This is a genomic window from Mycolicibacterium hodleri (genome assembly GCF_025822245.1).
Lineage (GTDB): Bacteria > Actinomycetota > Actinomycetes > Mycobacteriales > Mycobacteriaceae > Mycobacterium > Mycobacterium hodleri.
Genome location: NZ_JACKTL010000059.1, coordinates 1 through 55,505, shown reverse-complemented (window position 1 = coordinate 55,505; position 55,505 = coordinate 1). Strand labels below are relative to the sequence as shown.

The following is a 55,505-nucleotide window of genomic DNA, read 5'->3' as shown; positions in this document are numbered from 1 at the left end:
GCAACTGCGCATTCGAGCATCTGCTCGCCGCCGAACTCGACGGTGGCCCTGAGACGTTGGCCTGGCTGACCGAGCACCGCAACGAGAACCCCTACCCCCTGCGTCACCACACCACGAACGTCTTTCGCACCGGCACCGACGGCGACGTCACCCGGGTCCGCTTCTACCTCTACGTCAACCAAATCACCAACTCGGTGCCGTTCGACGTGTCCAGCGGCGTCGTCGACGCCGGAATCCGCCGCGGTTCGGACGGATTGACGTTGACGTCGTTGTACGTCGTACTCGATGCGGAGGATTCGGTGCCCTTCGCCCAGTACAGCGCCGGTGCCACTGCAGCGGCGACCCCGTAGCCCCATGGGTGCACGCGACGTCTTCAGCGGCGGAGTAGCCGTCATCACCGGAGCCGGTGCCGGCATCGGCGCGGGCTTGGCCCGCCACGCCTCGCGGCTCGGCATGACCGTGGTCATCGCAGACGTCGATGCGGACGCGGCGGCCCGCCTGCGCGACGAACTCGTCGCTGCCGGAGGGTCGGCGCACGCGCACGGCTGCGATGTGCGGGATCCCGAGGCGGTGACGGACCTGGCCGAGCGCACCCACCGCGACGTCGGCAACGTGCGGCTGCTGGTCAACAACGCCGGCGTCGAGCAGTTCGGATATCTGTGGGATACCCCGCTGGCCAACTGGAACCGCGTCGTGGACGTCAACATCAACGGCGTGTTTCACGGTGTACGGGCGTTCCTGCCCATGATGCTGAAAAGCCCTGAGCAGTCGTGGGTCTGGAATCTCTCCTCGATCGGCGGCGTAGCCGTCGTCCCACTGCAGGCGCCCTACATCATGAGCAAGCATGCAGTCCTCGCGCTGACCGAGTGTCTTCGCCTCGAGGTGGAACTGGCCGGCCACGATCACCACGTCCACGTTCAAGCGGTGCTTCCTGGCGCAGTGGTGTCCAACATCTTCGAATCCGCCGGCGGCGTCAGCGACGGTGACGTCGCGGCCGCAGAATCACAACGGACCGCCATGCTGGACATCAAGGCCGAGGCGATGGACCCGATCGCCGCCGCCGAGGTGGTCTTCGAACAAGCCGCCGCGAACCGCTTCTACCTGTTGACCCAACCCGAGTACGTCGGTTCCGCCATGACCGAGCGGGCCACCACGCTTGCGACGCAACGTCCCCCGATCCTGCGCACCAAGAAGCGCTTCGAACCGGCCGAGCACTGACGGTGACCGCGTCCTCGCTAGATCCCGACGCAGCGGCCCGAGTCGCAGCGTTCGGCGTCGTGCCGCCGATGCGTCAACGAGGTCTGGCAGAGGTCAGACACGGCCTCGAATCGGCGCCTCTGCCCGACGACATGCCACCCATGGTCGCCGTCGACGACCGTTCCATCCCAGGCGTCTCCGGTGACATCGGGCTGCGCATCTATCGTCCCAGCCGTGCCGAGAACGGTCCGGTCGTCGTCTACTTCCACGGCGGCGGGATGGTGCTGGGCTCCAACCATTCCTTCGAACCCCTGGCCAGGATGCTCGCCGTCGCCAGCGACTCGACGGTGGTGTCGGTCGACTACCGCCTGGCTCCGGAGAATCCGCCCCCGGCTCAATTCGATGACGCCTACGCCGCGACGGCGTGGGTCGCCGACAACGCCGAGCAGCTCCACCTCGACCGGTCCCGGGTGGCGGTCGCAGGGGATAGCGCAGGCGGATCACTGGCTGCCGCAGTGGCCTTGGCCGCCCGCGACCGCCGCGGACCCGCCATCTTCGCGCAGGTGCTGATGTACCCGGGGCTCGACCGCGACATGGCCACATCGTCGATCACCAGCCAGCCCGACGCCCCGTTCCTCTCGCTGGACGACATCAACTACATGCACGACCTCGCCGACGGTGGGGCTGGAGCACCACACGACGCCTACCGCGTTCCCGCCTACGCGGCTGACCTGTCCAATCTGCCGCAGACGATATTGCTGACCGCAGGCTGCGACCCGATCCGGGATTGGGGCGAGCGGTTTGCCGCGCGCCTCCGGGACGCCGGCGTGCAGACCACGCTGACCCGTTATCCCGGTGTGTATCACGGCTTCCTGATGCGCGCGGATGCCACCGCACGCGGCCGGCTGGCCATCGCGGAGACCGGTGCCCTGTTACGGGCGAAGTTTGCCCACCAGCTCGAGTTTTGACGACGTCGTTGCGCAGATAGACCTCCCAGCCACCGGACAGCCCGACGCTGGCGTCACGAGTTCTGGCTCACAATCGCTTTCAACTGAACGACTGCGCTCAACAGAACGACTAAAGGAGACGACATGCTCACCGACGAACGCCGGATGGAACTGTCCAACGTGCTGCGTCCGGCGGCGGCGCCGCGGGAGATCGACGCCGTGTACACCGACGATCAGCGCCAGCGACTCCTCGACGTGGTGCGCAAGGATGGCCCGTGGAATCTGATCATCGCCCAGCACTTTGCCTCGGCAGATGAGTTGATGGCCACCATGAGTGGGGCGTTTCCCGAGGGCTTCACGCCGTCGCTCGACCTGTTCCTGACACCCACCTTCCGGGGCTATCTCGCCAACTACGGCACGGTGCTCTACCCCGAGCTGCACGACGTGTTCTACAACGAGCAATTCCTGGAGATGGCGAAGTCCTACTGGGGTGCCGAATACGCCAAGCCCGAAATGATGTTGTTCAACATCAACGGACCGTGTGCCAATCGCGATCCCGGCCACCTGGATTCGCCGAGTTTCCGTGGGGTGCGCCACGAGAACGCCCCCACCTGGTTGTGCAGTGTCATGGGCAAGTCGGGTCTGTTCACCGACTACCTGATCAAGATGGCTCAGGTCATCACGTGGTTCTCCCATGACGAGGGTAGTGGCTTCACCTACTGGCCCGAGGGGCCCCTCAAGGAGCCTCGGCGCCTGGTGCCCCCGGTCTACAACCGCGGGGTCGTAGTGCAGAACGAGATGATGGTTCACCGCGGTGAGGCCAACGGTCCAGTGGAGCAACAGGTTCCAGCAGGTTTGGCCTTCGACACCGTCTTCGCCGGCGACCCGGCCGATCGCGACGGTTGGGTGCTGCGAAACGGCGACGAGGTGATCGCTCGGCACCACACCGACGATCTGCGCTTCCTGGTGCACTGGTCGGCCGAGGTGTTCTCCGACTACGACGAACTGAAGAAGAACATGGACGCGTCAGACGACCTGACCATCGACAAGGCGATCGACATGCTCGTCGACAACCTGGCCAAGACCGGCACGAAGCTCGACATCCCCAGCGCACCATTGCACGACCCGGAGTTCATCGGCGCCCTGAACTCGGCGTATGACCTCGGCGGACCTACGACGTACCCGCAGGAAGCACCACTCAGCGCATTCCAGCTGGCTTGACCCGAGAGGACTGACACATGCAGCGTTTCACCGACCGCAAGATCATCGTCACCGGCGCAGGCTCGGGGATCGGCGCGGCGACCGTGGCGCGGCTCCTCGACGAGGACGGCACGGTGGTGGCGTGCGACGTGTCCGAAAGCGGGCTGGCCTCGACGGCGGCCGCCGCCGACGAGGCCGGCACGGGCAAGCGGCTCACCACCGCAGTCCTCGACGTGTCCTCCGAGGCCGCGGTGGCCGAGGCCGTCGACGCGGCGGTGGCCGACCTCGGCGGCCTCGACGTCCTCATCAACGCCGCGGCCATCCAGCGGTGCGCGCACACCCACGAACACACGCTGTCGGACTGGAACGACACCCTGGCCATCAACCTGACGGGGACGTTCCTGATGACCCGGCGGGCACTGCCCGCCCTTCTCGACTCGGGGCACGGCGTGGTGGTCAACTTCACCTCCACCGCTGCATCCTTCGCCCACCCCTACATGTCGGCGTACGCCGCGAGCAAGGGCGGGGTGCTGGCGTTCACCCACGCGCTGGCACTGGAGTACTCCAAGCAGGGCCTTCGTGCCGTCAACGTCCAACCAGGCGGAGTGGCAACGTCTTTGGCAATGAGCACCCTCGACAAGATGCCCGAGGGATACGACATCGGCTTGTGGGGCAAGCAGACTCCTCTCCTGACCGCGGCCGATGGCGGCGTGCTCGGCGAACCCGCTGCGGTGGCAGCGGTGGTCGCCATGGTGGCCTCCGACGACGGTCGGTTCATCACCGGCACGGAGATCCGGGTCGACGGCGGCGCGCACGCCTGATGGTCGGCGAGGTGCCCGTCGGGCTCGCCCAGCTGTTGGACGAACGCGACATCCACCGGGCGCTGTCCCGCTTCGCCCGCATCGCGGATGCCAAGCGTTTCGACGACCTGGGCGAGGTGTTCGCCGACGACGTCACCTTCGACTACGGGACGGGCGAGGACGCGCACGGCATCGAGACGTTACGGGAGCTGCTGCGCCGTCACCTCGAAAAGTGTGGTGGCACCCAGCATCTGATCGGCAGCGTCCTGGTGGACGTCGACGGTGATCGTGCGACCAGCCGCGCCTACGTCCAGGCCCGCCATCAGCGCACCGGCGATTTCGTCGGTCCGGTGTTCGACTCCAGCGGTGAGTACACCGACCGCTGGGAACGACGCGCCGAGGGTTGGCGCATCGTGCGGCGCGATGCGACATGGGCAACGAACACCGGGGACCCCGGCATTCTGGCCATGACGGCTCCGAGCTAGTCCGAGGTCCCAGGTGGTGACGCCTTCGGATGGATGAACACGCCGTGAGCGTGCACCGTGGGACCGTTCCCGTCGCCGATCTCCCCCACCGCGAAGGTCTTCACGCCCTCGACGCGGTCCACCCACGCCTCTGCGCGCAGCGGGCCCAACCGCGTGCCCCTCACGTACCGCAAAGTCAGGGTGCCGGTCACCGCGGGCCGACCCGGTTGGTGGGCGGTAGCTCCGAGGAGGTGATCCAACACGAGCGCGCAGATACCGCCGTGCACGTGCCCTGCCGGACCCTCGTACTGCGCACCGAGGACGAACTCCGACCACACTCGACCCTCGGCTTCGTGATGGACGACCAGTGGCGGCGCGACGGGATTCCGGGTGCCGATCACGACGTTGCCGAGCGCGCCCACCCGACCGTCGGGTGCCGTTCGTACTCCGAACGAGCCGGGCACGAGGGCCGTCCCGAGCCGATCGCTCGCCTCCTCCACGAGATGCGTCGCGTCGAGCACCGCCGCGGCGTCGACCTCCGTCCGGATGGTGAGGTCGATGAGCCGGCGCACGGCGACGGTCAACGGCTCGTACGCCGCAGCCAAGGGATCCGGATCATCCATGAACGGTGATGCCACCGTAGCCGCCGCGGTAGAACAGCAGCGGGTGCCGGTCGGCGTGCGCGTGCAGGCCGGTGACCCGGGCGACGACGATGCTGTGATCGCCTGCCAGGTGCTCGAATTCGACGTCCGCCTCGATCGACGCCAACGCTCCGTCGAGAACGGGGCAGCCGTTGTCCCCCGCCGCCCACGACACGTCGGCGAACTTGTCCGCACCCGACGTGGCGAACCTGGCACAGATCGACCGCTGGTCGACGGCGAGGACGTTGATGCACACCGCACCCCCAGTTCGGATCTTGGGCCAGCTCGACGAGGTGTGCGCTGGGCAGAACGACACGTATGGGGGGTCCAGCGACACCGATGTCACCGATTGGCACGCGAAGCCATGCGGACGGGTGCCGTCGCGCCCGGTGATGACGGCCACGCCCGTGCAGAAGTGGCCGAGCACGGCGCGCATCGTCGCTGGGTCCGGTGGGCTGATCACCCGGGCATCGGACTGCTCGTGCTGGGAAGTACTCATCGAAACTCCGTCACTGTCGGCTCTGGTCGCCACCATCTCCGACGCCCGCCACCGACGCAACGTCCTCTCCCGACCACCGGTCGACGCGAGGTCGCCAGGCTGTGAGGTTGCTAGTCTTCGGCAATGGAGGGTGACGAGACCGCGGCGAAATCGACTCTTGCCGCGACCAGCTGGGCGATCCTGGCGATCCTGTCCTACGAGGACGAGCTCTCCGGCTACGACGTCAAGAAGGTGACCGAGTGGAGCATTCGGTACTTCTATTGGAGCCCGTCGTTCAGTCAGATCTACACCGAGCTGAAGAAACTCGAGAAGCTCGGGCTGGTCACCTCACGCCTTGACCACGACAACGGCGCCCGCAGTCGCCGCTTGTACAAGATCACCCCCGCGGGCCTGGAAGCGGTCACGCGCTGGGCCAACGACAGCCCCGCCGACCCGCCGATGCTCAAGCACAGCGTCCTGCTCCGGGTGGCGTTCGGCCATTTGGCGGGCGCGACGAAGCTCAAGGAACTGCTGCAGGAGCACGTCGAATTCGCCGAGCGCATGCAGCGCGAGGCCACTCGTGATGCTCATGGCGCCGAAACCCTCGATGCCTGGGCCTACCCCCGCCTCGCCCTGCAGTGGGCGGCCCGGTACTACGCGAGCGAGCGCGAACTCGCCCTGCAGATGATCGGGGACCTCGACGACGCCGAAGCGGCGTACACGCGTTCGGGCGCAGCCTTGGGCGTACCCGGTCCCGGGCCCAAGTACTGGCGCGAGGTCGAACAGCAGGTGGTCTCCGAGGAGGGCGACTCGTCCTAGGAGTGGGCCGCGGTCTCGGCGACGATGTAGCCGTAGACCAGACCCTGCGCGATCGTGGCGCCTGCACCCGGGTAGCTCGCGCCGAAGGCGTTGGCCGCGGTGTTGCCCAGGGCGTAGAGGCCGTCGATCACGCCACCGTCCTCGCGCAGCACCCGTGCCCGATCGTCGACCCGAAGGCCGCCGCAGGTGCCCAGGTCGCTGAGGATCATCTTCACCGCGTAGAACGGACCCTTGATCAACGGACGCAGGTTCGGGTTCGGAGTGATGGTGGGATCGCCGTAGTAGCGGTCATAGGCGCTGCGCCCCCGGTGAAAGTCGGGATCGTCGCCGACGCTGGCACCACCGTTGAAACGGGACACGTTGTGCAGGAATCGGTCTCGCGGCACCCCGATGGCCTCGGCCAAGTCCCCCAAGTCGTCGGACCTGTGGGCGATGCCCGCGTCGTACCAGCTCTGGGGTATCGGCATCCGCGGGAAGAGTTCTGCGGCAAAGACGTAACTGTTCCGGTATTGCTGGTCGAAGACGATCCACATGGTTTCGACGGGGTTGCCGCCGTGTTCTCGATCCAGGACCCGCTGTCCGAACGACATGTAGTCGGCGGACTCGTTGGTGAAGCGGTCTCCGCATTGGTCGACGATGAAGGATCCAGGCAGCGAGCGTTCCGCCAGCATCACCGCCGGCGCACCACCCGGAAGCGGTGCCACCGCGGGGAACCACCAGGACTGCTCCATGAGGTCGATGGCCGCACCGACGTCCTGACCGAGACGGATGGCGTCGCCAGTGTTGGTGTCGGCACCCAGGCTGGCGTGCGACTCAAGTGCTTCGGACTGGAACTTCCACCGCATCTCCATGCTGTGGTCGAACCCGCCCGCCGCCAGCACGACACCTCGGGAAGCAGTGATCGTGTAGTCCTGTCCGCCCTGCTCGACCACCGCGCCGACGACTCGACCGTCCTCGACGATCAACCGAGTCAACGTCGTGTCCGTCCAGATGGGTATGCCAGCCTTGAGCATTCCGGAGAACAAGGCGGCCGCCAATGCTTGGCCGCCCGCCACGTAGCGTCTGCCGAGCAGCAGTCCGCCGACTCCCTGCGCCAGCCGCTTGGCGATGAGGGGCAGGCCCTTACGGGGCACCCGTGCCATCAGGTTCAGCCAGCGGTAGTCCGCGCCGGTCGTCGGCATGGGCACCGAGACCTTCATGACCCCAGGACGTAACCGGGAGCGATACTCGCCGAGGATCGAGGTGTCCAACGGCCGGCATTCACACGTCCGTCCGGCAGCTGACCCACCCGGCTCCTCGGAGTGGTAGTCCGAATAGTCCTTGGCCCAGAACAGCCGCATGGGTGTCATTCGTCGCAACATCTGCACCGTCGGCGCCACGTTCTCGAGGAACGCAGTCGCCCGCGCCGCAGAGGTGGTGCCTGCCACGACCGACTCGAGATAGGTCTGGGCACGAGAGGTGTCGTCGCCCGCTCCCGCCTCCGCCAGCACCGGACTTGCGGGCAACCACAGCGCGCCCCCCGATCGCGCCGTGGATCCGCCGACGACAGAGGACTTCTCGACGATCAAGACGGACATGCCACGTTCACGGGCAGCCAACGCGGCCGCCATTCCGGTGCCCGTGCCGACGACCAACAGGTCGACGGTGGTGTCGCATACGGGCAAGCCGGTGGGAATCGTCGATGAGTGCGCAGTCGTCACGACCGAAAACCTAAGTCGGCGTCCGTCCGTCGCGACACCACTGTCCTGATGAGCGGAACACCGCGTTCGCAGCTACGGCCGTCGGCGGTTCAATTGACCTGAGCCGATCCGCAACCAATCCGAAAGACGGTGCAGATGAGTACGGCAAGCCTGCCTGACGACGTTCGACAGATCGAAGCCGACGCAGCGCCAACCCGATTCGCCCGGGGCTGGCATTGCCTGGGACTGACACGCGAGTTCGGCGACGGCACACCGCACGCGGTCACCGCGTTCGGCCAGAAGCTGGTGGTCTTCCGCGGCGGGGACGGTGCGATCAACGTCCTGGACGGCTACTGCCGACACATGGGCGGTGACCTCACCCAGGGCCAGGTGAAGGGCGACGAGATCGCCTGCCCGTTCCACGACTGGCGCTGGGGTGGCGACGGCAGATGCAAGAACGTGCCCTACAGCCGACGCGTCCCACGACTGGCCCGAACGGCGACGTGGCCCACCCTCGAGCAGGACGGCATGCTCTTCGTGTGGAACGACCCCGAGCGGAAGCCTCCACCAGCCGACGTGACCATCCCGCACATCGAAGGCGCCACCAGCGACGACTGGACCGACTGGCACTGGTACACCACCGTGGTGAACACCAACTGCCGCGAGATCATCGACAACGTCGTCGACATGGCTCACTTCTTCTATATTCACGGGTCGCTGCCCACCCAGTTCAAGAACATCTTCGAAGGCCACGTCGCCACCCAGTACATGAAGAGTGGCGCCCGCCCCGACATCGGCGATCCCGAGGGAGTCAAGCTGCTGGGGACGACGTCGCTGGCGTCCTATCACGGTCCGTCGTTCATGATCGACGACCTCGTCTATCACTACGACGGCGCCGACCAGCGCACGGTGCTGATCAACTGCCACTACCCCATCGACGCCAATTCCTTTGTCCTGCAGTACGGCATCGTGGTCGAGAAGTCGGAGTACCTGCCGGAGGACCAGGCCGTCCAGACTGCGGTCGCCCTGGGTGACTTCGTCAAGATGGGCTTCGAGCAGGACGTCGCGATCTGGCGGAGCAAGGCCCGCATCGACAATCCGTTGCTCGTCGAGGAGGACGGTCCGGTGTATCAGCTGCGCCGCTGGTATGAGCAGTTCTACATCGACGTGGCCGCCGTGACCGCCGACATGGTGGACCGGTTCGAGTTCGAACTCGACACGACCCGTCCCGGAGAGGCCTGGATGAAGGAGATCGAGGACGGGATGGCGGCCAGAGCGGCCGTGTCGGAAACCGCGGGATGACCCCGCGCCCCGACAACCGCCTCGCCGACGTGCCGATGACGCCCATTCGGTGCCGGCGGTGCGCGTCGCGTGTCCTGGTCCGCAAGAGCAGTTGGGCTCAGACCAGCGTTCAGTGGGACGCGGACGCCTCGCAGGGGTGCGCCGAACGCCGCCAGGCCGATCAATTCGCGAGTCGAGGGCGCCTCGAGCCATTCCTGACATGTGCAGCACTGGGCGAGACCATCTCCGACGCGGCGCGCCTCGGCGAACTCACGGTGGTCGACGACGCGAGGCGTTGACTGCAGCGCGGGTGCTCACCCGAAGCGAAGGCCCTACGGCAACGGGTTGTCGTCGTTGTCGGTGCCCGAGTGGGCGTGCCCGATGTCGTGTCCGCCGGGGACCGACACGCATCCGGCCGTGCAATCCTGCATGACGACGGGCTTGGCGTGCCCCTGCACGAGCCGGTACTTCCACGTCGTCTCGATGACGGTGGCGTCGGCGGGGATGGCACCGCGCTCGCTGACGTCGCAGTACAGCGCACGCTCGGTGCTGTCGCAGGTCTCCAGAAGCAGTTCGTGGTCTGCCAACCCCAGCGGATTGCGGATCAGCTTGACGCCGAATCGCTCGATCTTGCCGTGCGCACGGAGCCTCTCGACGATTCCGGCCAGGACGCTCTCGTCGTCGGCGTTCACCGGCGCCGCGGCACCGAGGTCTTCGGGCTGGGTGAATTCCATGTTCACGATGCCGACACCGGCGGCCGTGTCGTCGAACCGAAAGGCCGACCCACACAACGAATCTTCAGGGAACTCCGAGCGGGCGTTCAGCGTCGTCTCGGTCCGACGCGGCTCGGCGACCGCACGTTCTACGAACACCTCACCGGGCGCAGGCTCGAAGTGCCTGTGCAGCAACCACATCGCAAAGCGCTCGCCGGCGTCGCTGTCGACCAGGAACTGGCCGAGCTCCTCGAGACAGGCGGCGTCTGCGGCGCTCAGCTGCCCCACGTCGGTCGCGTCCATGTCCCGCAGCGCCACGTAGTCTGCCACGTCGTGATCCCGGATCGTCAGCATGTGAGTCTCTCTCTTCAGTCTGAAGCCAAGGCCGTCGGACAGCCGCTGCCAGGCCGAACATTAACAGCCAGGCGGCTTTTCGGCGAGATGTCACCACACACCAATTCCCGGATGACCTCCGTCTGAACGTGCGGTGAACGCCACGGGTCGAGCCGGCCGACGCTAGCTGTACTGAATGCGGTGAAGGTCGGCGTACACGCCTCCCAGCGCCAGGAGTTCGTCGTGGCTGCCGTCCTCGGCGATCACGCCGTCCTTGACGACCAGGATGCGATCCGCGCTGCGAATCGTGCTCAAGCGGTGCGCGATCACGATCACCGTCCGATCCTTCATGAGCCGTTTGAGGCCGTCGATCACGGCCTCCTCGGACTCGGCGTCGAGCGCCGCAGTGGGCTCGTCGAGAATGAGGATCGGACTGTCTCGGATGAAGGCGCGGGCGATGCCGATGCGTTGCCGCTGTCCGCCCGAAAGGGTGTGTCCGCGTTCGCCGATGGGGCTGTCGTAGCCGGCGGGCATGCGGACGATGAACTCGTCGGCGTTGGCCAGTCGTGCCGCCTCGACGATCTCGTCCTCGGTTGCCCCCGGGCGGCCGAAGGCGATGTTCTCCCGCACCGTGCCGCGGAACAGCACGGTGTCCTGCAGCACGAAGCCGATCTGCCGACGCAGAGGGTGCAGTTGGTAGTGGCAGACGTCGACGCCGTCGATCCGGATGGTCCCGGCGTCGGTGTCGCGGAACCGCGGGATGAGGCTGACGACCGTCGACTTTCCGCTGCCGGTGGGGCCCACGATGCCGACCATCTGACCAGGCGCGATCCGAAAGCTGATGTCGCGGAGCACCGGGAGGTCCGCGTCGTAGCCGAAGGCCACGTGTTCGAACTCGATCTCGCCGGTCAACGGCGGCGGCTCGACCGCGTCGGCCCGCTCGGGCACCACGTAGTCAGCTTCGAGGATCGCCCGTATGCGCTCGAAGCCGACCGACACCTGTGCGATCGAATTGGTCAGGACCGCCACGTCGCGCACCGGCTGGAAGAACCTGGCGAGATAGGCCAGGAAGACCGTGAGCGTACCCACGGTCGTCGCGCCAGCCAGCACCAGAACCGAACCGCGCCACAGCACGACACCGGTGCACACCGCCACGGCCAAGCCGACCACCGGGGAGAGCAGGGAGGACACCCGCCGAGCCTTGAGCCAGGCGGTCACCGTGTCGGTGCTGGCGCGGATGAGGTGCTGCTCCTCCAAGTCTTGGCGGTCGAAGGCCTGGACGACCTCGATGCCCTCCAGTCCCTGCTGAAGGGTGGACGTCAAGTCGGCCTGGCGTTGGCGGACTTCCCGCGTCGCATTCTTGATCAAGCGGTTGACACGGAAGACGAACACCGCGAGGAACGGCATCACCGTCAGTGCGATCAGCGCAAAGTCCCATCGAAGCGCGAACATCACGACGACCATCCCCGCGATCGTGAACGTGTCGGTCACCAAGTTCAGCGTGGAGACCGACGCGAAGCTCTGGATCGTCTGGACGTCGGTCATGATCGTGCTCAGGACGGCGCCAACCCGGTTGTGGTCGAAGAAGCCGAGCGAGAACAGCTGCAGGCGGTGGAAGATCCGCACCCGTAGGTCGTTGGCCACCGATTGGCCCAAGCTCTCGGTGCAGTAATTGGCGACGTAGAACGCGCATCCGGTGACCGCGGCGATCATCACGGTCGCGATGCCGGCCGCCGCCGCCAGGTGAATCGAGGTGTCGGTGCCGATCATCGGGACCATCCAGGCGATCCACGCTGGCGGCGGGTGACCGCCGATGACGTCGTCGATGACCACCTTCAACGGCCACGGCGCGGCCAGACCCATGAGGGTCTGAACGAACATCGCCGCCAGGATGACCCCTAGTCGCCAGCGATAGGGGCTGAGAAGATCACGAATCAAGCGCGTCACGAGCGCCGCTTTCTCTCGGCGGTTGTTGCGTTGCGAACGGTAACAGCGTCGCGCGTCCGCCGAGTTTCGACGTTGTTCAACCCGAGGGTTGATACTCACCGCACGAGCTGACGTGGCTGCGCCTGAGCCACCACACTGGAGGCTGGTCCGTTGGAAGACTTCACACCCACCATCGACTGGGGTCACGAAATCGTGCACTCTGCGTCGTGGATCCTGTTCGCCTGGATGGCGTGCGCGGCCATCACGTGCCTGTCGGCCGCATTGTTGTGCCGTTACACGACATGGGGGCAACGGTTTTGGCGGATCACGGGGAGCTACTTCACCGGTGCGGCGAGCGTGCCGGTGTGGGGTCTTCTGGCGACGATGCTGTTGTCGGTGATGGTCGAGGTCCGCATCCAGGTGTTGCTGAGCTACTACTCCAACGACCTGTACTCCGCGCTGCAGGTCGCCGTCCAAGGAGTCGCGTCACGGGATGTCGCTCACCGCGACTCCGGGATCCACGGCTTCTGGATGGCACTCGTGACGTTCTGCGTCCTGGCGACGATTCACGTCGCGCGGATCGTCGTCGACACCTATCTGGCTCAGTACTTCATCATTCGCTGGCGGATCTGGCTGACCGACCGTTTGACCACGAACTGGCTCACCGGTCGCGCGTACTACCGCGACCGGTTCAGCGAGACGCCCGTCGACAACCCGGATCAGAGAATCCAACAGGACATCGACGTCTTCACCACCGGCGTCGGCTCGGGCCCCAACGTCCCGACCTACTACTCGACGAGCATCATCGTCTTCGGCGCGGTGGAGTCGTTGGTGTCGGTCGCGTCGTTCACCGCGATTCTGTGGCGGCTCTCCGGGCCGCTGACGGTGTTCGACGTCGAGGTGCCCAAGGCGTTGTTCTGGATCGTCGTCGGGTACGTACTCGTGGCCTCGTGGGTGGCGTTCTGGATCGGTCGTCCCTTGATTGGGCTGAGCTTCCGCAACGAGAAGACCAACGCAGCGTTCAGGTATGCGCTGGTGCGACTGCGCGAGAGCGCCGAGGCGGTGGCGTTCTACCGCGGCGAGCGCGCCGAACGCGACCAGCTGGACCTCCGGTTCCGGGCGATCATCGCCAACTACCGGCGGTACGTGCGTCGGACCATCGGGCTGGTGGGGTGGAACTTCTCGGCGACCCAGGCCGTGTCCCCGTTGCCGTACGTGGCGCAGGCTCCGCGATTGTTCGCCGGCACGATCACGTTGGGCGACGTCACGCAGTCGGCCACGGCGTTCGGCAAGATCCAGAGCGGCTTGTCCTTCTTCCGTAACGCATACAGTCAATTCGCCAGTTACGACGCGGTGATAGAGCGGCTACACGGTCTGGTCGAGGCAAGCGAACGCTCGCAACGACTTTCGTCCCTGGCCTCGCAGCCGAGCACCGACGGATCGGTCGAACTGGTGAACGTCGAGGTGCGCACGCCCGCCGGTGACCGGCTGGTCGACCCTCTGAACGTCACGTTGCGCCGCGGCGAATCCATGGTCATCACCGGCGCCTCAGGAAGCGGCAAGACTTCCCTCATCCGCAGTCTCGCCCAGCTCTGGCCGGCCGCCAGCGGCGCCTGGCGGCGCCCCGCCGGAGACGACGAGACGGTGTTCGTCTCCCAGCTCCCCTACGTCCCCCTCGGCACGCTGCGCGCGGTGGTGTCCTATCCGTTGAGAGCAACCGATCTGGGCGACGACGCCCTCCGCGACGTCCTGACGAAGGTGTCGCTGCCGCACCTCTGCGGTCGTCTCGACGAGGAGCGGGACTGGGCGACGGTGCTCTCCCCCGGCGAGCAACAACGCCTGGCGTTCGCCCGCATCCTGCTGACCGCACCGAAGGTGGTGTTCCTCGACGAGGCGACCTCCGGCGTCGACGAGGGGCTGGAGTTTGCCCTGTACTCCTTGCTGCGCAACGAGTTACCAGATCTGATCGTGATCAGCGTCGGGCATCGCCGTTCCGTCGAACAGCACCATCAGCGCACTCTGGAATTGGTCGGCGACGGTGGTTGGCGTCTCGCCGTCACAGCCAGCGCTTGAGCCCTTCACCGAGTCTTTCCAGGGTGACGATCTCGCGCTCCAACGCCCGGATGACTCGGCGTACGTCGGCTGCCCTGTCCATCAGCCCGGACGCTTGGCACTGCTGCAGTTCGATGTACTTCCTGGCGAGACTGGATTCGGCTCGTGCCCGGATGCCGCTGAGTTCCTGCCGGTAGTACTCCGCTTGGGCGACGTCTGCCTCACGGTTGTCCGCGACGTCTCCGTCGACCACTCCGACCATCCCCCGACGATAGCGGTCCTCAGAGCCCCGTGCCCGGCAAGTGGGACACGTCGCCAACGGGTCCCGCGGCGTCGGCGTTACCCGACGTGGAGACCGGGTCTCCGTCGGCCGTGGGCGCGGCCGCGGGACCGCACATCTCGATGGCCTTCTGGGTGTAGACGCGATAGCCCACGTCCGGGGTGTAGCCGTGGATCTCGGGTGTGTCGAGGTCACGGATGAAGGTGAGGATCTCGCGACTGAAGAGCTGACCGGGAACCAACACGGGAAATCCGGGCGGGTAGGGCGTGACGAAGGTTGCCGATACGACGTCGAGGTCGTTGTCGAGCCGGTCGAAGACTTCGTCACCGGTGAGGTACTCGCAGTTGGTGTCGTCGTAGGACAGGTAGAAGGCTCGCCGGACGTCACCCTCCGGCGTAGGCCGGGCTCCACTGTGGTCACGGAACACCTCGTGGAAGCCGCTGAAGTTCGGCATCGCCGCCGAGCTGGTCGTGAGGCTGCGCACCTTGCGTTCGAACCGGCTGCGCTCGCCGAGGCCCATCTCGCCGATCGCTTCGTCGAGTTCACCAGCGATCTTGACCAGCACCTCGACCAGGAACGCGACCGAGCTGCGGGTCGTGCCGATGTTGGTCATGAACAGCACCGTGTTGCGCGAGGTCTTGTTGATCTGCACGCCGTGGCGGTCCATCAACTGCTCACGCTTGAAGGTGTCACCGTCATAGCCGGTGCGGCCGATCGACAGCGTGATGCGCGACGGGTCGAGCACGAATTCGTCACTGCCCCAGGCGGTCATCATGTTCTTCAGACCAGAGCGCAGCGGCTGCGCGATGTGCGAGTCCCGGAAGTCGTCGGGAATCAAATCCGAGGTTCGCAAGCACACCATGTACCTGCTCAGCAGCGGATGGTCGTCGATGGCGTCGCGGAGCTGCATGGCGTTCTCGATCTGGCGCTGGACCAGCTCGACGCCCTCGAGCGCCACCTGGCGCCGGCCGAGGTCCAGCGAGGCCAGGATCTGATAGTTCGGCGAGGTGGAGGTGTGAGCCATGTAGGCCTCGTGGAATGCCTCGGCGACCTTCTGCTCGAAGTCCTGGTCGAAGACGTGGATCATCGAGCCCTGCCGCAGGGACGTCAGTGTCTTGTGCGTCGACTGCGTGGCGTAGACGCGGACACGGGCATTGGCGGGGTCGGGACGCAGCCTGGCGTTCAGCAGTTCGTCGTCAGAGGTTCCGGCGGTGGCGGTGTGCACGAATTCGGCGTCGTACCCTCGGCGGTACTCTTCGCTCGCCAGCTTGTCGCGCAGTGTGCGGGCCGCGGCCATCGCGGTTCGACCCCGGTACACCGGATGGAAGCGGGCAAACGCAAACCACGCCTCGTCCCAGAGGAAGACCAGATCCGGCTTGATGGCCAGACACTCCTCCATCACGCGTTCGACGTCGTAGACGATGCCGTCGAACGTGCAGTTGGTCAGCGAGATCATCTTGACCCGGTCGATTTTGCCGGCAGCCCTGAGCGCCAACAACTTCGACTTGATCTCGCGCAGCGGAACGGCACCGTACATGGTGTAGTCGGCCAGCGGATACGCCTCGAGGTAGACGACGTTGGCGCCAGCCATCATCATCCCGTAGTGATGGGACTGATGGCAGTTGCGGTCCAACAGGACGATGTCGCCGGGAGCCACCAACGACTGCGTGACGATCTTGTTCGCCGTCGACGTGCCGTTGGTGACGAAGAAGGTGTGGCGACTGCCGTACGCCTCGGCGGCCAGCTGTTGGGCCTCGCGCAACGGGCCCGTCGGCTCGAGAAGCGAGTCCAAACCTCCACAGGTGGCCGATGTTTCGGCCATGAACACGTCGAGGCCGTAGAAGCCGACCATGTCCTTGATCCAGTGCGAGTTGACGATCGACTTGCCTTGACTGATGGGCAGGGCGTGGAACACGCCGGTGGGCCGATGGCTGTACTGCTTCAGCGCACTGAAGAACGGGGTCCGGTACCGGTCGGCCACGCCCTGCAGGATCGACAGGTGCAGTTCCAGGACACCCTCACGGGCGTGGAAGACGCGACGAAAGAAGGGACCGAGGCGACCGGCGATCTGTTCGACGTCGATTTCGGTCATGAGGTACATGTCGAGTTCGGGACGTAGCTCCCGCAGTGACGCCGCCAAGATCTGGGCACGTTCGTCGGGCGACTTGTGGTCGTCGAGTTCCTCGGAGACCCGGGTGTCGACGAAGTCGGCCAGCGTGCGCAGGTCGCGGGTGGACTGATGGGAGAAGCGACGGCGGATGACGACGGCCTGCAGGTTGACGTTCAGCCGTGCGGCGATCAACGCCTCGTCGCCGCTGGCGACGATCACCAGTTCGTAGAGGAACTGGTCGTCCGGCCGGCGCCAACCGCGAACTTCCTTGCGCAGCGCACGTTCCTGCGCCTCGGTCATCTTCTCGACGACCAGTACCTCGAAGTAGAGCTGCTCGGTGTTGCCGAGGGGTTGCTGCTCCAAGGTTCGGGGGTCGGCCGGAAACATGTCGGTGTCGTCGAGGCCCGCGGTGTCCAGCTCTCCACTGCGGTACGACTCGGTGGTGAGGGCACGGTTGATGCGAGCCACCGCATGGGCGAACTTGTCGTAGTGGCCAGCGGTGAAATGCCGTGCCACCCTTGCGAACTGCGGTGTGCCCGGATAGGCCCAGTAGGGCTCCAACGGGGTCAGCGCGGCGAGCAGCTCCCCGCACCTGGCGACGTACTCGTCCTTGAGCTCACCGGTGGTGGTGGTGCGCGTCAGCCGGTCGGCGGCTTCCTCCAGCCGGCACCACGCGTCGCCTCGAAGCTGCCAAACGCTGTTGTACGCGTGCTGCGAATCCTGCGACATTGCCGACCTCCACATCGGTGCGGCACGGCCTGCCGTGCCGCGCGCTGCATCCAATATCGAGTGCTGCCAATGCCTCCCGGTGGCCACGAACCAAACGGCACACGCCGATTCGATGACCACCGCTGTTCGCGACGGACGACACGACATCCGCAGGACAACCCGCGTTCATCTGCGCGAGCTACACAGGACCGGTGCAGACGACGACCGCAGGGACGACGCGATGACCGAACCGAGCCGGCGCGGCGACCCGTCCTCGCGACGCATGATCGACCTGGCCATCGGAATCCTGATGGGACTGCGCGGATGTTCCGAGCGTGACGCGTTCGACGATCTGGTGAAGGCCGTACACGAGACCGGCATCGGTCCGGGGGCGCTGGCTACGGCACTGGCGCATCTGGTCGGCGGCAAGGGCGAGGCAGTTGCCCATCAGACCGAGGCAGCCCTGGTCTGGGGTCATCTATTGGCAGCGCGGGTGGCCTCGGCCGCCGTCGCACGGTGAGACGGGCGAATCGAATGCACGACGAGACGACTGCCGGTAATGCCCGATCGACCTTCGAACAGGCGTTGATCCGAGCCATCACCGAGGGGTACTTTCCGGGCCGGTCTGCCGACCTCGGCGTGAATACCTCCGCGGCGATCGAAGCGATTGCCCGTGAACATCCAGAGGCCGCGGCGACACTGATCGCCGTCGCGTACGACGCGTTTCAGTCCGAATACGGGGCGGTTGGCTGACCCGTTGCGCCAAGTGGCCGCACCGGAATGGTGTCCCCGACAGCTACTTGTTAGCCAGCTCGGCGCGCACCCTGCGTTCCACCAGTAGCGGCACGAAGTCGCGAATCTTGCTGTCTTCGAACCTCGCCTGCACACTTAGCATCGCGGACTGAATCCGATCGGCGGGTAGTTCGGTATAGGTGCTGCTCAGGCGCTCCACCAACTGATCGAGCGCCGCCTGTTCACTCAAGCTGGCCATGACGCGAATCATGCGCTCACAGACGGGCACCGTCAACCCGTCGTTCACCTCCACGACACCAAAACCCAGGTCGGCGAGCGAACATTAGAAATCGATGAGACGATGCCCACATGCCCGACGACGCCGAGGCCGAGGCCGCACAGGCGAGAGCACTCCTCGAAGAACTTCGCCTTCACGTCGAAAAGGTGTCCCGGAAGATCGAGATCGTCGAGCGACGAAATCGGCGCCGCTCGGCGCGAGGAATTGCCCACGTGCACCGCCAGCAGTCCGAGTTGCGCCGAGACCTGTACGAAGCCCACCGACTCATCGACGGTTTGCATCGGCGTTATCCCGAGACGCTGAGGTGTCAGCGCCCCTTCGCGCTCGACCAGGCCGACGCCTGACGGGACCGGTCAGCCACCCAGCGTGTCGGCGCGCGTGGTCGCCACGGCGATGCCGTCCCGCACGAGCACCACGATCGGTGAGCGCGCGCTTGCGGCGCGGTCCTTCACCGCGGCCGCGCTTTCACCGATGCCGGCAAGGGCTGGCACCAGACCGAGGTGGTCCCGGACCGCGGCATGCGACGGCAGCGAACGGGTGGCGTCCAGATCGATGGAACCCAGTATCTCCGCGGCCACCACGGTTGCACCGTCGCGCCGAACGTGAACGGGAAGTGCGGGCAGGCCGTCAGCCCGTCTCCGAGCATCCCCGACGGTGGAATCGATTGGCACGCCGACGTACTCGTGGGACGGGACCAGCTCGGCGACGGCCGGCGCATCGCCGTCGAAGCCCCACCGCGCCAGCCACGAACGGTTGTAGTACTTGGCCAAGTAGTTGCGCCCGGAATCGGGAATGACGACTGCGATCACCGACCCATGCGGTACCCGTTGAGCCAGCGTCCGCGCCGCCGCCACGGCCACCCCGCCCGAGCCGCCCATGAAGATGCCATCCGTGGCGGCCACCAGTCGAGCGGTGTCGAGCGCCTCGCGGTCGTCGACCGTGACGAACTCGTCGACCACCTCCGGGTGATACGACAACGGCCAGACGTCACCGTCGGACTCGGGATGCACATAGTGGCCCACCGATTCGACGTAGTAGGCGCGCCCGTCGCCACCGGAGTACCGCGAGGACGACGGATCGGCCCCGACGACGCGTACCCGTCCCTCCGAGATCGCCTTGAGGTACTCACCGGTCCCGGTGATGGTTCCCCCGGTGCCGACGCCAGCAACCAGGTGGGTGATCGCGCCTCCGGTCTGGTGCCACAGTTCCGGTCCCGTGGTGTCGAAGTGCGCGCGCGGGTTCGCCGGGTTGTCGTACTGGTCGGCGAGCCAGCCGCCGGGGGTGTCGGTCGCAATGCGGCGGGCCAGGGTACGGACGTGCTCGGGGTGTCCGACGGGTCTACTCGAGGCGGTGACGACGACGTCGGCGCCCAGCGCGCGCAGGAAGTCGATTTTGTCGGCGCTGGTCTTGTCGGGAAGCACGGCGATCACGCGGTAGCCCCGCGCGGCCGCGATCAGCGCCAAACCGATCCCCGTGTTCCCCGACGTGCCCTCGACGATCGTCCCGCCCGGTTGCAAGGATCCGTCGGCTTCGGCCGCCAGCACCATGGCGCGGGCGGCTCGATCCTTGACGCTGCCACCGGGATTGAGATATTCGAGCTTCAGAAGAACGTCGACGCCACGGGCAGCGCCGTTGAGTCTGACCAATGGCGTGTTGCCGATCGCATCGGTGATCGAGCCATGGGCGACACCCGCCAGGGTCGGTTGTCCTACGTCCAGCTCGACCACGCCACCAACCCCTCCTCGAGACATGCTGTCGCAGTCAGAATACGAGGGCCTGCGTCGTGCTCGCCGCGGCGAATCTTTCTTGTACGTCGGCCCAGTTCACGACGTTCCAAAAGGCCTTGACGTAGTCGGCCTTCACGTTCTTGTACTGCAGATAGTAGGCGTGCTCCCACAGGTCGACCTGCAGCAGAGGGACGATTCCGAGCGGTACGTTGGCCTGCTGGTCGTAGAGCTGGAAGGTGAGCAGCCGCCGGCCCAGCGGGTCGTAACCCAGGACGGCCCAGCCCGAGCCCTGAAGTCCGTTGGCGGCGGCGGTGAACTGCGCCCGGAACTTGTCGAACGACCCGAAGTGGTCGTCGATCGCCGCGGCCAATTCGCCGGTGGGCTTGTCACCACCGTTGGGAGACAGGTTCTTCCACCAGATGGAATGGTTGACGTGACCGCCGAGATGGAAGGCCAGGTTCTTCTCGTTGAGGAAGATCGCGGCATGGTCGTCGTCGGCGCGCGCCTGCTCGAGCTTGGCGACGGCGTCGTTGACGCCCTTGACGTAGGTGGCGTGATGCTTGCCGTGGTGAATCTCGTTGATCTCACCGGAGATGTGGGGTTCCAGTGCCCCGTAGTCGTAGTCGAGGTCTGGCAAGGTGTAGTCGGCCATGAGATCCCTTTCGTGTCGTCGTCGGTCTCGGAGTGAACCGGAGATGACTGGGCGGCGGCCGTCGCGCGGCGACCTGCCTCATCCCGTACCGACGCTACGACCGACCCGCGTCGCGCTCGACCGTTTCCCTCGCCACGAACCTAACGAAGGTCGACACGACGGACGACGAGCCGATGAATCCGGAAGCGGGGTGAGCCACGCCGGCACGTCTCTGATCACCCACAGTAGAACGTCCGACGAACGTGTAAACCGCATTCGGACTGCGCATTTCGTGATCAATCGGCTGGTTGAACGGCGGACTGGCGCAACCTCGGGTCATCGTCGTGTCACGCTGGGCGAGGGCGGGGCGAGCATGAATCGTCGTCCCCGGTCTCACGCGAGGGCCTCTCTGGGGGTGGCCTCCGCGATCAGTGCCCGGCTGGGAAACCGTTCGCGCAGAACGGGAGCCACCTCAGCCTGGAACAGCTCGAGGCTGCGGCGTTGGTGGCCCGGTGGCAGACCGTCGGCGTCGGCGCTGAGATGCATCACCTCGTGGCCCAGTTGCTCGTGATAGCGGCCCACCTTGTCGACCACCTGCTGTGGGCTGCCGATCAGCGCGGAGCTTCGCTCGACGAGATCGTCGATGGATTCGAAGACCACGGGAAGTCCGCCCCGGCGTTGCGCCGTCAGCCGCGCCTCGAAGATCGGACGATACGCCCGGATCGCTTCCTGTGACGTCGGGGCGACGTGGAAGCCGGCCGTCCCCGCGCCCACCAGCGCCTCCGCCGGCGGGCGGCCGTAGAACTCCCAGCGCTGCCGGTAGTGCCGCACCAAGTCGGCGTAGGGCTCGACGGGGTAGGTGACGTTTGCCGAGAAGAGCGGGTCGCCGTGCCGAGCGGCCAGTTCGACGGAGTCGGCGCTGGTGGCACTGCCGTGCCAGATTCGGATGCGGGGCTGCAGCGGCCGGGGCAGCGCCTTGGCGTTCACCAGGGGCGGCCGGAACCGGCCGGACCAGGTCACCTGATCGCGTTCCCACAACAAGCGGAACAATTCATAGCCCTCGCGGTTGCGATCCCACTGATCGTCGGTGGTGACGTGGAACAACTCCGCCTGCGCCGCACCGTTGCCCTTGCCGATGATCAGTTCCAGGCGACCACCAGACAGGTTGTCCAACGTCGAGTAGTCCTCGAAGGCGCGGACCGGGTCGAGCAGACTCAGCGTCGTCACGGCAGTGAAGAGCGAGATCGTCGACGTTCGCGCCGCGATGTTGCTCAGCACCACCGGCGGCGACGACGAGATGAACGGATCCTCGTGCCGTTCGCCTACGGCGTAGTCGTCGAATCCCAGTTCCTCGGCGAGCACGGCCTCGTCGACGACGTCACGCAGGCGATCGGCGGGACTCTTCTTCTCCCCCGTCAGCGGATTCGAGGTGTGTGCGATGAGTGTCAGCAACAGGAACTTCACGTCAGGACCTCCCCGACCGGGCATGGCACGGCGTGACGGGTCATCCCTGGCCGAGCGCCACGGCGCCGAGCGCCTCGAGGACGGCATCGGTGTTCGGCGGGTGCAGCGACCCGGTACGCACGTCGCGGTACAGCCGTTCGAGTTCGTGACGACGGGACACCGACGACGCCCCGACCATGACGGGGATCGGAGTCGTCTTGGGCGTGAATTCCGATGTTGACGGCGAGCGCGGTCGCAGGCGCCCAATAGGCGAGATGTCCTGCTCGACTGCCAGTTCGGCGAGCGTCAGGCCGGCTCCGCCAAGCCGCTCTGGCAATGGCGCCCTGAGATGGTGAGCCTTGACGAGGTCGGCGAAATCCTCGGCGAAGAAGGAGTTCTCGGCGTCATAACGGGGCGCGCGGGCGTGGAGCCTGCGGTAGTCGTCCTCGGTGAAGAAACGGCTGCGGAAGCCATCGGCCAGCGGGCTGGTGCCGCTGACGACGATGGGCCGCTGGCCCGGAACCTCCGCAATGGGGCCAGCGGCGGACGGCGCGGTTTCGGTGACGGTCACCGCCTCAATGATGCTCACCCAGTGGGGACGAACCAGGCTTCCGGTCGCACGGATTGAAACGTCCGGCGAACGGGCGGGATCGTCGGCTGGGTACCGCGCGGTCGACGTTCGTCGACCTGGACGCGGGGAACCGACTGGCAGCGCTCACTCCGCGAGAACCGCGAAGCGCGTGTGCTTGACAGCGGCCCATCGTCGGAGGCGACCGTGGGTCAGGGATTCGACCCACGTGACACCGACAACCCCACGGGCGACGACGTCGTCGACCGCAGTCCAACCGTGGCCGGCGTCAATCACTTGACCGAGCTTACGATCTCTCTCACGAGTGAGGACGTCGAGGAGACCGCCGGGCGGTCATGGAGGGGTGGCCAGCGCAAGGCCACCGCGACTAGGGCGCTTGACCGTCCGCGTCCTGAGCCCAGACCGACTTCGCACCGGAGTCACCGATGCGGTAGACCTGCACCGTCGTCGCAACGCTCGCGATGATCACCACGATCGCAACGGCCCAAAGGGCGACGGCATTCATCGACTGCCCCCGGGTCTCGCGAATGTGGACGACGGCCAGCAACAGGGCCGCAAGCACGAGAGACAGCGAGAAGTAAATCATCGTGTCCCCCAGCTCGGTGTGTGCGTGAAGCAGGGGTGAACGTCCAGAACGGTGCTCCAACCACTCCCCTGCCTGCGTGGTGATGGGTGTCAGAACCGACGTGACTATCGAGAGCGTGAACACCAGCCATACCAACCGCTGCCGCGCCGGCCTCCAGACGGCACACGCGATCGCCAGGACGGCGGTCAGCGGAGCCAGCACGACGATGAAGTGAACCAGCAATGCATGGGCGGGAAGACCATTGATGGTCGTCATGCCGACTCCTCATTCAGCAGAAACGTTGGATACTCATCCAACTGTAACAGCCGCTACACTCACACCCGTGGCGGATGCAGACCTCGTGCGATGGCTGGTACTCGTGGTGCGGGTCCCGGCGGAACCGACGCGCCACCGCGTCGCCGTATGGCGCGAACTTCGGCGCGTGGGCGCCGTGTCGCTGGGTCAGGGCGCGTGGATCGTCCCGGACGCGCCGGTGTTCGCCGACGGCATCACCCGCACGATCGAGTTGGCCGACCGCGGGGACGGTGAGGTGGTCGTGTTGACCGCCGCGGGTCGCGGCGAGACCGACGCGGCACGGCTCGAGGCTCTGTTCACCGCCGAGCGACACGACGAATGGGTCGAATTCCTCTCGGACTGCGCGAAGTTCGATGCGGAGATCACCAAGGAGATCCGCATCCGCAAGTTCACCCTTGCCGAGCTCGAAGAAGAAGAGCAAAGCTTGGAGCGACTGCGACGCTGGCATCGCGAGCTCACCGCCCGCGACGTCTTCAGTGCATCCAACGCCGCCGAGGCGGGTCAGCAATTGAAGCACTGCACCGAACGGCTGACCGACTACACCGAGCGGGTGTTCGCTGCGCTTCACGAGATGTGATCCGGATGCCGTCTGGACGTGAGCCGGCCGCACCGCAACTGAGTGCGTGGCGGTTCATCACCACCTTCGGCACGATCAGTTTGCTCGCCGACTTCGTCTACGAAGGTGCCCGTTCCATCACCGGCCCCCTGCTGGCTTCCCTTGGCGCCACCGCGTTGGTCGTCGGAGTGGTCACCGGCGTCGGGGAGGCCGCCGCGCTCGCCCTGCGTCTGGTGTCCGGCCCGTTGACCGACCGCACGCAGCGGTTTTGGGCGTGGACGATCGCCGGTTACACCCTGACCATCGTCACCGTGCCGTTCCTCGGAATCGCCGGGACACTTTGGGCCGCAGGTGCATTGGTGATCACCGAGCGAATCGGCAAGGCGGTTCGCAGCCCTGCCAAGGACACCCTGCTCTCGCATGCGACAGCCGTGACCGGCCGCGGCCGAGGTTTCGCCGTCCACGAGGCGATGGACCAGATCGGCGCCGTCGTCGGTCCCGTGACGGTGGCGGGCGTGTTGGCGGCGACGGGTGACGACTACGCCCCTGCGCTGGGCGTGCTTGCGATTCCCGGTGTTGCCGCGCTCGCGCTACTCGTCTGGCTCTTGCTCCGGGTCCCGGAACCCGCCGGTTACGAGACAGCCCGGCCCCACGCGACCCCGTCGGTGACGGACGCGGGGCACGATGCGCGAGGCCCAGGACGGGCGCCGTTGCCTGCCGCCTTCTGGGCGTACTGCGCCTTCACGGCGACCACCATGATCGGATTCTCGACGTTCGGGGTGCTGTCATTCCACATGGTCACGGACGGCATCCTGTCGGCCGCCGCGGTCCCCCTCGTCTACGCCGCCGCGATGGGCGCGGACGCCGTCGCCGCACTGGCATCTGGCTGGGCCTACGATCGCATTGGCCCGAAAACGCTTGCCGCGCTGCCCATCATCTCGGCACTGATCCCGATCTTCGCCTTTGGCGGCCACGTGCCGTCAGTCGTCATCGGAGCACTCCTGTGGGGTGCGGCAGTCGGAATTCAGGAATCGACTCTGCGCGCCGTCGTCGCGGATCTCGTTCCGTCGCCTCGCCGCGCCACCGCCTACGGGGTGTTCGCCGCCGGCCTCGGCGCCGCAACGGCGGCCGGCGGAGCCGTCACCGGATGGCTGTACGAGGAGTTGCCCGGTGCGCTCCTGGCATTCGTGGCCGTCGTCCAGACCAGTGCCGTCGCCGTCGCACTCGGCATGGCGTTCCTTCGTCGGCGTGCGGAACGCTCACCGGGCACGCAGCGCACCCCTGGTTGACCACTCCCTCATCCCGACGTACCTATTCGGTTCACCCCGCATGGCTGAATCGTGCAGCGCGCCGGTGGATCCGGTGCTCGTGGCCGCGGGTGCGTCGACGGTCGCGGCCAGGCGCCGAATCGGCGTAGAACACCTTCTTCGTCACCTCGACGAGCACCAGGTACAGCAGGGCCATCACCGCCAGGGCGGCGAAGAACGCCAACGGCAGCGGGGTGAAGCCCAATGCCGTCGCCAGTGGGGACAACGTCAGGGCAACCCCGACGCCGATCACCGTGAAGGTCGCCGCCGTCAACACGATGCCGGGTCGGCTGCGATAGAACGGGATGCGTCGTGTGCGGATCGCGAAGATGATCAGTGTTTGGGTGGCAAGGGATTCCACGAACCACCCGGTGCGGAACTCGACCGGGCCCGCGTGTAGGACACCGAGCATCAGGCCGAAGGTGATGAAGTCGAACAGCGAACTGATGGGTCCGAACGTCAGCATGAACCGGCGGATGAATGCGATGTTCCAGTGCGCGGGGGCCTGGAGCTGTTCCTCGTCCACCCGGTCGGTCGGGATCGCGAGCTGGGAGCTGTCATAGAGCAGGTTGTTCAACAGGATCTGGCTCGGCAGCATCGGCAGGAAGCTCAGCACCGCCGAGGCCGCCGCAGCGCTGAACATGTTGCCGAAGTTGCTGGAGGTGCCCATCAGGACGTACTTGATGGTGTTGGCAAAGATGCGGCGGCCCTCGGCCACTCCGCTCGCCAACACCCCGAGATCCTTCTCCAACAGCACGACGTCGGCGGCGTCCTTGGCCACGTCGGTCGCCGTGTCCACCGAGATGCCGACGTCGGCGGCGTGCAGCGCCAGCGCGTCGTTGACGCCGTCACCGAGGAAGCCGACCGAACGGCCGTTCCGCCGAGCCGACGTGACGAGCCGTGCCTTGTGCTCGGGGGAAATCCTGGCGAAGATCGTGCAGTTGCGCACCCGGTCGTCGAACGCACCGTCCTCGAGCTGATCCAGTTCGGCCCCGGTGACCGTGCCCTTGCTGACCAAACCCAAGTCCGCGCAGACGCGTTCGGCCACGCGCGGATTGTCGCCGGTGGCGACCTTGACCTCGATGCCCAGTCCGGCCAGCCGGGCCAAGGACTCCCGGGCGGCGGCCTTCGGCTCGTCGGCGAAGACCAAGAACCCCTCCAGCGTCAGCTCGGACTCGTCTTCCGCGGCGATGCTCGACAAGCCGGGGGCCGGCTTGCTGGCCACGGCGACCACGCGTCGACCGTCGGCGAAGAGCGCTTCCAAGGTCGATTCCGCAGCGCTGGGCACCCCGACACACGTGGCCATCACCTGCTCCGGCGCACCCTTGACGATCAGCACCCGTCGGGCGCCGTCGCCCACCAGCGCCGAAGCTGCCCGCCGGGTGTGGTCGAACGGTCGCGTCGCGACCAGCGGAAGGGCGGCGACCGCGACGTCGCGCGCTCGTGGGGACTCCCAGAGCGCGGCGTCCAGCGCATTGCCCGATCCCCCACCCGTGTCGGGGTCGACCGCGGTCGCCAACAGTCCCAGATGAAGGACCGGGTCGGCGGAATGGCCGTCGGGGTCCAACGCGTCGACCAAGGTGATGTGCCCGTCGGTCAACGTGCCGGTCTTGTCGGTGATCAGCACGTCGATGTCACCGAGGTCTTCGATGCACACCAATCGCTTGACCAGGACCTTGAGCTTCGCGAGCCGACCCGCGCCCGTCGCCAGGCTGGTGCTGACCACGGCGGGCAGTAGTTGGGGGGTGATGCCGACGGCGATCGCCAGGGCGAACAGCACCGAGTCGATGATCGAGCGCTGCAAGAGCACGTTGGTGACCAAGATGACCGCCGTCAGCGTCACCGCAACCCACAGCAACAGGTAGGAGAAACGACGCAGACCCTCCTGAAAGGCGGTCTCCGGCTGGCGGGTGCCGAGCCCAGCGGCGATCCGGCCGAATTGGGCGTCCGCCCCGGTCGCGAAGACCACCCCGGACCCCTCGCCGGCACTGACGATGGTGCCCATGAAGGCCAGGTCGGTCGAATCGGCCAGACCAACACCGGTTTTCGTCGTCTCGGACCACTTCTCGGCCGCGCTGGACTCGCCGGTGAGGATGCTCTCGTCGCACTCCAGACCGGACACCTCGAGAAGGCGTACGTCGGCCGGCACGACTTCGCCCAACCCCAACCGGACGACGTCGCCGGGCACCAGTTCGACGACGTCGACCGTCGTGAACCGCCCATCCCGGCGCACCATGGTGGTGTGGCGCAGCGATGAATGCAGGTGCGCCGCCATGCGTTCGGCCCGGTATTCGTTGAAGAATCCCAGCCCGATGCTGGCCACCAGGATGACGCCGATGATGACCGCCTGCGTGCCGTCGCCGAGGAAGTACGACAGGACGGCCGTGCCCGCCAACAGGATCAGCAGGGCGCTGCGCAGTTGACGTCCGAGTACCGCAAGCGCGCTGACCTCGTGGGTGCGAACGGCGTTGGGACCGTGGCTCGTCAGCCGCGCGGCCGCCTCGGTGCCGCTGAGCCCCTGCCTCGTGCTGTCCAACCAGACCAGGACCTCATCGGCCGACGTGCACGCGACCCGCTCGGCGGTGACGACGCCCGGCGTCGTGGGCGAGGGTGGGGCCAACGAATTCGCGGCGGAACGCGTCACGAGGTGCGAGTGATGACGACGGGCGCCGAACCGTCGACTCCGACGATCAGCCCACGACGGGCGGTGGCTGCGGTCATGTCACGACTCCTTGGAGAGGTTGGTCGCGCGGATTCACGTCTCTCGCGCCATGTGTGACTCACGGTAGGGGCCACCACCCGCTGGGGGCGTGGGCCATTGGTCACCTGCGGGAAGGTCTTGCGGCACCGATTGACGGAGGGACCGTGCGCGAGCTGATCGGGGACCAAAGCCCCTTACCGCAACGCAACATGACCCATAGCGTCGACTGCGCGCGGTCAACTCTGCCCTGAACCGAGAGGACGACATTGTCCGACACAGTGATACCGCCCAGGGTCGGCCGCCTCCTCCCGCGCCGCGACGACTACGCCTCGCTCAAGCAGTCGTGGCGTCGCGACGTGCTGGCCGGGGTCACGGTTGGCGTGGTCGCCCTTCCACTCGCGTTGGCCTTCGGCATCAGCTCGGGGGTAGGGCCGGCAGCGGGGCTGATCACCGCCGTGGTCGCCGGGGTGGTGGCCGCCGTCTTCGGCGGATCTCACGTCCAGGTGTCCGGACCGACGGGCGCGATGGCGGTGGTCCTCGCCCCCATCGTCGCCGCGCACGGGCTGGGAAGCATCGCGCTGGTCACCGTGCTGGCCGGGCTGATCGTGGTGGCCGCAGGAGCGTCCGGCTTGGGACGGGCGGTGACCTTCCTGCCCTGGCCGGTCATCGAGGGGTTCACGTTGGGGATCGCCGCCATCATCTTCCTGCAGCAGATCCCGAACGCCCTCGGCATTCAGGCGCCGGCCGGTCGGGGGACCCTGCCTGCGGCCTACGACGTCGTCGCGACCGTGACCGAGAGTCGCGACTGGACCCCGGTTGCCGAAACCGTCGGCGTAGTGCTCCTCGTCGCGGTGACGATGGTTGCGCTACCGCGGATCCACCGTGGGATGCCGGCGTCGCTCATCGCCGTCGTCGCCGCCACCGTCGTGGTCCACGTCGCCCACCTGCCGGTCGCGAGCATCGGCAAGTTGCCGTCCAGCCTGCCCGCGCCGGTGCTTCCGACCGTCGACGTGGACGCGGTGCGGACCCTGATCGGCGCCTCCGTGGCCATCGCGGCGCTGTCGGCCATCGAGTCGCTGCTGTCGGCACGGGTGGCGGCGACCATGTCCCCCACCGGTCCCTACGACCCCGACCGCGAACTGGTCGGTCAGGGCCTGGCGTCGATCGCGTCGGGGGCCTTTGGCGGCATGCCCGCCACCGGCGCCATCGCCCGCACCGCGGTCAACGTTCGGTCGGGGGCTCGAACCCGGGTGTCGGCGATCGTTCATTCGCTCGTGCTGCTCGCCGTGGTGTATCTGGCGACCGGTCCGGTTGCGTCGATCCCGTTGTCCGCGTTGGCCGGTGTGCTGATGGTGACGTCGTTTCGGATGATCTCCGCCTCCACTGTGGGTCAAGTCTTGCGGTCGACGCGCTCGGACGCGTTGATCTTCGTCATGACCGCCGTGGTCACCGTGTGCTTCGACCTGATCGAAGCGGTGGAGATCGGTATCGTCGTCGCGGCGTTGTTCGCGCTGCGCAGTGTTGCGCGGCGCAGCAGCGTGGTCCGCGAGGAACTGCCGGGCCCGCATCAGCCCGGTGACGAGCAGATCGCACTACTGCGCCTCGACGGAGCGATGTTCTTTGGTGTGGCCGAGCGGATCTCGACCGCAATCGTCGATGCAGAGCACGAACACGTCACCGTGGTGATCATTCGGATGTCCCAACTCGGCATGCTCGACGCCACCGGCGCGCACACCCTGGCCGAGATCACCACCGAGCTCGAGGCCAGGGGCATCACGGTCATCATCAAGGGCGTGCAACCCGAACATCTGAGCTTGCTGGCCAACGTCGGGATATTCGACTCCCTGCGCCACGACAACCATCTGATGGACACCCTGGACGACGCGGTGGTCCACGCCCGTTCCCACGTCGTCACGGCCTGACCGTGCCGGCGTGCACGACGAGGACGCGTCCACGGGATCCCGCGTCTACGTGGTCGTGACTGAGTGCGACGTCGGAGAGTGGGTAGCGGGCGGAGATGCCGGGCTTCAGGGCACCGTCGGCCGCAGCTCTGGTGAGGTCTTGCGCCGCAGCTTCTTTCGCGGCCGGGGGAAAGTCGTCACTGCCGAGCATTCGCAGGGACGCATTGGCGAACAGCAGTGGCCAGAACGGAATGCCGGGGCGGTCGGCGCGGCTGGCATACGCCGCGATCACCGCGCCGTTGGCGATGACGGCCGCGTCGAGGTCGACGTTGTCGGACAGCGACACCTCGACGACTCGGTCGACGGCGCCGGCCACGGCGCGGATCGCCGCTGCCGGATCCGGACCGTCCAATGCGACGACCGAATCACAGACCCGTGGTTCGACTTCCGGGACGTCCTCGGAGCGCCGTACGGTGCCTACCACCGTCGCTCCGTTCCAGCGGGCGAGCTCAGCGGCCATCGAGCCGACGTTGCCAAGGATGCCGTGGACGAGCACGACCTTGCCTGCCACGGGCCCGTCGCCGAAGACACAGCGGTGCGCCGTGATTCCGGGGATGCCGAGACATGCGCCAAGTTCGTCTGACACGCCCGCGGGTAGCGGCACCGCTTGGTCGGCGGGAACCACCGTGAACTCGGCAGCCGTGCCAGACGGCCGATAGGACTGAGCGCCGTACACCCACACCCGCTGCCCGATTCGGTCCGTGTCGACGCCGGCACCGACTCCGTCGACCACCCCCGCGCCGTCACTGTGCGGAACGACGCGCGGGAATGCCATTGGAGTGCCGAGCCATCCGCTGCGCTTCTTGGTGTCGCCGGGGTTGACCCCCGAGACGGTCAACCGCACCCGAACCTCGCCCACATCTGGCTCCGGATCGGGCAGATTGCCGATCTCGAGCACCTCGGCGGCGACACCCTGTCGGTCATACCACGCAGCACGCATCAGAAGACATCCCTTCTCGGACTCGGTCGACAGTCACGGCCCAGTTGCCGTCGCGGCGGCGATGACCAGCTCGGCGGCCGCGTCCACGCGCGCACTCTGGCCGGTGACCAACAGGTCCTGGCACAGGCCACGGAGGCCGGAGACGACGAGCGTCGCGCGTACGCGTGCTTCGCGGCGCCCGTACCCAATCGCCTCGAGCGCGTCGCCGATCGGGTCGAGCATCACCTCGACCGCGGTTCGGGCGTACGGGCCGTAGGTCTCCGGATCGGTGGTGGCGAGGCTGAGTACCTGCAGCAGCATTCGTACGCTGCGCTTCTGGTCGCCCCGGGTCAAGCCGCGCCACAGGGCCCGCCCGGCGTCGGAGAACTGGTCGGCCGTCGCGACGTCGTGAAAGATCTCCCCCACCCTGGGCCTGCTGGCGTCGAGAGCCTGGGCCAGCAGCTCCCCGCGATCGCCGAAGTAGTACAACAACATTCGCTTGCTCGTGCCGAGCGCTTCGGCCATGGGAGCCAGGGACAGGTCGTTGACGCCCCGGGTCTCCAGGTAGTCGACCACGTCGGTCAGAAGGGCCGCCCGCTTGACGGGGTCTGGTGTGCGCGCCACTCCTTGACCGTACCGATCGGTACGCGTATGGTCAATGTTGTGCCGATCGGTACATGAATTCTGCGGAAAGGCTGGGAATCAGCATGGATCGGGTGAAGGTGGCAATCGTGGGTGCGGGCATCGGTGGCTTGGCCACCGCGCGCGCCTTGAGTTGCAAGGGTTTCGACGTCCGGGTCTACGAGCAGGCGAGGCAGCTCGGCGAGGTCGGTGCGGGCGTCGCGCTCGGCGCCAACAGCATCCGCCTGCTGGACCGGCTCGGCCTGCAGAAGCAGTTGGCGGACTACGGGCCGCGGTGGACGCAGTGGCGGTTCAGCGACGGCGGCGGCCGAGTGCTGACCGAGCAGGAGATGGACGGCAGGGTCCTCGGCATGTACCGGCCCGACCTCATCGCCATGCTCGCCGACGGCCTGCCGAGCGGGACCGTCTCCACGGGCCGCCGGTGCGTCGGCTTCCACCAGGACGCCAATCACGCCGTCGTCGAATTCGCCGACGGCGAGCGCGCGCACGCCGACCTCGTCATCGCGGCCGACGGCATTCACTCGGTGCTGCAGCAGCACGTCGTGGAGCCCAGCGACCCCGTGTTCTCGGGAAGCATCGCCTACCGCGGCGTCATCCCCGCCGACCGCGTTCCGGACTATCCGGCCACGGTGTCGACGATGTCGATGGGCCAGGGAAAGCACTTCCTCGTCTTCACCCTGCGAGGCGGGAAGCTGATCAACTTCGTCGGATTCGTGCCCAGCGACGACGAGATGCGCGAATCGTGGTCCGCACCTGGCGATCCGGCGACGTTGGCCCGGGAGTTCGTCGGCTGGGACCCGATGGTGCAGAAGATCATCAGTCACGTCGACACCACCTTCCGGTGGGGTCTCTACGATCGGGAACCCCTGTCCCGGTGGAGCAACGGGCGGCTCACCCTGCTGGGCGACGCCGCCCATCCGATGCTGCCGCACATGGGGCAGGGCGCAAACCAGTCGATCGAGGATGCGGTCGCACTGGCCGCCGTGCTCGACGGTGTCGATTCACGCGAACTCCCCGACGCCGTGGTGCGCTACGAGTCCCTCCGGCGCGACCGGGCAGGGCAAGTTCAGCGCAACTCTCGCAACGGCGGCCTGGTGTACGACAGCGGGGACAGCCCCGAGCGGGACGAGAAGCTGCGCGGCACCGTCGCAGACTTGCTCTGGTCGCTGGACTACGACGTCGAAACCGAAGTCCAGTCGTTCCTGGGCGCAAGCCGAACCTAGTTTCCGGCTCATCACATGTAGCGGCCGGCCCCAAGGCTCGGGCCAGGACGCCCTACATCCCGGCCCGAGCTGGCGATCACACGCGATTCCGCTGCGTGACGCGCGACGTGCTGGACCGGCGAGCGTCAAGCGCGAAGGCGCCACCACCGGTGAAGACCAGCAAGAGGAATGCGAAGCAGTACAGCACCGCTGGTTCGCCGTTGTTGACCATCGGGATGATGCCGCCGGTCGGCACGTGTTGGGTGAAGAACGCGAAGGCCATGACGCCGGACGCAACGAAGGCTGCGACCCGCGTGAACAGCCCGAGGGTGATGAGCACGCCCGTGACGAGTTCGAGGATGCCGGCGTAGAAGTACGGCCACACTCCGACCGCCGCGGCGGGGCCCGACGGCCAGCCGAAGAGGTGCGCACTGGCGTGACAGAGGAACAGCAGCCCAAAGATCACTCGGAACACGCTGAGGACTGCGGGTGCATGGGGATTGAGTCGGCCGTCGATGTCGTCGAGCATGGGGTGGTTCTCCTTCAGTTGGTTACTGCCGTCGATCGAGCGGCGTTGCTCGGGATGTCTCGTCGTGCACGATGTCACCGGCCGTACGCGTGCCCGACCAGGTGTCCAGTTCAGTTGCGAGGTCGAGTGATTCGACGACGGCGGTGCTCTCGTAGACGCCCCACTCGTCACGTGGCAGCATCCACATGATCTCGAACTGGTGGCCGTCGGGGTCGACGCCGTAGACGCTCTTGGTCGCGCCGTGGCTCGATTCGCCGGTGTAGGCGCCCGCTTCGAGCAGAGTCTGGCGAAACTCCGACAATTCGTCGACGGTGTCGAGCTGCCACGCGAGGTGGTAGAGCCCAACCGACCGACGAGATTGCGGACCCGCCCCGGGGACGCCAAACAGGCCGAGGTCGTGGTGGTTTTCCGAGCGGGGCAGCCGAAGAAAGGCGCCGTTGACGCGCGCGTCGCGAACGACCAGGTTCATCCCGAACGTCTCGGTGTAGAAGTGGACGGCACGCTCGAGGTCGGCCACGAAGAGCACCGCGTGGTTGAGACGAACGGGCGAGACGGTCATCGGGCTCCCTATCGGGGAATTTCGTTGTAGGTACAACTGCAGACGGTATCATCAATGTTGTAGCTACAACATACTGGGTGCGGGCCATCGTGCCTGTAGCTACAACCGATGGTGGATAGTGATGGTGTGAGCGCGAACGGGTTGGATCAACCGGAACTGGCAGCGTGGGTGCGGCTGGCGACGGTGCTGGAACTGCTGCCCGGCGTACTGGACGCCCAACTCAGGCGCGACGCAGGACTCATGCACTTCGAGTACTTCGTCCTGGCGATGCTCTCCGAGGCCCCCAAACGAACACTGCGCATGAGTGAGCTTGCGGCCCAGACCAACTCGACTCCACCGCGACTCTCTCACGTGGTCACGCGACTCGAGGGTCGCGGTCTGGTCGAGCGCATCCCGTGCCCGGACGACGCCCGTGCCACGAATGCCCACCTGACGGCCGCGGGCTGGCGCAAGGTCCGGCAGGCTGCACCGGGACACGTGACCAACGTTCGGGACAACGTCGTCGACGCGTTGACTGCCGAACAGGTGCACCAACTCCGCGACATCACCGAGGCCATCCTCGGGCGACTCGACCCCGACGGTTCGATGGCTGCGACCTATCACCGCTACGACTAGACGATCCAGCCCGCGGCCGGTGCTGCCCGTGCCGTCGCGGTCGGAGATCCGGGCGTTCACCAGCCTCGCCGTCGCGAGGAGACACGTGCTGGTGTGTGACATCGGGCGAAAGAATGACGTCATCGGCCCGTCGCTGCACACCGATTGAGAATCGGTTACGTTTGCTCCGCCAACACGTGGTGTAGATCCCGCCATGCGCGAACTGCGAACACGATGGGTCGTGAACGTCAAGCGATGGAACAGGTAGCGACGGAATTCTGGGGTCACATTCAGAACCCCGTGGTGTATGCGCTCCCCGTGTTCGTCATCAGCATGGCGATCGAGGCTGCCGCCCTGCGCGGCGATGCCCGACAAACAGCCGGATACGTCCAGCCAGAAGCACGGTCGAGCATCATGATCGGCTTCGGATCGTTGGCGTTCATGTTCGTCTTCAAACTCGTTACCCTGGTTGTCTTCTCGGTGCTGTACGTCGAGCTTGCACCCTGGCAGCTGCCCACCACGTCCTGGTGGACGTGGTTCGCGTTGCTGATCGCCGTCGACTTGACCTGGTACTGCAATCATCGCTTTTCCCACCGAGTGCGCATCGGATGGGCCGGGCACCGCGCGCACCATTCGAGTGAAACGTTCAACTTCAGTAGCGCCGTGCGACTGAAATGGAATCCGTGGTCAGAGGCGATCTTCTGGATGCCGTTGCCGCTGTTGGGATTTGCACCTTGGACGATCTACGTCGCCTACGGCTTCAACATGATCTATCAGTTCTTCCTGCACACCGAACTGGTGGGAACGCTGCCGCGGCCCGTCGAGTTCGTGTTCAACACCCCGGCCCATCACCGCATTCACCACAGTCGTCGCCCAGAGCACCTCGACAAGAATTACGGTGGAATCCTCATCGTCTGGGACCGAATGTTCGGGACCATCGTCGACGGCGACAGCCATCCGGAGTACGGGCTGTTCGGAACCAAGCAGTCCGGTGAGGGGATCCTGCAGCTTCAGTATGGCGAGTACGCGCGCATCGTCGCCGACGTGCGACGCACCCAGTCGTGGCGAGAGCGACTTGCCTACGTCTTCGCTCCCCCGGGCTGGCGTCCACGCAGCGCGGTGATGGCGTCGCCGACGATCCCTCGGGAGGTTCCGTGCTCAGTTCGCGTCACGGGCCGACGTCCGCCGCCTGACTAGACTTCTCGACCCATGGCCTACCTCCTGCAGCTCGACTCGTCCGCCAACCTCAGCTCGTCGACGACGCGGCGGCTGACTGCCGAAGCAGCCGAGCGGTGGGCCTCGGGTGGTCGGGACCGCGAGATCCGTCGGCGCGATCTGCACACCGACCCGCTGCCGCACTTGCCCACCAACGCGCTGCACTTCATCGCACCTCGTCGGCCGGAGGACGCTGTCGCGCCGTCGCAGGAGGCTCAACGGTTGCAGGACGAGCTGCTCGAGGAGTTGGCGGGCGCCGCCGCGGTGCTGATTGGCTCGCCGATGTACAACTATTCGATGCCGTCGACGCTCAAGGCGTGGCTCGACTACGTGCACGTCATCGGCGCCAACTCACCAGTCGGCGAGGGCATCGACCCCCTGCGGTCCAAGCCGGTGACCGTGGTGTCCGCGCGCTCGACGCCGACGGGCGTGGACCCGCGAACCGACTTCGTCCTCGGCCCGTTCTTCGCGATCCTCGGGGGCTTCATGAGCATGGACGTCGAGGGCTTCGTCGTGCATACCGATCCACCCGCGGCCGCGGGCGACTTTCACCGGCCCTACGACGTCGTCCGCGCCGAGGTGCTCGCCAGCATCGACCGCTGACCGAGCGACCGTTAGTGCAAGGCCTGACGATCTCGTCCAGGTCATTCTCGAAATCGTTCGGCCGCACCATGTTTCACTCCTACGGGGAGACTCCTGCCGCGTTCTCGGTGGCGCATCCACGGGCGGAATGACCGCCCCGGGAGAGTCCGGCGCCTAGGGCGTCGTCGTCCCATTCCCGACTTACTCGGTTCGGCGAGTCAGTCGGACGCAGGGTCTCGCAGCGAAGGAGTTCAGCCCGGCCGACTGGCGGATCACGCCTCGTCGGATTGCTCGGGCTGGACAACTGGAAGCTCTCAACACGATGGCGGCGCTCCAACGTAGAGAGTGCTCGACCCGACTCGGACCCATGGTTTGGGTCCATATGGGGCGGATGGAGTGTCCCCCGGAATCCACTGCCGAGGATTCATGCCCGGGAGCTGGAACTTTCTGGTGGTCCCGGCTGGTATCGAACCAGCGACCTTCCGCGTGTGAGGCGGACGCTCTCCCACTGAGCTACGAGACCGTGGGTGCACCGGACAATCACCGGTGAACGACGAGGAACTTTATCACGCACGGAGCCGGCCCTGGAATCGCGACCGCTGTGGCCGCCCGACCGTGCCGCTGGCGCGCACCCGTCTCAGGGCGTCCTCTCGCAACGGTGCGGCCCATGTGCGGCCCACCGCCCCGGGAAAGACGACTCTTCGCCCAGGAGGCCAGGAGAGGGTCGGCGGACCAACCGTCGGACCGTCGGACGCCCTTGGATCGCGAGCCTGCCGAATCTTCTGATGCTCAACCCCTTTTCGCCAGGATGCCGAGGACCACGTCGAACAGGAGGGCCCGGTGCAGCAAGGAGCACCAACGCCGCTGCGAACCGGCCCCCAATTCGGGGCGGCAGAACGGCCCACTTTCTGCCGTGTCGTCGAGATTTGTGGTGCCGAGCGTGGATGGACTATCGTCGTGCTTCGCATAGAGCGACGAACTCGCTCGAAGCACGCGGATGTAGCGCAGTTGGTAGCGCACAACCTTGCCAAGGTTGGGGTCGCGGGTTCGAATCCCGTCATCCGCTCGATGGTGCAGACGCATCAACCCCAGCGGTGGAGTGGCCGAGTGGTGAGGCAACGGCCTGCAAAGCCGTGCACACGGGTTCGATTCCCGTCTCCACCTCCAAGATGGGTCCCGCGCGATTAGCTCAGCGGGAGAGCGCTTCCCTGACACGGAAGAGGTCACTGGTTCAATCCCAGTATCGCGCACCAGCTCCACCGCAGGTCAGGGCATGTTTCTGACCTGCATACGCAGGGCTTGCAACCATTATGCAGGCAATCGTCAGTCGTCGCGGTTGCAGTTGCCAGCCGTATTGGCCTCAGATGAACGCGCCCGCAGGGTGGTACCCCGACCCCACCCGAGGATCTACCCAACGCTATTGGGACGGCCACGCGTGGCTTGACGTCCCACCACCACCTCCGCTGCCCGTGGTGGCTCCGCAGGCTCCCCCGCAGGTCCTTGTGACCGGCCCTAATCATCCGTTGCACCTCATCCTGACGATCATCACGTGCGGGTTTTGGATCCTGCCGTGGCTGTTCATCGCCTCGAGCAACCGGCGGCGATACCAGACGGTCGACCCAGACGGCACCGTGCGCACCCTGCGTTCTTCCCAGAGCACCACTGAGCGTCGGCTGGCTATTGGTGTCGGGGTGGCGATCGCCCTGTTGCTTGTCGTCGGGCAGGGCCACGTGGGTGGGGTCGTGGCCTTCGTTGGGGTCGTCGCGCTGTTCGGGTTCGCAATCCGCTATGCCGTGCAACGACTGTCCGCCGGGGACGACAATCAGGGGTCGATGTGAGTGTCGACGTGGACGGACAGCCCGTCGAGGTCGGTGCAGAGCTGGGTGCCGGGCACCGTCACATCCTGATCAACGTGGGCAGCTCGGCAGTACGTCTCGATGTCGGTACGGCCATCGAGGTGGCCGCTGAGATCCTCAACTTGTGTCGCGACGTAAGCGCAGTGGCGGCATCATGACGAGCATGAAGCACTGGCCGGTCCTGCTCGGCGTCGTGGTCGCCGGCATTTGTGCGTGGCAGATCATCCACTCACATCACCCGATCCCGCTGCTACTGCTCACCATGGTCCTCGTGGCAGTAGGTGCGGTCGGCTACGTGCTACGGCGGCAACGCAAGTAGGGACCAATTGCTGCTACCGGGCGGTCACGGATTGACGTATTGTGGTTAGCGGATTCAGGTCAATGTAAGCAGGAACTTCGGTTCCTCACCTATCGCGGCAAGGCAAGGCTGCGGCCAAGGTTTCACTACCGAGTGTGCGGGTCCAACTCGGAACCTCGGCCTCTCAGAGCAGCGCCTATTTCAGCACGTCCATCAGACAGGTGTGCGTGTCACGTCCGCGAAAGGTTGAACCGACATGATCCCTGCGTACAACGCCGAGCAGGCTGAGGAAATCGCCCGCGAGCAGGCCGACGAAGAGGCTCGCGAGCAGGCTGACGAGATCGCCCGTGAGCAGGCTGACGAGGAGGCTCGCGAAGTCGCCAGCGATGCCTATGACGAGGCGTATCGCGATGCTTACGACGAGGCGTATCAGGAAGCCTATGGCGAGGCTTATGGTGAGGCGTTTCAATTGGCTTACGACGAGGCCATCGCGAATATGCATTAGAACCAAGCGGGACTGGACGGCCCGCTCCCCAATCCGCGGGGGGCGGGCCGTTTCTCGTTTGTCCCACCGGTCACGGCTAGTAACGGCAATGTGGCGCAAGGGAATTGGCGACACGCCGAACGAACGGAAATCGCGCGTTTTGCACGGTAAACCCGTGCCAACGTTGGTCCATGCACGACAGCACCAACACCGACGACGAACCCGACGAGCTGCTCTGGTCGTATCAGCAGACCAGCGCCAAAATGGGCGACCTGAGCCAGCGAGGCGTGTCACGCCTCGCTGATCGCGGCGAGATCACTCGGATTCATGTCGGCAAGAGGGCTTTCATCGTCGCGGCCAGTGTCCGCGAGTACGTCGCCCGGCGGATGGCTCAGGGATGAGCGCGGCGACGGGTCCACCCGGCCCCACAGACGGCGACGGCCGGACTTGGCAGCCCGGCCATCCCCTACAACATCAACAACATCGACCGGCGACCAAACCAACCGATGCTCAACACGATAGCGCGACGTGGCGACATGTCACCAGTCGCCAGGTCAACCACGTCCTCGACGTCTGCCTGTTCGCCGCTCCGTTGATCGGCGATCCCGACGGCCTCCCGTGGCCCGGCACTGCCGAATGGATGAACCTGTGCGACGCCGACAAGCGCCGCTCGCTACTGCGTGCCGGCGTGGTGGCGACGCTGAACGAAGATGCGCACCAGGCGGCGATGCGCCAAGCAGCGCAGGCCATTCGGGATAGCGAGGACTGGGCTGCGGTCGCACGCCGGCAGGCGCAGCGGCGCACGGCCATCGCGGACGGCGCTTACATCCCGAGGGTGGTGGTGTCATGACCGACGAACTCCTCGACTGGCAAGCCGAAGTAGAACACCGCGACCACGCAGGCGTCCACCGTGGGCAGGCTCGCATGGCCTACCGCATGGCCGCCAGGTACGCCGGCGAGCTTCTGTTCGTCAACGGTCTTGGCTGGCATCACTGGGACGGCACGCGGTGGTGCGCCGACGTTCGTGGTGTCGCCAAGCGCAACGTGCTCGCCGAGTTACGCACCGCACTCGCCGAGAGCCTTGACGATAAGGAACTCCGCGCCGACGTGCGCAAGTGCGAGTCCGCCAGCGGTGTCAACGGTGTCCTCGACTTGGCCTCGGCTTTAGAGCCATTCGCCTACGCCGTCGCCGACCTCGACGCCGACGCCCACCTGTTGAACGTCGCCAACGGGGTGCTCGACCTGCACTCCATGGAACTCGGTGACCATCGGCCGGCCGACAAGATCACCAAGGTATGCCGGGGTGCATACAACGACGACACCACGGCGCCAGTGTGGGAAGCATTCCTCAACCGTGTCCTACCTGACGAGGCCACCCGCGAGTTCGTGCAACGACTCGTCGGCGTCGGACTCCTCGGTGCCGTACACGAGCACGTACTCCCAATCTTCACCGGCACCGGCGCCAACGGAAAATCAGTCTGGGACAAAGCGATCAGGTGGACCCTCGGTGACTACGCCTGCACCGCAGAACCCGACCTGTTCATGCACCGCGAAGGCGCACACCCAACAGGGGAAATGGACTTGCGTGGCGTGCGCTGGGTCGCAGTATCCGAGTCGGAGAAGGACCGCCGGCTAGCCGAGGCCACCATGAAACGTTTGACCGGCGGCGACACCATCCGCGCGCGCCGCATGCGCCAAGACTTCGTGGAGTTCAAACCGTCGCACACACCTCTGCTGATCACCAACCACCTACCTCGAGTCTCTGGCGACGATCCGGCGATCTGGCGACGGCTCCGCGTCGTTCCGTTCGACGTCGTGATCCCCGACGACGAACAGGACCGCCAGCTCGATGACCGTCTACAGCTGGAGGCCGACGGCATCCTCACCTGGATCATCGACGGCTACAAGGCCTACACGGAACGCGGCCTCGACGAGCCAGCCTCGGTGCGGGTAGCCACCGACGCCTACCAGAAGGCCAGTGACGCCGTCGCCAGGTTCATCGACGAATGCTGCACCACGTCAAGCCCAGTCCTGCAATCAACCACCTCTCAGCTCTTCGATGAGTGGGAGAAGTGGCGTATCGCCGACGGCGCTGAACCGATAAGCCTCAAGGCATTCGGGCAGGCGATCACCGACAAGGGGTATCCCGCAGGCCGGCCAAGCAACGGCAAGAAATGGCGCCGCGGTATCGCGCTCCTGACTAGGGAGGCGGTCGACCGTGACGCCGAATAGCACCCATAGCACCCTTTTCCTGGTTCGCCTACGCGTGCGCGCGCTATGGCGTCATACCGGGAATGGGTGCTATGGGTACTTTCCTCTGGTCAGAGCGTTTTGGGGTGGTGGGGAGTTGTGATCCCCGCCGAGTGCCACGTCTGCAATGACGTCGTTGCGTGCGGGCAGACCGATGGGCTGAACCGCTTCTGCCATCTGGGATGCCAGCCGACATTGGACCCCGACGAGCGCCATCCCCTGCTTGCTCCATGGTCTACGTGCTTCGGCATGAGATGGGCCTTGGACACCACTACCGAGATTGACCGACCAGAAGGAGAAGAACCATGACCATCCGCGCCGACGATGCCCTGAAGTACGCCGCAGCGATCCTGAAATCCACCGCCGACTGGACCGACGACGCAATCGGCGGGTCAGGCTGCGACGCCGGCCACGACATCGAACGGGACGCCCTCAATGATGTGGTCCGCGAAATCGCCGAACTCGCCAGCACCTACGGCGATTTACACCACTACAGCGACGGCCGTCAGGTGCAGTCGCGCGCCACCATCGAGTATGGCGTCTACACCTGTCATATCTGGAAACCTGACCCGCACGCCGAGGAACCTCTCACGTGGACTGGGGAGCTTGGCCACGATCCTGGCACCAAGCCACGCGGGCAGTACACCGTCACCACCGACCCTCTCACGCAGCAGATCAACGTCTGCGTCATCAAGGCCTTGGCCCTCGCCGGAGCCATCGACCCGGAGGTCGTCCGATGAGCCTGTGGACCATCCTCGACGCCAGCGGCCGGCGCGCCAGCATCGAAGCGACCGACGTCACGACCCGTCGGGATGGCAGCTTGCTTCTACTGCGCGAGGACGGCAACAGCATGCCGGTGCGACTGGTGCCGGTCTTTGCGCTCAGCCGTGGTGCCTGGCATTCGGCGTGGGTGGACGGGGCTGAAGTCAACTGGAGCTCAGCGGAATCGGCACCAGAACCGGCACCTGCACCGCCTCGTCTCCTCGCCAACGTTGTGTCCGACGAGGCCGACGTGTTCGCCGAATCGCGCCGCGCTGCTGTGGCCGACCGCCTCGCCGCACTCCCACAAACCTGGGAGGAAAACCATGACCGGTGAACCCGAGCACCGCTGCGGGAGGACGAACAAACACGGCACTGCGTGCGGCCATGCGGTCCACGCCGCCGGCGCCCCATGCCCAGACCACGCCCACGACGCCATCGTCATCGAACCTGACCGTCGGTTCGTCTGCGTGAGCTGGCCTACGGGTGGGGGTGTGAACGCCAGCTACTGGGGTTCGCACGCCGAGGCGGAAGCTGCCAGGCCGCCCGACGGCTCTCCGTATCTTGTGCTCGACCGAGCGAAGTACACCAATAGCCCCGACCTCGATCCGCCCCCGCCGGCACCCCGGATGCGCCGCACCGGCAGCCAAGGCCAGACCTCACGACAATGAACAGGAGAACACCATGACCGAACCCACCGACCACGCGCTCGCCACCACCCTCACCGCAGGCATCGTCGATGTGATGACCCAGTTGGGCCCGAACTTGGCCTGCCTGTCGTCACTCACCCGCGCGGTGGCATTGCTCGACGACGGCAACCCTGTGCTGATGTCGTGCGCAACGGAACTCGACAAGGTCAGGTTGCTCCTCGGTCCGGCACTGTTCGACGCGTGCACCAGGGTCGGGTACCCCAAGAGTTAGTTAGGTCGGCTTAGTAACGGTAAACCGTTGTGCAACAACATAATTCATGTCGTGTCGGTCCCACGTTTACGTAACCGGCGAGCTCATGATTCTTGGCATGGCAACGAACCGGCGCTGCGACGGGTGCGGCGACATCTACGCCGCACACAGGCCATCGTCACGCTTCTGCACGACTAACTGCCGGGTGAACTATCACCGCCGGCTCGCGCGTGGCGCGGAACTCCTCGCCGCCGACCGAGCCGGCCGACCCGCACCATTGCCCACCCCACCGACCACCAACGTGAGCCGCGGATTCGAGGCCCTCGCCGACGAAGCTGCCCGCACTGATTACTACTTCGGAACGTTCAAGGCGGACCCGAATCTCCATGTCTGCCAGCGGTGCGGCAACGCGTTCCAGGCCGAGACCAAGCAGCGACACTGCTCCATCGCGTGCCGTGACGCCGACCGCGACGACGCGAAGGGACAGCGATGACCTATCAGCACCTCGACGCCGACGCCAACCGTGTCCTCGCAACTGCGCAGCGCGAAGCACGAGCGCTCGGCCACAGCTACGTCGGCGTCGAGCACATTCTTCTTGCCTTGACCGCGGAGGCCGATGTCCTGGAGACGCTGGGCTATTCGCCGACCGAGATCCGCAGCCACGTCGAGACGATCGTCGGGTACGGCGGGTGTGCGTCGCCGAGCGGCGAACTGCCGATGAGTGGTCGTGCCCGACGACTGGTCGTTGAACTTGGACCTCGGCAGGCCCTCGCCCGTGGCGGGCAGCGTGTCAGCGTGGCCGACCTCGGCGCCGCTGTCCTCCGTGACCACGACGTCGTCGCTGCACTCCTACCGAGGACGTCATTGTGATTATTTACAGCAATCCCACGTCGTCGTCGGCGTGGGCACCGCGTACCCAGCACTTCACGTCCGCCGCCCGCCGCGTCCTGGAGCACGCTCAGGCCGAAGCACGGCGGCTCGGCTACAACTACATCGGCACCGAGCACATCCTCCACTGCCTCCTCCACGACTCCGACGTTGCCGCCACTCTCTCCCGGCTTAGCGTGCGACTGCGGTCGGTCCGGGAGCTCGTCGACGACCTCATCGGCACCGATTCGCACGGGCGCCGATCACCCGACGTACCGCTCGACTGGGACGGCCGCGCACGACGGGTTCTTGAGGATCTTGTGCCCCGTGAAGTTCTTAATGCGGGCCATCACTACGCCGGGGTCGAGCATGTATTCCTCGGGTTGATTCGTGAAGGCGAAGGCCCCGCCGCGACAGTTCTCGCTTCGCTGGGTGTGCACCTCAAAGCTGCCCGCCGGGCCGCCCTCGCCGGGGCATCCCCATGAGCGGGTTCGCGGGCCGGGTGTCGTTGGGGTCATCCCCCTTCAAATCGATTCCCTTGCCCCGGCCCGCGAACCCTCCCAACTTCCGGTTGGCGTCTCCACGGTCATGTGAACGCCGCCACCGGGAGGACAGGCGGGAGGGGGTGGTGGCGGGGTTATTTCTCTTGCATAACCAGGCGCGCCACCGAGCAGCAAGCCGAGTGAAGGAAGCACATTGGCTCGCGCACCCCTCCCGCCAACGCCACGAACGGAAGGACTGACGATGACTGAACCCGCCGAGGGCTCGTCTGGTGGTGTGTCCTGGATTGACGTAGCGGCGTCGGCCGTCGGCATCGAACGGTCGATGAAGGCGATCGGGGAACGCGCCAGCACCGCCCTCGTCGGCTCGATGAGGGCGGGGCTGGCTGCCCGTGGCGCTGCGCTCGGCGACGAACTCCTCGCTGGCCTCGATAAGACGTCGCAGGCGTCGATGGTCGGCGCGTCGATCGGCGAGGCCATCGGGAAAGGCATCGGCGCGCCGCTGCAGTTGGTCCGCGAAGCATTCTCTGGCTTGGGTCGCGACGGCACCGCAAGTGCCCAAGCGTTGACCCGCGAATACAACAATGTCAGCGACGCCTTCCGACGAGGCGAAGCATCACTCAAGGCGCTGAACACCGAAGCGAAGCGCGCCACCGAGGCCGGCGGCGCGTTCGATTCGACTCAGATCCTGAGAGTTACAACGTCGGTCGACGAGCTCCGCCAAAGGCAAAGCGATCTGGCCGCCCAGATTCGGGCGTCAGACGAGGCCGCCAAGAGCGCTGGTAGCAGCTTCAACGTCTCGGGGCTCGCCGCGGGTGTTATGGGCGGTGCGATCAGTGCTGGCGCAATCATCGGTATCGAGTCGTTCGACGAATTAATAAGCAAGGCAACCGAACTCGGAGACAAACTACTCGACACAGGCGAAATTCAGGAGGGCATCAACCGCCGGTTGCAGACCACGACTGCCGCAACTGGCGAACAGCTCGAGAGCCTGTCGCAGACCGTCAACCGCGTAGCTGGGAACACAGCAGCCGGATTCGACGTGATCACCGACGCCACAGCCGCCCTATCGACCCGACTCCACCTGACCGGGGCACCACTAGACGAGTTGGTGCAGAAGGTGTCCAACGCGTCCGTCATCTTGGGACAGCCCATCGACGTCAACGCGTTCACCGCTGCTATGCATGCATTGGGGGTCAGCGGAGCTGACGCAGGCACCGAGCTCGATACGCTCTTCAAGATCAGCCGCGCAAGCCACGAAAATTTGAACGAACTGATCGCAGACCTTGGTACCAACGCCTCCGTCCTGAGTGCCTTCGGTCTGAACGCCGACCAGAGCGCGCGACTCCTCGCCGGCCTCAGCGAAGCCGGCATCAAGAGCTCGACAGTCATCCGCGGACTCAACCCCTTGGTCAAGCAGGCCGAAAAAGCTCATGAGAGCTTCGGGGACCGACTCAAGGAAGTCGTACAACATATCCAGGATGCGCACGACGCCTGGCTGAAACTGCACGATCAGGCCGACCTCGATACTGAGAATTATTGGGCAAGCAAACTCGGTCCGCGCGCAGCAATCGCATTCAAGCAAGCCGTCGACGACGGCACGCTCAGCGTCCAATCCCTGAACGGTGCGCTCGGTGACCTACCGGCAGGCGGGATCGATGACGTAGCGGAATCCACGCGGACGTTGTCGGACCGTCTGACGATCATCGGGCACCAGATCGACGCTGATCTTGGCCCACTGGGTGAGGTTCTGCAGGCCAGCCTTGGTGATTCTCTGACGAAGATCGGCACTTGGATCTCGTCGAACACACCGACGATCATCGGGTTTCTGTCCTCGATCGGGACGATTGCCATCGAGGTCGGCGGGCAGATCGCGGGTGCGCTCGCCAACATCACCGGGATGATCGGCTCGCTGGAGGCGGCGTACGGCGCGTTGACCGGCAACGATCAGACGAAGAAGGCTGGCGAACACCTGCAAGATCTCGGGCAGCAGATGTCGAATCTCGGCGACCACACCGATCGGGCGGTCAAGGCGTTCCAAGATTTGCTGGACAAAGCCCAGGCCACGGCTGCCATCTCTCAAGACCTGAAGACCGCGTTGAAGGTCGGCACCGATGGTCAGCTCCAGCTCGGCGACCCGAACTCTGTCGATGCGTTGCGCAAGGCCGGCGTCGACCTTCAAGACAACGCGGGCAAGTTCACGATCAACGTGGACACGGACGAAGCCGCGAAGACGGTGAAGGACTTGCTGGCATCGATTCCGGCCGCGAAGGACATCCCGGTCACGGTGATCCCGAAGGTGGCACCACCATCTCCTGCACCCGCCGCGCCGCCGGCAGCTTCTCCGTCGGCACCCTCACAACCGTCGGGTACACCGGGGCCGCCGGATTCCTTCGACTGGCTCAATCCCTTTGGGATAGGCGAGAATTCGCAAGGATTCGACATTCTCGACCCGTGGGGAATCTTCCAAAACCGCGACGACGACTTCCGTAACCGTCTGAACTCACAGCCACCGTCGAACGGTGGCCGCGGCCGAAACATGCCCCGGGCGCACCCATCTGGCTACGGCACTGACACCGGCGTCCCGACGAACCTGACAGTGCAACCAGCGTCTGTGAAGCTCGGCCTCGGTGACGTACTCGATGCGGCTGGTCTGCCGTCCTCCGTTTCCGACCCGAGTAAGGGCGTCGTCCTCAACACCGCGATGCAGGTGAAGCCCAACGCCACGTTGGACGTCGACACCACGATGACGAGCGCCGGCATCGACACGTCGCTACAGGGAGCATTACCCGACAGCTCCGGCGACGGCGTACTCCTGCCGACTGCTTTCGACACGTCGAAACCAGGACCACGGTTGTCCGTCAGCGAACTGATGCAGTCGGTGGGCATCCCGGAGTCCAACCAAGGCGACAGCGGTGTCACCCTCGACGTGTCGTACAACGCCCCGACCAGCTCCCCAGGCGCCGTGCCAGCAGGCTTCCCCAGTGGCGTTCCCGGTACGGGTGGCCAGGTGGGCGTGCCGGCATCGGGTTCGAAGGGCGACGTTGCCCGCGCGATCCACGACGCGGTCGTCGCCGCTGGCTACACTGAACAGACCGCAGATTACGCGGTCGCAGCAAGCGACTACGAATCGTCATTGTCGCCCGACATCACCAATGCATCTGGACATCACGGCCTGTTCCAAGAAAGCAGCGACAAGCCCAGTAACGGTGCACAGCAGCAGATTCAGTGGTTCCTGAGCGAGCTGCAACGTCAAGGTGGACCCGCCGCGGTGAACGCATACCCCGGTGGTCCCGGCAACTTCATCGCCGACAAGATCGAAGTCGGCGGTTATCCGGGCAGCAACTACAACTCCTTCCTCAGCCAAGTTCCCGGACTCATCGCCGGTGGACAACCACCGACAGCTGCACCAGGTGGTGCAGCACCCCCGACCACGGCCGGAACCGGCGGCCTGCCTGGCGCCAGCATCAGTTACACGCCTGATTGGCTTCTGTCGCATGGCATTCGACCGATATTCGAGAAGAACCCCAACGATTCCGGTGGCGCGGCCACCCCCGGCGAGATCCCCGCATGGGTGACGCAGCTCGGCGCACAGTTCGACCTCACCCCGAAGGACCACGGCGACAAGACGTTGCACGGTGGTATCGCGGGACCGGGCAACACCATCGACAAGAACGCTTCGTGGGCCTTCGACTTCTTCGGCGCTCCGCAGAACATGCAGAAGTTCGCCGATTACCTCTCGCAGAACTACGCCCAACAGTTGGTGCAGCTCATCCACCAGGACCCCACCACAGGTCGGGACACCGGCGTCGCGGGCGGCCAAGTCCTCCCACAAGGTGCCTATTACACGACGCCCGGCGGCAGCTACCTGGACGAATCCGATGAAGTTCATGTGGCATTCGCCAGCCCGATCGGTCCCGGTGGACCCACCTCACCAACGATTCAGGCAGCCGGGTTCCAGGTCGGCGGGCAATCCAACATCATCGACGTCAACCGCATTAGCACCAACCCCGGCAACCCGCAGATCGCTGCGCCGACCGCGCCCGGTTCTGACTACTCGCAGGTTGCGCCGCCACCGGGAATGACACCGGCACCGCCGGGTGCCGCGAACACCGTTCAAGTTCCGGGCTATGGCGCATATCAATTCTCATGGGATCTTCCACCGGATGAGCAAGCCAAGGCCCGAGCAGAAGGAAAAACGCGACGAATGGATCGAAAAAGCTCAAGATCTGATTGACCGGCAGCAGAACACTGCCCAGCAGATCCAGGAACTGCAGCAGGCCGTCACCGACGCCCAAGCCAAGGCTGACGACGTCAACGCGCTCCCCGACGATCCGGCCGACCCAGACGCCAAGACCAGAGCGAACAAAGAACTCGCAGAGACCCAGCGACGTCTCACCGATGCTCTACACCAGCAATCCCGCGAGGAGACACAGTCACGGATTGACGCGGAGAAGCCACCGCCCTATGAGAAGGACGGCAAGGGCAGCGGCACCAACGATCAGGACGCGGCGGATCTTGGTAAAGGTCTGGTCAAGGGTGTGTTCCAAGAGTTTGGAATCGACGGCAGCGTCTTCAAAGGCATGAAAGCACCCAACGATTGGGGCCTGACGAAGATCCTCGGCGGCGTCCTCAGCTTCGGGTTGAACCTCAGCGCCGCAAAGCACGACGCCAGCGGCGGCGGTAGCAGCGACACGGACGGCGGTGTCCTCGGCATGATCGAGGACGCGATCCCCGCGCTGAAGAACCTCTTACATCCGGGGACAACCGATGGGCAGCCATCTGCAGCCGCACCGGCTCCTGACGCGGCAGCGCTTCCCGCGCCACCCGCGCCGGCCAGCGCTCCGCAGGAACCGTTGCCAGCACCCGCGTCCGCACCATCAGTGCCAGCGGTTCCCGCACCTGCAGCACCAGCACCTGCACCCCCCGCACCACCAGCGCCGGCACGAGCACCGATCGACGTGAAGGGATACCAGTTCGGTTCGCCGGATCGACCGGCGCCACCATCACCTGCACCGAATCAAGTAGTCACCCCTGGCGTGGGCGGCGCACCACCACTCCCCGGCTTCCCGACACCGCCACCAGGTGCCACACCCGCACAAATCCAAGGAGCGAAACCACCGCCCTCACCAGGACCCGCACCAGCACTGACGCCACCCACCGGTGTGACGATCCCCGGCTCACCGAAAGCCGGGCAGCCAGTCGCACCCGCCCTCGGCGTGCCAGCCCAACCCGCCGGCTACAAGGCGCACCATGCCGTGCCCGGCACCCTTGAAGTCGGCAAAAACTGGTTGCCGGGTGGCCTGAACCCCGGATTGAAACTCCCAACCGCTGCCCAACGAATCGACGGGGCCGACGCCGCGTTCGCCGGCATCGTCACGAGCGCCGCCCGCGTCGCCACCACCCTGGCATCACCACAAGGGATTTTGCAGCCCGACATGAGCCCACCCGACCTCAGCAAGTACTCCAACGGTGGCGCACCAGACGCCCCCGCCGACGTCACACCGCAGATCGGGACGACACCAGCACCCACCGCCGCGCCGGCACCGAACACCGGGTCGGGCACCACCATCAGCAACCCGCTGACCGTCAACAACACCTACCAGGGCTTCAACCCGACGCCGCAGGTCGCCGACCAAGTCCGCAACATCTCACTTCAAACCAGCGCACCCGCCATGAGTGGCGGGGCGGGGATCCCGCTATGACCTACACCAGACCAGCGCACCGACGCTGGCAGAAGGAGGAACAACCCGCATGACGAACGTCCACAGCATCGACGACGGACAGACCAGCAGCACGCCGAGGACGCCGAGGGCACCGCGACGCAAGTTCACCTCAGAGTTCAAGGCCGAAGCGGTCCGCCTCGTGCACGCGTCGCCTGACAAGTCGTTCACCGAAATTGCAGAGGGCTTGGGCATCAGCCCAACATCGCTTGGCAACTGGGTCAGAGGCAAGCGCATGGGATCCGGTACGTCGACAACCGACTCCCACGCCAATCACGATCACTTCGCGGTGCTGGACACGTCAACCGTGGACGCCGCCGACCAATTCGCCCAAGCTCTCGTCGACCAACTCCGCGCCGAGAACACCGCCCTGCAGGCCGAACGCGACGCGCTCATGCGGTCGCTGGTTCTGCTCTCCCAAGACAACGCCAAGTGACGGACGCACCATGACCGAGCAGCACGACCACGACCACGACCCCGCCTTGCACGAAGCACTGGCAGAACAGGGACGCGAAGGCGGAACGATCTTCGCTGCACTGATCAGACAGCTGCAACAGGACGGCGACCCAAACCCACCCCTCACCGCAGCGCGCATCATGCTCACCAACGCGCAGCAGCGCACCGCGGACCGCCAAACCGTGAACAACATCTGGCAGGCCACACCATGACCGAGACCCGCAGCGCTGCGCAGACCCTCACCGTCCACACCGGCGACGACCAAACGATCATCGGCGGCTACCTGATCACGTACGACCCCTACGACGTCCACGATGGACTCGACCACGGCGGATGGGTCGAACAGGTCAGCCGTCACGCCCTCCCCGAGCACAACGACACCGCCGTGCCGCTCCACATCAGGGGTGAACCCGCCGGCACCGCCACACTCCACCTAGTGCGTCGTGGCCTGTTCCTGGAAGCCCACCTCGCCACCGACGACATCCCCGGCGGGACCAACGTCCCCAACGAAGCCACCCTCACCATCACCGTCGACCAAGACGACACCCACGACGAAGGTGTACGGGCCATCCGACGGCTCACCATCCACCAGGTCGACCTATGACCGCAACGACGATGGTTAGCAGATCTAGCAAAGTGTCTGGGGGCGAGGAGGCGGGAGCGGTCCTCCGCGCAAAATCCCTCCCCGACCGAATTTTACGTGGAACGGCCTCGATTTTGACTAGTACCGGCAAATCAGTTGTGTTGTGCCGCTTGATGTTTGGGAGGTTCTGGGTGGTTGAGCAGATGAGCGTGGCGGCGCGGGACAAGTTGATAGTGCGGTACTGGCGGGAGGGCTACTCCGCGCGGGCCATCGGGGTGGCGGTCGGCCTGAGTGAGCGTGGGGTTCGGCATGCGTTGGACAGGATCGCGGAGGGTCGACCAGGGAGGCCGATGAGATGATCGACGACGAGGACGCGCTGTACGCGGATGCGCCAGAGCTCGACTCTGGTGAGTGGAGTGCGCCAGCGCCGACGAAGCCGAAGCTGAAGCGGCGGCTGATCGACGGACCGCTGAGGCATACGTTCAGGCTGGTGAGGGCTGGGTACCGGGATCGTTGTGCGGCGGCCGCGTTGCCCTGCGCGATCTGCCACCAGCCGATCGACTATCGGCTAGAGCATGGTGATCCGGGGGCGTTCGAGCTCGATCACATCCACAGTGTGGAGGATCACCCGAATATCGCTTTGATTGAGTACAACTCGGATGCGGGTCGCGGTCCGGTGGGGCCGAATTTTCAACCTAGCCACTCCGTGTGCAATAAGCGTCGTGGTGTTCTGCAGAGCCTGGAGCGCGGGGTCGCTGCAGATGGTGGTGGTGGGACGGCGGTCAAGATCTTCACCCGTGCTGATGGCATCGAGTTCGAGTACGAATTTTCGCTTGACCTCTACGGCCCCGACGGTCCGACGGAGGCGTGGTGAGGTGCGAGGTCAGGTCTTATTGGTGTCGCATGCCGGGACGACGTGATCGTCGGTGACTGCGCGCAGGTACCACGTGTTGTCGACGTTAACCAGTGCGACGGTGGCTTCCGAGGCTCCAGGTGCGTGGTGAGTGTCGGCTATGTCCACGTACCAGGAGTGGTCGTAGGTGTAGCACACGTTGACGGTTGCGGTGTTGTCGTGCTCGGACTGGACATCTGCATTCGCGACGATTTCAGCGCGGCAGGCGTTGGTTCCGGCCGTGGGAACACATGTACCACCGGTGTTTGGCGGCTTCCTGAGCCGCCGCACCACCACACCAACGCACCGAAATTCCGGCCCGACCATCTCCTCAGACCGCAGGTGCGGCGGTCGGGTCCTTCGGCCGCGTAGTGCTCCCTGCGCGCGGCGCGGGGGCGGACTAGAGCCACGGGGTTGAGACACAATCGCTCTCATGCCGGGTAAGTACATCGAGGTCCCAGATTGCTTTCATTTGACAGCGCCAGGGTTGCGCCAAGAACTGGAAGAGCGGACGGCGGCGCAACTGCCGCCGGGGCAGCTCCTCAAGGGTCCGGTGACTGTTCCTTCGACCAGTTTCTTTTCCCGTCCGGGCTGGCTGAAGTATTGGGTTGACTATGAGACCGAGCCGTCTGACGCGCTCGCGGTCGAGAAGACGCTTGCAGACCGTGAGGTCGGATCTGGTTCTACGGCACCGGGTAGCTGCGGGTGTGTGCCGGGCCACGGAGTGCCGGGCTGCGATCTTCATGGGCCGACCGGGCCGTCGAAGATCTGGTGACAACAATATCGACGACGTCGATACACCGCCTATTGTCACGCTGATGTGGATTTGGAGCGCGGGAGCCTTGGTCGCGAGCGATTGTTCCCTTACCTTGGTGATATCAACTTCCAGCGGTCTCGGTATGCACAAGGCGCAAGAGGGTCAGACATGGCTGCGGAATTCCCTCACAGCCCCGATCTAATTCCGGGTGGACTAAGAAACGGGGACTCGCCAGCCGCAGTTCCTATGTCGGCGGCCGGTGAGCAGTGTCATAAACGGTCTTTGCGCCAACGAACGTAGGCTCAACGTCCTCAATATCGCTGGCGTGGTCGTTGCTCAACCGCCAGCTGACCATGCCACGGAGCCCCAAACGAATCGCGTCAGTGGTCCACTGTCCAGTGTCTGCTAGTGAGGTCTGAAATTTGCCTCTTTCCGTGCATACTCCCCCCAGCAGGTCCCCGGCCGGTATCCCGGCCTTTATCCATTGAAGGGCGTGGGCCTCCGTCCCTTTCCCCGGGGCCGAGGAGGGCGAGTAGTCCTGCAGCTCAATCGCTGCCACATGCTGATGAAACGCCTTGACGGCTTGGTCTCCGAACACGCCAGTTGGCCCCAGATCCGGCCACATGGCGGAGACGATGATGCCGAGGTTGGCCTTCTTGAAACTGGGGCCGAGCTGCGTGACAAACTCGGGCACTTGGCTTGTGTTGTTTTCTTCATCGATCACGAGCCCGTGGTACCCGTTGTCCTTTAGCCAGGTAACGATGGCGGTAGTGGATCGGTTGCCGTGCTCCCTGTTGTCCATTACGGCGTCTTCTACCCCGCCGTCGGGACCGGTTGAGGCCCAGATCTGCGCATTTGGTCTTTTCTTGTGGATGAGAGCCTTGACCTGGGCGGCAAAGTTTCCCATCTCGATGCTGTAGGCGCCGCCCGCCTGTGGGACTAGCTGCCCGAAAGCGAGGTTGTAGCGGGTCGCGTAGTGGAGCGGCACTCCCCGCTCCTCCTGCAGCTTCTTGAGCGCATTTTCGTTCCACGTGTCATACCAGGTCACCAATTCGAACGGAAACGGTGATTCGCTGCTGTTCGTCATCAGATGATCCACTTTCTGAAGTAACGGTGCGCTCCGGCCTGCGGGGCTGCGGGCCCAATAGGATATTCGTTGCGGGACCGGCCATCATTTACATATACGGGATTGGCGTTCACCCTAGAGTCATAGTGCAAATGTTTTGTAAATCAACACTGCGTCGCTTCAAGACCGCTCGAGGTCGGTTCCCTAGACGACCTGCGACGGCTAGAGAAGTGCTACGAGAACAGGTAGAGGCTGAATTCGTAGGGCTTCAGCATCGGCATCACCGCGTCAACCAGTGTCGACATCAGGTCGGGTGCGTCGTCGTCCATCATCAGAGGTTAATTCTCGCGGGCCGTCATCCAACAGGGTCGGATTACAGATCCGACCCTGTGTCGGTCGCACCGTGAAATCAGGGTTGCGGAGTCTCGGTCGGCGGTCGGAGGACGGCGAACTCGACTTGATCGGAGTCGTTGAGCATCGCATCGGGGGTGTCGTCTTGGAATGAGACGGAGATGGCCTCTACGAACGGGAGGTTTGTGTCTTCTCGGAAACCGTGGTCTCGGATGAGTTTGATCGGGTGCCAAGTGTTGGGGTCGTCGGTGTCGCCGGCGAGGCGTAACCACATCGACCAGCCTTCAAGGCCATGGTCGGTGAGGTCTTTCGCGGCGCAGGAGAACGTGTCGAGCATCATGGGACATCAGATTATTCGTCGCGCTGGTTGATTTTCTGCCATGGTTTCCTCGGTACAGCAGGTGTTGCGACGGGCAAACGGACCTCTCCCCTATCTGACTGCAGGGGTCGGATTTCAGATCTGACCCTCTCTACTTCGTCTTCGGATGCAGTACCCCTGAGTCGTCGGCTTGAGTGATGAGTCGCTGCAACAGGGTGACGATCAGAACGGTGTTGTTCAGCAGTCGCCACACCGCTTGATAATTGCCCATCTGCTGGTGGTCGGAGTCCAGCATGTGCCGCAGCCGGGGGTCCATGCCCTCGTGAAACCATTGCGAATTGAGCACCAGCTTGGCTAGTTCCAGGTCGGTGGCGCTCATGTGCCATCCCTCGGCGGGGATCGACCAGTGAGACGAGAACATCTCGTCATTAAGGATCTTCTGGTACTCCGTCTGCATCCAGATGAGGGTCCGCTTCCAGTTCTCGTCGGTCAGGGAGTTCAGTACCGAGCGCATCACGCGCGTGACTTTCACGACGTCATCGACCCATGGCAGAAACGGACGTAGCTCGACGGCGAGGCCTTTGACCATGTACTCGTTGTGGGCCTCGTAGCTGACCTCGACGGCGCCGTTGCCGATGACACGGGCTTGGATGCGTTTCGTCAAGTGATTTGGCCCCACCGTCGTCATGAATTTTGGCCCCACCTGGCCTAGGTGGCGCGCTTGGTTCGGGTAGTGGTTTTGCTGGTGC

At 65.5% G+C, this 55,505-nt stretch carries 61 protein-coding genes, 4 tRNA genes and 1 pseudogene (1 of these 66 running past the window's edge); 43 read left to right on the top strand and 23 right to left on the bottom strand.

The window, feature by feature from the left end:
* The 6 genes from H7J06_RS24945 to H7J06_RS24920 form a co-directional block, all read left to right on the top strand.
* Window positions 1–350, top strand: partial view of a nuclear transport factor 2 family protein gene (locus H7J06_RS24945; protein ID WP_264042075.1) — the 3' portion only. It extends 136 nt beyond the left edge of the window; 350 of the gene's 486 nt are visible here — the last part of the coding sequence; the start codon falls outside the window, past its left edge; the stop codon is at window positions 348–350.
* A 4-nt stretch (window positions 351–354) separates the two neighbouring features.
* Window positions 355–1,218, top strand: a complete 864-nt coding sequence (locus tag H7J06_RS24940) for an SDR family oxidoreductase (RefSeq protein WP_264042073.1) — start codon at window positions 355–357, stop codon at window positions 1,216–1,218.
* A gap of 2 nt (window positions 1,219–1,220) precedes the next feature.
* Window positions 1,221–2,165: an alpha/beta hydrolase gene (locus H7J06_RS24935; protein ID WP_264042072.1), complete on the top strand. Its 945-nt coding sequence runs from the start codon at window positions 1,221–1,223 to the stop codon at window positions 2,163–2,165.
* 123 nt (window positions 2,166–2,288) lie between these two features.
* Window positions 2,289–3,365 (top strand): hypothetical protein, encoded by a 1,077-nt coding sequence (locus tag H7J06_RS24930; RefSeq protein ID WP_264042071.1) that lies wholly within the window; start codon window positions 2,289–2,291, stop codon window positions 3,363–3,365.
* Between the two features lie 17 nt (window positions 3,366–3,382).
* Window positions 3,383–4,165: an SDR family NAD(P)-dependent oxidoreductase gene (locus tag H7J06_RS24925; protein WP_264042070.1), complete on the top strand. Its 783-nt coding sequence runs from the start codon at window positions 3,383–3,385 to the stop codon at window positions 4,163–4,165.
* 11 nt (window positions 4,166–4,176) lie between these two features.
* Window positions 4,177–4,629 carry a nuclear transport factor 2 family protein gene (locus tag H7J06_RS24920; RefSeq protein ID WP_264042069.1) on the top strand — a complete coding sequence of 151 codons (453 nt, stop codon included), beginning with the start codon at window positions 4,177–4,179 and terminating at the stop codon, window positions 4,627–4,629.
* Here the strand turns inward: H7J06_RS24920 and H7J06_RS24915 are convergent.
* Window positions 4,626–5,231: a PaaI family thioesterase gene (locus H7J06_RS24915; RefSeq protein WP_264042068.1), complete on the bottom strand. Its 606-nt coding sequence runs from the start codon at window positions 5,229–5,231 to the stop codon at window positions 4,626–4,628. The genes H7J06_RS24920 and H7J06_RS24915 overlap by 4 nt on opposite strands.
* Window positions 5,224–5,748, bottom strand: coding sequence for a flavin reductase family protein (locus tag H7J06_RS24910; protein WP_264042066.1), 525 nt, complete (start codon window positions 5,746–5,748; stop codon window positions 5,224–5,226). The genes H7J06_RS24915 and H7J06_RS24910 overlap by 8 nt, the downstream gene beginning before the upstream one ends.
* Before the next feature lie 123 nt (window positions 5,749–5,871).
* On the opposite strand from H7J06_RS24910, the gene H7J06_RS24905 reads away from it, so the two are divergent.
* Window positions 5,872–6,546 (top strand): PadR family transcriptional regulator, encoded by a 675-nt coding sequence (locus H7J06_RS24905; protein ID WP_264042065.1) that lies wholly within the window; start codon window positions 5,872–5,874, stop codon window positions 6,544–6,546.
* Here the strand turns inward: H7J06_RS24905 and H7J06_RS24900 are convergent.
* Window positions 6,543–8,246, bottom strand: a complete 1,704-nt coding sequence (locus H7J06_RS24900) for a 3-ketosteroid-delta-1-dehydrogenase (protein ID WP_264042064.1) — start codon at window positions 8,244–8,246, stop codon at window positions 6,543–6,545. The genes H7J06_RS24905 and H7J06_RS24900 overlap by 4 nt on opposite strands.
* Window positions 8,247–8,381: 135 nt before the next feature.
* Between H7J06_RS24900 and H7J06_RS24895 the strand changes: the two genes are divergently transcribed.
* On the top strand, window positions 8,382–9,527 hold the full coding sequence (locus H7J06_RS24895) for a 3-ketosteroid-9-alpha-monooxygenase, oxygenase component (protein ID WP_264042063.1): 1,146 nt from the start codon (window positions 8,382–8,384) through the stop codon (window positions 9,525–9,527).
* The gene (locus tag H7J06_RS24890) at window positions 9,524–9,805 is read left to right on the top strand and encodes a ferredoxin (protein ID WP_264042062.1); all 282 of its coding nucleotides are present in this window, start codon (window positions 9,524–9,526) and stop codon (window positions 9,803–9,805) included. The genes H7J06_RS24895 and H7J06_RS24890 overlap by 4 nt, the downstream gene beginning before the upstream one ends.
* 33 nt (window positions 9,806–9,838) lie before the next feature.
* Here the strand turns inward: H7J06_RS24890 and H7J06_RS24885 are convergent, their stop codons facing one another.
* Both H7J06_RS24885 and H7J06_RS24880 read right to left on the bottom strand, forming a co-directional pair.
* A complete protein-coding gene (locus H7J06_RS24885; RefSeq protein WP_264042061.1) occupies window positions 9,839–10,549 on the bottom strand; it encodes a hypothetical protein in 711 nt (236 codons plus the stop codon).
* 186 nt (window positions 10,550–10,735) lie between these two features.
* Window positions 10,736–12,499 (bottom strand): ABC transporter ATP-binding protein, encoded by a 1,764-nt coding sequence (locus tag H7J06_RS24880; RefSeq protein ID WP_264042060.1) that lies wholly within the window; start codon window positions 12,497–12,499, stop codon window positions 10,736–10,738.
* Window positions 12,500–12,649: 150 nt separating this feature from the next.
* Between H7J06_RS24880 and H7J06_RS24875 the strand changes: the two genes are divergently transcribed.
* Entirely contained in the window at window positions 12,650–14,551 is a 1,902-nt protein-coding gene (locus tag H7J06_RS24875; RefSeq protein ID WP_275079884.1) for an ABC transporter ATP-binding protein/permease, read from the top strand.
* On the opposite strand, the gene H7J06_RS24870 is transcribed toward H7J06_RS24875, so the two are convergent.
* Together H7J06_RS24870 and H7J06_RS24865 are read right to left on the bottom strand one after the other, a co-directional pair.
* A complete protein-coding gene (locus H7J06_RS24870) occupies window positions 14,535–14,792 on the bottom strand; it encodes a hypothetical protein (protein ID WP_264042058.1) in 258 nt (85 codons plus the stop codon). The genes H7J06_RS24875 and H7J06_RS24870 overlap by 17 nt on opposite strands.
* Window positions 14,793–14,811: 19 nt before the next feature.
* Window positions 14,812–17,649 (bottom strand): aminotransferase class I/II-fold pyridoxal phosphate-dependent enzyme, encoded by a 2,838-nt coding sequence (locus H7J06_RS24865; RefSeq protein WP_264042057.1) that lies wholly within the window; start codon window positions 17,647–17,649, stop codon window positions 14,812–14,814.
* Window positions 17,650–17,869: 220 nt separating this feature from the next.
* On the opposite strand from H7J06_RS24865, the gene H7J06_RS24860 reads away from it, so the two are divergent.
* Window positions 17,870–18,148, top strand: a complete 279-nt coding sequence (locus tag H7J06_RS24860) for an ANTAR domain-containing protein (RefSeq protein WP_264042056.1) — start codon at window positions 17,870–17,872, stop codon at window positions 18,146–18,148.
* 14 nt (window positions 18,149–18,162) lie between these two features.
* Complete coding sequence (locus tag H7J06_RS24855; RefSeq protein WP_264042055.1) at window positions 18,163–18,381, top strand: hypothetical protein; 219 nt, start codon at window positions 18,163–18,165, stop codon at window positions 18,379–18,381.
* A 43-nt stretch (window positions 18,382–18,424) separates the two neighbouring features.
* Here the strand turns inward: H7J06_RS24855 and H7J06_RS24850 are convergent, their stop codons facing one another.
* A complete protein-coding gene (locus H7J06_RS24850; protein ID WP_264042054.1) occupies window positions 18,425–18,673 on the bottom strand; it encodes a three-helix bundle dimerization domain-containing protein in 249 nt (82 codons plus the stop codon).
* A 56-nt stretch (window positions 18,674–18,729) separates the two neighbouring features.
* On the opposite strand from H7J06_RS24850, the gene H7J06_RS24845 reads away from it, so the two are divergent.
* On the top strand, window positions 18,730–19,002 hold the full coding sequence (locus H7J06_RS24845) for a hypothetical protein (RefSeq protein ID WP_264042053.1): 273 nt from the start codon (window positions 18,730–18,732) through the stop codon (window positions 19,000–19,002).
* A gap of 9 nt (window positions 19,003–19,011) precedes the next feature.
* On the opposite strand, the gene H7J06_RS24840 is transcribed toward H7J06_RS24845, so the two are convergent.
* The 5 genes from H7J06_RS24840 to H7J06_RS24820 form a co-directional block, all read right to left on the bottom strand.
* On the bottom strand, window positions 19,012–20,385 hold the full coding sequence (locus tag H7J06_RS24840; protein ID WP_264042052.1) for a PLP-dependent cysteine synthase family protein: 1,374 nt from the start codon (window positions 20,383–20,385) through the stop codon (window positions 19,012–19,014).
* Window positions 20,386–20,419: 34 nt separating this feature from the next.
* The gene (locus H7J06_RS24835; RefSeq protein ID WP_264042050.1) at window positions 20,420–21,037 is read right to left on the bottom strand and encodes a superoxide dismutase; all 618 of its coding nucleotides are present in this window, start codon (window positions 21,035–21,037) and stop codon (window positions 20,420–20,422) included.
* Between the two features lie 372 nt (window positions 21,038–21,409).
* Window positions 21,410–22,480, bottom strand: coding sequence for an LLM class flavin-dependent oxidoreductase (locus H7J06_RS24830; RefSeq protein WP_264042049.1), 1,071 nt, complete (start codon window positions 22,478–22,480; stop codon window positions 21,410–21,412).
* 40 nt (window positions 22,481–22,520) lie between these two features.
* Window positions 22,521–23,030 (bottom strand): hypothetical protein, encoded by a 510-nt coding sequence (locus H7J06_RS24825; protein ID WP_264042048.1) that lies wholly within the window; start codon window positions 23,028–23,030, stop codon window positions 22,521–22,523.
* Window positions 23,031–23,415: 385 nt separating this feature from the next.
* Window positions 23,416–23,889, bottom strand: a complete 474-nt coding sequence (locus H7J06_RS24820) for a DUF2231 domain-containing protein (protein WP_264042047.1) — start codon at window positions 23,887–23,889, stop codon at window positions 23,416–23,418.
* Between the two features lie 67 nt (window positions 23,890–23,956).
* Here H7J06_RS24820 and H7J06_RS24815 point away from each other — a divergent pair, with 67 nt between their 5' ends.
* Window positions 23,957–24,505 (top strand): Chromate resistance protein ChrB, encoded by a 549-nt coding sequence (locus H7J06_RS24815; protein WP_264042046.1) that lies wholly within the window; start codon window positions 23,957–23,959, stop codon window positions 24,503–24,505.
* A 5-nt stretch (window positions 24,506–24,510) separates the two neighbouring features.
* Window positions 24,511–25,773 carry an MFS transporter gene (locus H7J06_RS24810; RefSeq protein ID WP_264042045.1) on the top strand — a complete coding sequence of 421 codons (1,263 nt, stop codon included), beginning with the start codon at window positions 24,511–24,513 and terminating at the stop codon, window positions 25,771–25,773.
* 31 nt (window positions 25,774–25,804) lie between these two features.
* Here the strand turns inward: H7J06_RS24810 and mgtA are convergent, their stop codons facing one another.
* Window positions 25,805–28,435 (bottom strand): magnesium-translocating P-type ATPase, encoded by a 2,631-nt coding sequence (gene mgtA, locus H7J06_RS24805; protein WP_264042043.1) that lies wholly within the window; start codon window positions 28,433–28,435, stop codon window positions 25,805–25,807.
* Window positions 28,436–28,758: 323 nt separating this feature from the next.
* Between mgtA and H7J06_RS24800 the strand changes: the two genes are divergently transcribed.
* The gene (locus H7J06_RS24800) at window positions 28,759–30,414 is read left to right on the top strand and encodes a SulP family inorganic anion transporter (protein ID WP_264042041.1); all 1,656 of its coding nucleotides are present in this window, start codon (window positions 28,759–28,761) and stop codon (window positions 30,412–30,414) included.
* Here H7J06_RS24800 and H7J06_RS24795 read toward each other — a convergent pair.
* The gene (locus H7J06_RS24795) at window positions 30,404–31,393 is read right to left on the bottom strand and encodes an NADPH:quinone reductase (protein ID WP_264042039.1); all 990 of its coding nucleotides are present in this window, start codon (window positions 31,391–31,393) and stop codon (window positions 30,404–30,406) included. The two genes, H7J06_RS24800 and H7J06_RS24795, sit on opposite strands and share 11 nt — an antisense overlap.
* 33 nt (window positions 31,394–31,426) lie before the next feature.
* The gene (locus H7J06_RS24790) at window positions 31,427–31,996 is read right to left on the bottom strand and encodes a TetR/AcrR family transcriptional regulator (protein WP_264042037.1); all 570 of its coding nucleotides are present in this window, start codon (window positions 31,994–31,996) and stop codon (window positions 31,427–31,429) included.
* A 92-nt stretch (window positions 31,997–32,088) separates the two neighbouring features.
* Between H7J06_RS24790 and H7J06_RS24785 the strand changes: the two genes are divergently transcribed.
* Window positions 32,089–33,237, top strand: a complete 1,149-nt coding sequence (locus tag H7J06_RS24785) for an FAD-dependent monooxygenase (protein ID WP_264042035.1) — start codon at window positions 32,089–32,091, stop codon at window positions 33,235–33,237.
* Window positions 33,238–33,313: 76 nt separating this feature from the next.
* Here H7J06_RS24785 and H7J06_RS24780 read toward each other — a convergent pair whose 3' ends face one another.
* Both H7J06_RS24780 and H7J06_RS24775 read right to left on the bottom strand, forming a co-directional pair.
* Window positions 33,314–33,745, bottom strand: a complete 432-nt coding sequence (locus tag H7J06_RS24780; protein ID WP_264042034.1) for a DoxX family protein — start codon at window positions 33,743–33,745, stop codon at window positions 33,314–33,316.
* Between the two features lie 22 nt (window positions 33,746–33,767).
* Entirely contained in the window at window positions 33,768–34,304 is a 537-nt protein-coding gene (locus H7J06_RS24775; protein ID WP_264042032.1) for a VOC family protein, read from the bottom strand.
* A 126-nt stretch (window positions 34,305–34,430) separates the two neighbouring features.
* Between H7J06_RS24775 and H7J06_RS24770 the strand changes: the two genes are divergently transcribed.
* The 3 genes from H7J06_RS24770 (at window position 34,431) to H7J06_RS24760 (ending at window position 36,716) form a co-directional block, all read left to right on the top strand.
* Window positions 34,431–34,919 (top strand): MarR family winged helix-turn-helix transcriptional regulator, encoded by a 489-nt coding sequence (locus H7J06_RS24770; RefSeq protein ID WP_264042030.1) that lies wholly within the window; start codon window positions 34,431–34,433, stop codon window positions 34,917–34,919.
* A 234-nt stretch (window positions 34,920–35,153) separates the two neighbouring features.
* Window positions 35,154–36,095 carry a sterol desaturase family protein gene (locus H7J06_RS24765; RefSeq protein WP_264042028.1) on the top strand — a complete coding sequence of 314 codons (942 nt, stop codon included), beginning with the start codon at window positions 35,154–35,156 and terminating at the stop codon, window positions 36,093–36,095.
* A 12-nt stretch (window positions 36,096–36,107) separates the two neighbouring features.
* Window positions 36,108–36,716 carry an NAD(P)H-dependent oxidoreductase gene (locus H7J06_RS24760; protein ID WP_264042026.1) on the top strand — a complete coding sequence of 203 codons (609 nt, stop codon included), beginning with the start codon at window positions 36,108–36,110 and terminating at the stop codon, window positions 36,714–36,716.
* A gap of 427 nt (window positions 36,717–37,143) precedes the next feature.
* Here the strand turns inward: H7J06_RS24760 and H7J06_RS24755 are convergent.
* A tRNA-Val gene (locus H7J06_RS24755) sits at window positions 37,144–37,218 on the bottom strand.
* A 470-nt stretch (window positions 37,219–37,688) separates the two neighbouring features.
* Here H7J06_RS24755 and H7J06_RS24750 point away from each other — a divergent pair.
* From H7J06_RS24750 to H7J06_RS24645, 22 genes and pseudogenes are all read left to right on the top strand, one after another.
* Window positions 37,689–37,761: transfer RNA gene (locus tag H7J06_RS24750), tRNA-Gly, on the top strand.
* Window positions 37,762–37,788: 27 nt separating this feature from the next.
* Window positions 37,789–37,862, top strand: a tRNA-Cys gene (locus H7J06_RS24745).
* An 11-nt stretch (window positions 37,863–37,873) separates the two neighbouring features.
* Window positions 37,874–37,948: transfer RNA gene (locus H7J06_RS24740), tRNA-Val, on the top strand.
* Window positions 37,949–38,005: 57 nt separating this feature from the next.
* Window positions 38,006–38,146: pseudogene (locus H7J06_RS32470) on the top strand (DUF2510 domain-containing protein); the annotation flags it as partial.
* 51 nt (window positions 38,147–38,197) lie between these two features.
* Window positions 38,198–38,533: a hypothetical protein gene (locus tag H7J06_RS24730; protein WP_264042121.1), complete on the top strand. Its 336-nt coding sequence runs from the start codon at window positions 38,198–38,200 to the stop codon at window positions 38,531–38,533.
* Between the two features lie 181 nt (window positions 38,534–38,714).
* Complete coding sequence (locus tag H7J06_RS24725; RefSeq protein ID WP_264042024.1) at window positions 38,715–38,870, top strand: hypothetical protein; 156 nt, start codon at window positions 38,715–38,717, stop codon at window positions 38,868–38,870.
* 235 nt (window positions 38,871–39,105) lie between these two features.
* Complete coding sequence (locus H7J06_RS24720) at window positions 39,106–39,354, top strand: hypothetical protein (protein ID WP_264042022.1); 249 nt, start codon at window positions 39,106–39,108, stop codon at window positions 39,352–39,354.
* A 170-nt stretch (window positions 39,355–39,524) separates the two neighbouring features.
* On the top strand, window positions 39,525–39,734 hold the full coding sequence (locus H7J06_RS24715; RefSeq protein WP_264042020.1) for a DNA-binding protein: 210 nt from the start codon (window positions 39,525–39,527) through the stop codon (window positions 39,732–39,734).
* Window positions 39,731–40,183 carry a DUF2742 domain-containing protein gene (locus H7J06_RS24710; protein WP_264042018.1) on the top strand — a complete coding sequence of 151 codons (453 nt, stop codon included), beginning with the start codon at window positions 39,731–39,733 and terminating at the stop codon, window positions 40,181–40,183. Before H7J06_RS24715 ends, H7J06_RS24710 begins: the two co-directional genes overlap by 4 nt.
* Entirely contained in the window at window positions 40,180–41,565 is a 1,386-nt protein-coding gene (locus H7J06_RS24705; protein WP_264042017.1) for a DNA primase family protein, read from the top strand. The genes H7J06_RS24710 and H7J06_RS24705 overlap by 4 nt, the downstream gene beginning before the upstream one ends.
* 323 nt (window positions 41,566–41,888) lie before the next feature.
* The gene (locus H7J06_RS24700) at window positions 41,889–42,323 is read left to right on the top strand and encodes a hypothetical protein (RefSeq protein WP_264042015.1); all 435 of its coding nucleotides are present in this window, start codon (window positions 41,889–41,891) and stop codon (window positions 42,321–42,323) included.
* The gene (locus tag H7J06_RS24695) at window positions 42,320–42,679 is read left to right on the top strand and encodes a hypothetical protein (protein ID WP_264042013.1); all 360 of its coding nucleotides are present in this window, start codon (window positions 42,320–42,322) and stop codon (window positions 42,677–42,679) included. The genes H7J06_RS24700 and H7J06_RS24695 overlap by 4 nt, the downstream gene beginning before the upstream one ends.
* 347 nt (window positions 42,680–43,026) lie before the next feature.
* Complete coding sequence (locus tag H7J06_RS24690; RefSeq protein ID WP_264042011.1) at window positions 43,027–43,263, top strand: hypothetical protein; 237 nt, start codon at window positions 43,027–43,029, stop codon at window positions 43,261–43,263.
* 184 nt (window positions 43,264–43,447) lie between these two features.
* A complete protein-coding gene (locus H7J06_RS24685; protein WP_264042009.1) occupies window positions 43,448–43,735 on the top strand; it encodes a hypothetical protein in 288 nt (95 codons plus the stop codon).
* A complete protein-coding gene (locus H7J06_RS24680) occupies window positions 43,732–44,112 on the top strand; it encodes a Clp protease N-terminal domain-containing protein (protein ID WP_264042007.1) in 381 nt (126 codons plus the stop codon). The genes H7J06_RS24685 and H7J06_RS24680 overlap by 4 nt, the downstream gene beginning before the upstream one ends.
* The gene (locus H7J06_RS24675) at window positions 44,109–44,594 is read left to right on the top strand and encodes a Clp protease N-terminal domain-containing protein (protein ID WP_264042006.1); all 486 of its coding nucleotides are present in this window, start codon (window positions 44,109–44,111) and stop codon (window positions 44,592–44,594) included. Before H7J06_RS24680 ends, H7J06_RS24675 begins: the two co-directional genes overlap by 4 nt.
* A gap of 259 nt (window positions 44,595–44,853) precedes the next feature.
* The gene (locus H7J06_RS24670; protein WP_264042004.1) at window positions 44,854–48,846 is read left to right on the top strand and encodes a hypothetical protein; all 3,993 of its coding nucleotides are present in this window, start codon (window positions 44,854–44,856) and stop codon (window positions 48,844–48,846) included.
* The gene (locus H7J06_RS24665; protein WP_264042002.1) at window positions 48,740–50,314 is read left to right on the top strand and encodes a hypothetical protein; all 1,575 of its coding nucleotides are present in this window, start codon (window positions 48,740–48,742) and stop codon (window positions 50,312–50,314) included. The genes H7J06_RS24670 and H7J06_RS24665 overlap by 107 nt, the downstream gene beginning before the upstream one ends.
* A gap of 49 nt (window positions 50,315–50,363) precedes the next feature.
* The gene (locus H7J06_RS24660; RefSeq protein ID WP_264042000.1) at window positions 50,364–50,768 is read left to right on the top strand and encodes a transposase; all 405 of its coding nucleotides are present in this window, start codon (window positions 50,364–50,366) and stop codon (window positions 50,766–50,768) included.
* Between the two features lie 10 nt (window positions 50,769–50,778).
* Entirely contained in the window at window positions 50,779–51,000 is a 222-nt protein-coding gene (locus tag H7J06_RS24655; protein WP_264041998.1) for a hypothetical protein, read from the top strand.
* Complete coding sequence (locus tag H7J06_RS24650) at window positions 50,997–51,392, top strand: hypothetical protein (protein WP_264041996.1); 396 nt, start codon at window positions 50,997–50,999, stop codon at window positions 51,390–51,392. Before H7J06_RS24655 ends, H7J06_RS24650 begins: the two co-directional genes overlap by 4 nt.
* 334 nt (window positions 51,393–51,726) lie before the next feature.
* Complete coding sequence (locus H7J06_RS24645; protein WP_264041994.1) at window positions 51,727–52,245, top strand: hypothetical protein; 519 nt, start codon at window positions 51,727–51,729, stop codon at window positions 52,243–52,245.
* Window positions 52,246–52,254: 9 nt separating this feature from the next.
* On the opposite strand, the gene H7J06_RS24640 is transcribed toward H7J06_RS24645, so the two are convergent.
* Window positions 52,255–52,590 (bottom strand): hypothetical protein, encoded by a 336-nt coding sequence (locus tag H7J06_RS24640; RefSeq protein ID WP_264041992.1) that lies wholly within the window; start codon window positions 52,588–52,590, stop codon window positions 52,255–52,257.
* 106 nt (window positions 52,591–52,696) lie between these two features.
* On the opposite strand from H7J06_RS24640, the gene H7J06_RS24635 reads away from it, so the two are divergent.
* A complete protein-coding gene (locus H7J06_RS24635; protein WP_264041991.1) occupies window positions 52,697–53,038 on the top strand; it encodes a hypothetical protein in 342 nt (113 codons plus the stop codon).
* Between the two features lie 226 nt (window positions 53,039–53,264).
* Here H7J06_RS24635 and H7J06_RS24630 read toward each other — a convergent pair whose 3' ends face one another.
* The 3 genes from H7J06_RS24630 to H7J06_RS24620 form a co-directional block, all read right to left on the bottom strand.
* The gene (locus H7J06_RS24630; protein ID WP_264041989.1) at window positions 53,265–54,107 is read right to left on the bottom strand and encodes a glycosyl hydrolase family 18 protein; all 843 of its coding nucleotides are present in this window, start codon (window positions 54,105–54,107) and stop codon (window positions 53,265–53,267) included.
* 388 nt (window positions 54,108–54,495) lie between these two features.
* Complete coding sequence (locus H7J06_RS24625) at window positions 54,496–54,777, bottom strand: hypothetical protein (RefSeq protein WP_264041987.1); 282 nt, start codon at window positions 54,775–54,777, stop codon at window positions 54,496–54,498.
* A 130-nt stretch (window positions 54,778–54,907) separates the two neighbouring features.
* The coding region (locus tag H7J06_RS24620; RefSeq protein ID WP_264041985.1) for a hypothetical protein at window positions 54,908–55,505 on the bottom strand (598 nt) is incomplete at its 5' end.

Coding starts and splice junctions, on each gene's coding strand:
- H7J06_RS24940 (WP_264042073.1), top strand. CDS start 355: ATGGGTGCACGCGACGTCTTCAGCGGCGGAGTAGCCGTCATCACCGGA.
- H7J06_RS24930 (WP_264042071.1), top strand. CDS start 2,289: ATGCTCACCGACGAACGCCGGATGGAACTGTCCAACGTGCTGCGTCCG.
- H7J06_RS24925 (WP_264042070.1), top strand. CDS start 3,383: ATGCAGCGTTTCACCGACCGCAAGATCATCGTCACCGGCGCAGGCTCG.
- H7J06_RS24915 (WP_264042068.1), bottom strand. CDS start 5,231: ATGGATGATCCGGATCCCTTGGCTGCGGCGTACGAGCCGTTGACCGTC.
- H7J06_RS24910 (WP_264042066.1), bottom strand. CDS start 5,748: ATGAGTACTTCCCAGCACGAGCAGTCCGATGCCCGGGTGATCAGCCCA.
- H7J06_RS24905 (WP_264042065.1), top strand. CDS start 5,872: ATGGAGGGTGACGAGACCGCGGCGAAATCGACTCTTGCCGCGACCAGC.
- H7J06_RS24895 (WP_264042063.1), top strand. CDS start 8,382: ATGAGTACGGCAAGCCTGCCTGACGACGTTCGACAGATCGAAGCCGAC.
- H7J06_RS24890 (WP_264042062.1), top strand. CDS start 9,524: ATGACCCCGCGCCCCGACAACCGCCTCGCCGACGTGCCGATGACGCCC.
- H7J06_RS24870 (WP_264042058.1), bottom strand. CDS start 14,792: ATGGTCGGAGTGGTCGACGGAGACGTCGCGGACAACCGTGAGGCAGAC.
- H7J06_RS24865 (WP_264042057.1), bottom strand. CDS start 17,649: ATGTCGCAGGATTCGCAGCACGCGTACAACAGCGTTTGGCAGCTTCGA.
- H7J06_RS24860 (WP_264042056.1), top strand. CDS start 17,870: ATGACCGAACCGAGCCGGCGCGGCGACCCGTCCTCGCGACGCATGATC.
- H7J06_RS24855 (WP_264042055.1), top strand. CDS start 18,163: ATGCACGACGAGACGACTGCCGGTAATGCCCGATCGACCTTCGAACAG.
- H7J06_RS24845 (WP_264042053.1), top strand. CDS start 18,730: ATGCCCGACGACGCCGAGGCCGAGGCCGCACAGGCGAGAGCACTCCTC.
- H7J06_RS24835 (WP_264042050.1), bottom strand. CDS start 21,037: ATGGCCGACTACACCTTGCCAGACCTCGACTACGACTACGGGGCACTG.
- H7J06_RS24820 (WP_264042047.1), bottom strand. CDS start 23,889: ATGACGACCATCAATGGTCTTCCCGCCCATGCATTGCTGGTTCACTTC.
- H7J06_RS24810 (WP_264042045.1), top strand. CDS start 24,511: ATGCCGTCTGGACGTGAGCCGGCCGCACCGCAACTGAGTGCGTGGCGG.
- H7J06_RS24795 (WP_264042039.1), bottom strand. CDS start 31,393: ATGCGTGCTGCGTGGTATGACCGACAGGGTGTCGCCGCCGAGGTGCTC.
- H7J06_RS24780 (WP_264042034.1), bottom strand. CDS start 33,745: ATGCTCGACGACATCGACGGCCGACTCAATCCCCATGCACCCGCAGTC.
- H7J06_RS24775 (WP_264042032.1), bottom strand. CDS start 34,304: ATGACCGTCTCGCCCGTTCGTCTCAACCACGCGGTGCTCTTCGTGGCC.
- H7J06_RS24765 (WP_264042028.1), top strand. CDS start 35,154: ATGGAACAGGTAGCGACGGAATTCTGGGGTCACATTCAGAACCCCGTG.
- H7J06_RS24760 (WP_264042026.1), top strand. CDS start 36,108: ATGGCCTACCTCCTGCAGCTCGACTCGTCCGCCAACCTCAGCTCGTCG.
- H7J06_RS24725 (WP_264042024.1), top strand. CDS start 38,715: ATGAAGCACTGGCCGGTCCTGCTCGGCGTCGTGGTCGCCGGCATTTGT.
- H7J06_RS24720 (WP_264042022.1), top strand. CDS start 39,106: ATGATCCCTGCGTACAACGCCGAGCAGGCTGAGGAAATCGCCCGCGAG.
- H7J06_RS24715 (WP_264042020.1), top strand. CDS start 39,525: ATGCACGACAGCACCAACACCGACGACGAACCCGACGAGCTGCTCTGG.
- H7J06_RS24710 (WP_264042018.1), top strand. CDS start 39,731: ATGAGCGCGGCGACGGGTCCACCCGGCCCCACAGACGGCGACGGCCGG.
- H7J06_RS24705 (WP_264042017.1), top strand. CDS start 40,180: ATGACCGACGAACTCCTCGACTGGCAAGCCGAAGTAGAACACCGCGAC.
- H7J06_RS24700 (WP_264042015.1), top strand. CDS start 41,889: ATGACCATCCGCGCCGACGATGCCCTGAAGTACGCCGCAGCGATCCTG.
- H7J06_RS24695 (WP_264042013.1), top strand. CDS start 42,320: ATGAGCCTGTGGACCATCCTCGACGCCAGCGGCCGGCGCGCCAGCATC.
- H7J06_RS24690 (WP_264042011.1), top strand. CDS start 43,027: ATGACCGAACCCACCGACCACGCGCTCGCCACCACCCTCACCGCAGGC.
- H7J06_RS24680 (WP_264042007.1), top strand. CDS start 43,732: ATGACCTATCAGCACCTCGACGCCGACGCCAACCGTGTCCTCGCAACT.
- H7J06_RS24670 (WP_264042004.1), top strand. CDS start 44,854: ATGACTGAACCCGCCGAGGGCTCGTCTGGTGGTGTGTCCTGGATTGAC.
- H7J06_RS24665 (WP_264042002.1), top strand. CDS start 48,740: ATGGCGCATATCAATTCTCATGGGATCTTCCACCGGATGAGCAAGCCA.
- H7J06_RS24660 (WP_264042000.1), top strand. CDS start 50,364: ATGACGAACGTCCACAGCATCGACGACGGACAGACCAGCAGCACGCCG.
- H7J06_RS24655 (WP_264041998.1), top strand. CDS start 50,779: ATGACCGAGCAGCACGACCACGACCACGACCCCGCCTTGCACGAAGCA.
- H7J06_RS24650 (WP_264041996.1), top strand. CDS start 50,997: ATGACCGAGACCCGCAGCGCTGCGCAGACCCTCACCGTCCACACCGGC.
- H7J06_RS24645 (WP_264041994.1), top strand. CDS start 51,727: ATGATCGACGACGAGGACGCGCTGTACGCGGATGCGCCAGAGCTCGAC.
- H7J06_RS24640 (WP_264041992.1), bottom strand. CDS start 52,590: ATGGTCGGGCCGGAATTTCGGTGCGTTGGTGTGGTGGTGCGGCGGCTC.
- H7J06_RS24635 (WP_264041991.1), top strand. CDS start 52,697: ATGCCGGGTAAGTACATCGAGGTCCCAGATTGCTTTCATTTGACAGCG.
- H7J06_RS24630 (WP_264041989.1), bottom strand. CDS start 54,107: ATGACGAACAGCAGCGAATCACCGTTTCCGTTCGAATTGGTGACCTGG.
- H7J06_RS24625 (WP_264041987.1), bottom strand. CDS start 54,777: ATGATGCTCGACACGTTCTCCTGCGCCGCGAAAGACCTCACCGACCAT.